Source organism: Pedobacter sp. N36a (genome assembly GCF_014472395.1).
GTDB lineage: Bacteria > Bacteroidota > Bacteroidia > Sphingobacteriales > Sphingobacteriaceae > Pedobacter.
Genome location: NZ_JACSZW010000003.1, coordinates 346,028 through 403,698, shown reverse-complemented (window position 1 = coordinate 403,698; position 57,671 = coordinate 346,028). Strand labels below are relative to the sequence as shown.

The following is a 57,671-nucleotide window of genomic DNA, read 5'->3' as shown; positions in this document are numbered from 1 at the left end:
TCCTAAGTATTTACCATCGCTATCTGGAGAAACCAGACTGTCAGCTGTTGCCGGTGCCCATCCCTGGTAAGCACCTGGGGCGTAGATCCATGAAAACGCAGAATAAGCCGTTGCTTTTAGCGTGATCACATTCGAATAAGTCACCGCATTTGGCGAAGGAGCAGATTTCAACCTCACTTCCAGCTCAGCTGGAGTTCCGGCTTTTTGATCTAAACTCAGCAAGATGGCATTGATGGCAGCCACAGTTGGCGAATAAGTCGTACCTGCTATTACCGTTTCTTTAGGATTGGCGAAGTTTCTGCCTTTCAGATCAATCTGAATGGTAGAAGTTACCGGAACAATAACACCTGTCACCACAGGAGCAGGAAAGGTAAAAGTTACTGCCGGACTCGTTGCCGTGGCTAAAGATAAATTAAGTGTAGTGCTGCTTGCCGTAAGCGTACCTGCCGGACTCACATTTGCCACCAGGTCTGTTCCATCCTTTTTGCAGGACCATAAACCTATGGCCACTAAAACAAAGGAAATATATTTTATAGTGTTTGATTTCATCTCAATTTCTGCTTAGGATTAATAACCTTTATTTTGAATCAGATTGGTATTGGCAATCAGGTCGGCCAGCGGCAATGGATAGATATTACGTGTGGCATCTACTCCTTTTCCTGATTTCACGCCACCTTTATAAGGCCATAAATAACCCGCTTCTGTAAACTTGTTATAGCGGACTAAATCTGTACGGCGGAAACCTTCCCAGTACAATTCTCTGCCACGCTCATCCAGGAAGAAATCAACACTAATTGCAGATACATTTCCTGAAGTATTGCCATAAGCACGCTGACGGAGATTATTCACATAGGTAATTGCTTGTCCGGTTGAACCGCCAGCACCACCACGGGCTACTGCTTCGCCATAGATCAGGTATTGTTCAGCCAGGCGGAATAATGCAAAATCCAATGAGCTGAATTTTCCTTCATTTGAAGGTGCCGGAACTCCTTTTGAATCCACATTTCTAAACTTGACCACCCTTAAACCATCCGTAAAAGTATTCACATCATCATTTTCCAGTTTCTGGCCAAAAAACATTGCTCTTTGATCAGTAGTACCAGAGTAGTCTGTAAATAATTTAGGGAGGTTAATCCGGCTGCGGTTACCGCCCCATCCACCAGTTGGCACACCAAACGAAGCAGGGTTCATGTCTCCGTTAATTGCTGCATTGATCAGGTAAGTTGTTCCACCATCATTCTGCGTATGCAATCCATCATAATTAATGGTCAGGATGTTCTCTTTACTAGTAGTTCTGTTGTCTGTTAAAAACAGATTTTTATAAATCGGTGATAAGCTATAACCACCATTGATCACTTTACTGGAATAAGTAATGGCATCAGTATATCTGGCTGTACCGGTATATACCTGAGCATTCAGGTATAACCTGGCTAATAACGACCAGTCTGCACCTTGATCTGCACGACCATATTCATTGGTCATTGGTGCAGCCAGGTCTCCTTCAATTGCTTTCAATTCTGACTCTACATATTTGAAAAGCTCTGCTCTTTGAATTTGTCTGGGAGGAATTTTTCCGATCAGGTCCTCTTCTGTGACAAAAGGAGGATTCGCGTAACCATCCATCAATACCCAATATTGGAAGGCACGAAGGAAGCGGGCTTCCGCACGGTAGCGCTGTACATTTGTTGCATCCTGACCAGTGATGTTACGGCTCGCCAACTTTTCTGGTGTACTTTCTCTCAGGAAGTCATTACAAACGGTAATCTGATAAATACTTCTGGAATATAAACCTCTGACAAATATATTCTCAGAAGTCCAGGTCATCTTATCCAAATCCGGAATACCGTCATCATTCCATCCGCAGATGGCTTCATCTGTTGGCAATTCCTGTGACATCCAGAACAACCTCAGGAAATCTGTAAATCCTGGATTTAATCCGCCGATGTCACTTTCTGCAGTCGCGCCGCTAGGATGGGTCAACGCATAACTGGCATACAATTTAGCCAGTTGACTTTTGTATCCAGCTGGGCTGGCATAAGCCTGATCCGCTACTAAATCATTAGTAGGTCGTAAGTTCAAGGCGTCCTTTTTACATGAGCTGATAAAGACCAGTAAAACGCTTGATATGGTGAATATTTTAAATAAATTTCTCATCCTGATAAAAATTAAAAGCCAACATTTAAGCCCAATGTGTAAGTTCTAGGTCTTGGATATAAGTTATAATCGATACCTGTAGTAATTTCTGGATCCAGTCCTTTGTATTTAGTCAGCACAAACACATTCTGCACATTTGCCGATATGCGAAGGGTAGTATTTCCATTTTTAGAGATTTTACCTGCATCAAATGCCAATCCCAAATTGTCCATTTTCAGGAAGGATGCATTTTTCATGTAGTAATCACTTAGGTATTCATTGTTGCTGAAATTGGTTTTATACACATCCACATTGGCATTGTTGATCAATCCACTTGGGCTTAGGATATTGCTCCTCACGCCGAAGTTAGAAGATACGTTATCATACACGTAGTTGCCGATATTGGCTCTCAATACCGTGCTCAACGTCCATTTTTTGTAGCTAAAAGCAGAGTTAAAGCCAAAAGTGAATTTTGGATCCGGAGAATGGTAGAAATATTTATCGTTTGCATCTACTACGCCATTGCCGTCAAGATCAGCATATACCCCTTCTAAAGGCATTCCATTTGCATCGTAAACCTGTTTTCTCACGAAGAAAGATCCAGGAGCCTGGCCAATTGCATTGTACTTGATATTGTTACCAGTACCTCCGGTGATACCACCTGCATCAATCTTGAAATTAGGGTCAGAATCAAAAGTAAGGTTGGTGACTTCTCTTTTGTTGTAGGCCATATTAACGCCGATATCCCAGCTGGTATGCTCCGTTTTAACTACTGCCACGTTGATGCTGGCTTCTAAACCACGAACCTCCATATTACCCACATTGGTCAGCAAACGGTTGTTGTAATTTGTTCCTGAAGGAATATCTACAGTTGATAAAAGGTCTTTTGTTTTTTTGTAATATACATCTACACTACCGTAAACTCTGTTTTTAAAGAATCCATAGTCTAATCCTGCATTGTAAGTGGTAGTTGTTTCCCATTTCAAATCAGGCTCATAAGCTGATGGTGTATAGTAATCATAAAGGGTATCACCAATCTGATATTGTCCCTGGTTGGTATTCTTGAAATACTTAGCCATGTAATTATAGTTACCGATACCGTCTTTATTTCCGGTCTGGCCATAACTTAATCTGAATTTCAAATCGGAGAATACCTTGCTGTCTTTCATGAAATCTTCACCAATGGTTCTCCAGGTAAAACCTACAGAAGGGAAATATCCCCATCGGTGATCTTCTCCAAATCTGGAAGAACCATCTGCACGCATGGTAGCAGAAAGCACGTAATTTTCATCATAAGTATAGATCAAGCGACCATAGTAAGAATTCAGTTTCTCTCTTTCTACATTAAATGGAAATGGCGGTATTTTAGTGATGGTAGTACCGTCTCCTTTATATTCATTATAACTGTGACTGGTACTCGAATTATCGTAATAACCTAAACCTGCAGTCGCTTCTATCCTGCTTTTAATACCAGTCAGGTCTTTGGCATAGTTCAGGTAAAATTCCGTTACTTTATTATTTTGCTCATCTAAAGAACTGCCCTGAAAACCTTGGGTAGAGGCATTCTGTGCTGCATACGCTGGTACAAAGATTCTACCGTATCCCTTAGAAAGGTCATAACCAAGGTTTAAATTGGCATGTAATTCTGGAAGGAAGTGGAAAGAATAATCGAACCTCGCATTACCGAAACTTCTTTCGGTCTTACCAACATTGTTGCGTAAGCGTGCTAAAGCAACCGGGTTACGAGGTGCATTTGGATTGGGCACACCGCCTTTGATCCATTCGAAATAATTGCCATACTGGTTATCTGCATTCACTGACTGCGTTGGATCAAACTGAATGGCTGCAGCTCTTGCGGCCTCATTGGCAAATCTAGCTTCTGTTAAAGATCCTTTTAAACTCAGGTCAATTTTCAGGTGATCTGTAAACAATCTTGGCGAAATGCTGAATGAACCGGTTGCACGTTCAAATTTATCCGTGATCAGCAAACCTTGTTTGTCCAGATAACCTGCAGAAACACGGTAAGGTACATTTTTGAAAATACCACCAATGCTTAAGTTATTGTCGGTAGAAAAGGCATTTTTATAGATTTCATCCTGCCAGTCCGTATTGGCATTTCCCAATAAAGCTTTGTAGGTATGTGTCGGATCATCATCATAACTCTTATTCCCAAACTGGTTGACATAAGCACGAATCTGATCTGCAGAAAGTACATCTACTTTTTTAGCCACCGTTTCATAAGAGTTATTGGTATTGAAATTAATCACGGGATCTACAGAGCTTCCTTTTTTAGTGGTAATTAAAATAACGCCATTAGAGGCTCTTGAACCATAGATCGCAGTTGCGTTCGCATCTTTCAGGATGGTAAAGGTCTCAATGTCGTTCGGGTTGATCAGCGAAAGCGGGCTTGGCGCATTGCTCAGGGTGTTACCGCTAAATGGCACCCCATCAATCACTACTAGTGGATCATTACTGGCATTCAGGGAAGCCCCGCCACGAATACGGATGGTACTTCCTCCTCCTGGTTGTCCACCATTGGAAACGACATTCACACCGGCTACTTTACCTTGAATCAATTGATCTGGTGAAGTAATGGCTCCTTTTTGGAAATCTTTAGCACTCACCGTAGCGATGGATCCTGTTAAATCTTTCTTTTGCTGAGTACCATAACCAATCACAACCACCTCGTTTAAGTTCTGGGCGTCAGGTTTAATGGATAAGTTTAAAACGGTATTACCAGAGATCGTTACTTCCTGCGTTAAAGAAGTATAACCGATATAGCTGGCAATTACGGTTGCTGCACCGTTTGGCAATCCGCTCAGGCGGTATTTTCCAGCGGCGTCGGTAGTGGTGCTCTTATTGATACTTTTGATCTGGATAGATGCACCGGGAAGTGGCAGTCCGGTCTCATCTAATACTGTTCCAGTTAGTGAACTGGTTTGCGCCTGAGCTGTCAATGTTGCAAGAACAATGAACAGCAATAAACAAGGCTTCAGCAGGTAAAATACTTTCATATTTATAGCTCGTTTTTAGTGTAAATATTTGGTTAGTGTACAGTGTGAGTTATGCTCTTGGTAAATAAGCAAAGCGTAGCTGAGAAATCAAAATATTATATGTTATTTTTTTTTAACACCATATTTTATATCTGAAAAATCAAAAAATGAGATTAAAAATTTGTTTTTGTGTTTTCAAAAATCTAGCAGCATTAAATATTAAACCTTAATATTCAGAGCGTTATAAACAAAAATCAAGTTTCAATGTGTAATTTTTACACTTAGTTGTTTTTGGCCTGTTTTTCGGGAACGATACCGGGAACGTTCCCGACGTTTTCCACAGCTTTAGGAAAACTTGTGGAAAGGAAGAGGCAGAATTCTGCGTAAAATCATAAAACCTGGAAAAGTTTTTGAAAAAAACACCTGTTTTGGGAGGATAAAAAAGGCTGGTTTTTAGCGTTAAAAAAGCTGGCTTTACCTGCTGCAAAAACACCATAAAAAAGCCCTGATTTTCTGCGTAAAAAAGGGCGTTTTTTTGATCAGGGTAATGAGGTACAGCAGTCGTTATCCAGAAGTATTGCTTAAAACTAATCCCGCTCCGTAGAACGTCTTTTGATCAGCTTAGAATTGAGTACCACCTTTTGATTTGGGTTTACCTCTATCGGATCTTCCAGCATCCTAAACAAAAGGTTCGCGGCTTCAATTCCTATTTTAGTAGCGGGTTGTGTAATCGTAGTTAAAGAAGGATTCAATAAAGGTGCGATCTCCAGACTAGAGAAACCAATCACCATCAATTCTTCAGGTATAGAGATTTTCAGGTCATAACAGGCGTAGTAAGTGGCAAAAGCCAGTCGTTCTACAGAAGTAAAGATCCCATCAGGTTTAACATCCAGCAGCAATCGCTTTAAAATCAGGGAGTTTTTCGCGTAACTATTGGTACAGTCAACTACCAGACGATCATCAAAAGGAATTTCATGTTTCGCCAGGGCATCAATATAACCCTGCATCCTAAACTTACCTATGGATAAATTTTTATTGATCACCAGATAGGCAATCTTTTTACAGCCTTGTTTGATGAGGTGTTCTGTGGCTGAAAAACTACTGTCGTAATCATTGGTAATTACCCTTGGTGTAATGATGTCCTCATAAACCCGGTCGAAAAACACCAAAGGCAGGCGCTCCTGACTCAATTCATTCAGGTACGTATGGTCATTTGCTTCGCCAGAAACCGACATGATGATCCCATCAGCTCTGCCATTGTGTAAATGTCGGATGAAGGAAACTTCTTTCTCATAATCATCATCGGTGGCATAGATTAAAATATGATACCCCCTCCCTCTCGCAATTTTTTCAATGCCATGAATGGCCTGGGAGAAAAAATTATTCGCCAGCTCCGGAACAATTACCGCAATCGTTTTACTTTTCTGTTCCCTCAGGTTACTTGCATAGTGATTCGGCTGATAGTTTAACTCCTTTGCCTTCGTCAGGATTTTCTCCTTCGTTTCCTTGCTGATGTCACTGTTGTCTCTGAAAGCCCTGGAAACCGTTGAAGTAGATAAATTCAGGGCTTTAGCTAATTGCTTGATATTGATGCGCTCCATCTATTGCCAAAAACAGTTGATATATAACCATTAATTTAGGGTAAATATAGATGAAAATCTAAACTGCTCGCAGTTTCGTAACTAAATAATAATATAGGAAATAAACATCCTGGTATTAATTGTGCTACATTAGCTAAAAATAGAGAGAGATTAAGCCATACATTAAGTACGGACAAAATAATTTATGGCGAGAAAAATAAAGTTTACAAACACCAATAAATCAACATTTTACACTACAGTACGAAAACGAGTTGATGCTTATTTTATAGCAAATAACACCACCAGTTATGCCAATCCGGCAATGTGGTTCAAAGTTTTTTTCTTTCTCAGCGGCTTAACGGGCATCTATCTGCTCTTGTTAATGGGTAATTTCAGCGCGCCTGTGATGTTACTACTGGCCATTATGCTGGGCGTATTTGGTGCCTTCGTTGGTTTTAACGTTTGCCATGATGCCATCCACAAAGCACTATCTCCTTACCCTGCAGTAAATAAAATTTTCAGCTTTATATTTAATTTGCTGGGTGCGAGTCCTTATGTCTGGAACATTACCCATAATATTGTGCACCATACCTATACGAATATTGCAGGTCATGATGAGGATATTGATGTGGCGCCAGGACTCATCCGCTTTTCCAACTCAGAAACGGTCAACAAGGTACAGCAATACCAGCATTTTTATGCATTTGCGCTATACAGCCTGGCCATGCTTTCCTGGGTATTCAGGAAAGATTACAAGAAATTCTTTCAGAAAAAAGTAGGCGAGCATGTATTGAGCCATCCTAAAATCGAATACTTCAACCTATTTTTTTATAAAGCCATTTATTACTTCCTGTTTATTGTACTGCCCTTATTGGTGATGAACATTACCTGGTGGCAATTTATCATTGGTTTTCTGGTGATGCAATTTGCACAGGGATTGGTATTAGGCCTGGTATTCCAGCTGGCACACGTGGTAGAGTCTACAGAATTTCCCATGCCTAATGAAGATGGTAACATTGAAGAGGCCTGGGCAGCACACCAATTGCAGACTACAGCCAACTTTGCCGTAAACAGTTCCCTGGCAGCTTTCTTATGCGGCGGTTTAAACAGACAGGTAGAACACCATTTATTTCCTAAAATCTGTCACATCCATTACCCTGCCATCAGCAAAATCGTAAAAGAAACCGCAGCAGAGTATGATTTGCCATATAATGAATGTATTACTTTCAGCGATGCTTTAAAATCTCATTACAAGATGCTAAAGAAACTGGGAAAAGAAACTTATCAGACAGACCGCTATGTGAATAGGGAAGTGATTCCTTTTCCTGCGCCAGTATTCCTGGCTTCGGAGCCTGTAGTGATTCGCCGCTAACCAATTTAATGGCACCTGCGCAGAACGCTGCAAACTAAGGTATCAGTAAGTTCGGATAATCAGAGATGATGCCATCTACCTTTAAATCTTTCAGCCTTTGAATATCTGCCGCCGAATTTACCGTCCATGGAATCACTTTAATCCCTTGATCATGGCATTTTTTAACCAATTCGGCATTTACCATTTGGTGTACCGGACTCAGGATAAAAGGAGAAAAGCCCAGATCAGCTATATTTTCTTCAAAGCTTTTTGTATTCGCAACCAGATAAGAAGTCCTGACTTCCGGATACTTTTTATTTAACACCTGTAATGTTCGCTTGTCAAAAGACTGGATCACCACAAATGGAGTAATTCCTTTCTGCTCTATCACGGCCATCAGCAGTTTTACAAAGGTTTCAGGGTCTGGATTCAATACCCCATCCCCTTCTGGCGCGCATTTAGTTTCTATATTATAGAACATCTGCTTTTTGCACTTATCTTTTAAGTACAGCTGTACGGAGTCTATCAATTCTTCCAGGCGGGGGATATATGTTTTGATTTTTTCCTGCTGAGGAAATGCAGGGTAATATTTTGAGCCCAGGTCAAAGCCTTTCAATTCCGCATAGGTCATTTGATACACCGGATATTTTTTAGCATCCTCTGGTAGCAGGTCTTTACCATTTGGATCCAGCATAAAAGCCGGACTTAAATAATCATCATGCGTCACCACTACTGCTCCATCTTTAGTGAGGTGTGTATCCATTTCCAAGGTGGTGATGCCCAAGTCTATTGCCTTTTTCATCGCAATAATGGTGTTTTCTGGCATCAATCCGCGGGCACCGCGATGGCCTTCCATACTAAAAGCAGGGAATTTTGCTGCTGAGCTTGCTTTCAGCTGTGCCATCAGCTTTAGCGGAGCCCATCCGATCATAGCGGCACATACCAATAAGGGAGTAATTTTCATGGTTTTCAATTTACGGTGATCAATATCGCTATGCTATGCAAGTTCATTTCCAGGATACCTCTCATTTCAAATATCTTCTTATTACTATTAACCAAATATTATGGATCTATTAACTTAAAACACTATAAATCCCATCAGAAAGTCTGGTTTAACGGTAAAAATAGAAGGCAATACCAGCACTGGACAACAAAATGAAAGCTCAAAACAGGACCAGCCAAAAACATAGCCGAATAATTTATTATTTCCTTTAATTTTGTTGCATCTTTAATTTCAATCCTCAAAATCCGTACAAAAAGGCCAAAAAATGATCAACATAGCAGAAAGACACCAATTCATTCTCCATAGGATTCAAGCAGAGGGATCTGTAGATGTTCAGATTTTATGTAAGGAGCTGGATGTTTCTTCTGTGACCATTCGTAAGGACCTGAAACTACTCGAAGACAAAAAGTTACTTTTCAGAACGCATGGTGGTGCCACCTTAAATAACCCTTACACGGTAGACCGTCCGGTAAATGAAAAAGAGCAGTTACAATCTGCTGAAAAACTAAGCATAGCCGCAGCGGCAGCAATATTGCTCAAAGACAATGACTCTATTATCATTGCTTCCGGCACTACCGTACTCGCATTGGCCAGAGCGATCAAACCTAAAGGCAATCTTACCGTGATCACTTCCGCATTAAATGTTGCTTTAGAGCTGATCCGTCACGACCATATCGACGTGATCCAATTGGGAGGACTTTTGAGAAAAAGCTCAGCCTCTGTGACCGGTCCATATTCAGACCATATCCTGAGCAACATCTTTTGCAGCAAACTATTTCTGGGTGTAGATGGGATTGATTTAGATTTCGGCCTGACTACGACCAATGCTTCGGAAGCGCAGCTGAACAAGCAGATGATTGATGCCTCGCAAAAAGTGATCGTGCTGGCTGATTCCACAAAATTCGGAAAAAGAGGATTCGGAAAAATCTGCGGCATAGAAGAAGTAGATCACATCATTACCGATAGCGGCATTTCCCCACAGATATTACAGCAATTAGAAAGTCTGGGCATCGAAGTGACCATCGTTTAATATAGCAGAAACTTCATCCCCTGTTAATATTACGATTGATATTTTTGAATTATATCATCTATAATATGAACAACTTTTTCAAAGTCTTTAGTCCTAAGGATAAAAAATTCCAGCCGCTGTTTGAACAATGCGGCGGGAACCTCGTCCGGCTGTCGGAAACCTTACTACTTACTTTCAGCACCACAGATCTGGAAGAACGCAAGGTACACCTCAAGGAAATTGAGCGCATGGAACATACCGGCGAACAGATCCGTACCAAAGTATTCCTGAGCCTCAGCAAAAGTATGATTACTCCCTTCAGCAGGGAAGACATTCATGCTTTGATCAGCTCTTTGTATGCCATTGCAGATTACATGCATACTGCAGCCATTAATGTAGACCTCTATCAGGTAACCGAACTCAATAAGCCGATGATCCGCATGGCGCAGCTGCTGATTGACATGTGCCGCGACCTGGAGATTGCCCTCAAAGAGCTCCGTACCTTCAAAAATACCGGACTGATCAGTGATGTTTGTCTGCGAATCTATAAAGGCGAAGGCCAGGCAGATGCCGTATGTAACCAAGCCATCGCTTTTTTATTCCAATCCGGCATCAGTCCAATCGAGCTGATTAAACAGAAAGAAATCCTGCAAATTCTAGAGATGGCAGCTGATAAATGTGATGATGTGGCTAATGTGCTGGAAAGCATCCTCGTAAAAAATTCTTAGGGTCCTATTGTAGTTTCCATAATTAATACTTTACTTTGTAACACAAAGTACTTTTATGGAAAAGCAAGAAATCTATTCTGAACTCCATTCTATCAGAAACCTGATGGAACGTTCTGCAAAATTCATCTCCCTAAGCGGATTGTCAGGAATTTTAGCTGGAGTTTATGCCTTGATTGGTGCAGGTATCTCCTATTCACTGGTGTACGGGCAAACCATGGACATGGATTACCGGAAGCATTTTGTGAATGAGCCCGACCTGTTATGGAATTTATTTTTTATTGCTGTGGCTGTATTGCTGCTTTCCATAGGTACCGGAATTTTCCTCACGCTGAGAAAAGCAGGGAAGCACCAGCAGAAAGTATGGAACCCCATCAGCAAAAAACTGCTGTTCAGTATGTTGGTCCCTTTACTTACCGGAGGTGCACTGATTTTAATCTTATTTTTTAGAGGATACTATGGCGTCATCGCCCCTACTTGTCTGATATTTTACGGTCTGGCGCTCGTTGCTGCCAGCAATTATACGTTCGAAGATGTAAAATGGCTTGGCTTATTGGAGCTGATTCTTGGTATATTTGCCGCTTTACTGCCTGGATATGGGCTGATCTTCTGGACCATTGGTTTCGGAGTACTCCATATCATATACGGTATGATCATGCATTTTAAATACGACAAGTGAAAAGCACACTAGCAAATTTTGATAAAGCCTTTGAAAACCGGGTTCGCCTGCAGATCATGAGCATTCTGGTAGCCAATGAAAATTACGACTTCAATTCCTTGAAAGAATTGCTGGAAGTAACCGATGGCAACCTGGCTTCCCATCTGAAAGCCCTCGAGAAAGAAGCGTATATCCATGTCTATAAATCCTTCTTGGGCAGAAAACCCAATACCAGTTATGCCGCTTCAGAAAAAGGAAGGATCGCCTTCCTGAAACACCTGCAATCCCTGGAAAATTTAATCAAACAACAGAAATCTTAATTTTTTTTACCCATCTACTTTGAAACACAAAGTACTTTTAAAAAACAAAAAATCATGGAAAACATTCAATTCCCTAAAGAAAAATCAACTTTCGCCCTCCTACAGGAATCAGTGGGTGCTAAACTCTTTTTAATCGCCGTATTGACGCTGCTGTTACTCATTCCTTCTTCCTGGCTGCAATACCTGATTCAGGAACGCCAGGGCAGACAAGACGAGGCCATCGAGGAAATCTCTGAGAAATGGTCGGGATCACAGCTGATCGAAAGCCCTATCCTGCAGCTTCCCTATAAAACATGGGTTAAAGCTTTAGATGTAAACGGGAAATCGATCATGAAAGAAAGTTTCAATACCATTTACCTGCTGCCTGAAAGCCTGGACATACAAAGTGACGTAAAACCTGAAATCCTACACCGGGGTATATTTGATGCCGTCGTGTACCATGCCAAGGTCCGACTAAATGGTAAATTCAGTGAACTGGAATTAAAGAAATCGGGGATCAACCCTGAGCTAATTTTATGGGATAAAGCGAAAATAGTAGCTGGAATCAGCGACTTTAAAGGTTTAAAAAGCAGCCCCCTTATTAAAGTATCAGGCCAGGCCTATACTGCAGAACCAGACTTTGCGCCAGAAAACCTATTGGTTAACAACCTGGGTGTACAAATCGACCTTTCGGCTACAAAACGTTCCGATATCCTGTTTAATTATGAACTAGACCTGCGGGGTAGTGAAGCATTGAATTTCCTTCACCTGGGTAAAAATAGCACCATCAAAGTAAATGGCGACTGGAACAATCCAAGTTTTACAGGCGCTTTTCTGCCAGAAAACAGAAACATCACAGAGAAACAGTTCAGCAGCACCTGGAAAATGTCGAATTTCAACAGGCCCTTCCCCCAGCAATGGCTTGGCGGACAAGCGGTGCTGACAGCACAAAACAAAATAAAAGCGACTTTTGGAGTTAAGTTTTTATTACCGGTAGATCAGTATCAGAAAACGATGCGCTCTGCAAAATATGCCATTTTGATCATCCTATTGAGTTTCATCTCCCTTTTCTTTATCGAATCACTCAATAAAGTGAAAGTAAACCTATTGCAATATGTATTAATCGGCGCCGCTATGATCATCTATTACACCCTGCTGCTGTCCTTCACGGAACAGGTTGGTTTTGGAGCCGCTTATTTCATCGCCTCCCTGGCCACCGTGATCCTGGTGAGTACATTTATCGGGGCCTTCCTCAGAAATAAAAAGGCAGCAACTATTTTTGCCATCATCCTCAGTATATTTTACGGTTTTATCTATGTGATTATCCAACTGCAGGATCTGGCACTACTTTTCGGTAGTATCGGCTTGTTCATTACTGTAGCTTGTCTGATGTATTTCTCAGTTAAGATCAACTGGACTAAAGCGGAAGAGCAGATTGCTCAACCTTAAAAAGGTATTTGTAGTCCTTTGTCGATGGATCTATTGCTGATATAAAATCAGCCTACCTATTTTTCAGATCAGCATTCTTTTGAAAGGAATGCTGATCTATTGGACTGACCAATCCATTCGATTAGATTACCACTTCCATTCACCGGCAATTTTCAAAGGCATTTCCAGATCATGGTCTTGAAGAAACTTTTTCAAGACCTCATCTGATTGTCTGCTCACGGGAATGTTTGGCGTATTGGCCAGGGCATAAGCCAGCATGGCACTAAATCTCACCGTATTTCTCAATTCCTGATCATCTACCAGGGAGAATACATCCCCATCAGAATGGTAAAAAGGGCCCGAATTATTCGGCAGTACTTCTCCAGCGCCCCCACCTGTTGGGATTCCTTCCAATAAGAAAGGCTGGTGATCACTGTGCAAGCCTGCACCTGCATAAAATATATTTTTAAACCCAGTATCCAGCTGATTGATGTCGCTGCCCCAGGCAGTAAACAAATCTTTCATTTCTTTTCTGCTGGTCGAAAATCCTTTAGGATTATTGGCCATATCATAGTTCAGCATGAACCTTACCTTATCCAGTGTATTTTGTTTTTGCTCCGCAGCAATGTAAGCTTTTGAACCTAACAAGCCTTGTTCTTCTCCCATGAACAACACAAATTCAAGTGTACGCGCCGTCTTTAAGTTTAATTTTTTGAGCGTTCGTGCCATATCAATGATGGCGAAAGAACCAATCCCATTGTCGATGGCTCCCGTTGCCAGATCCCAGCTGTCCAAATGACCACCCACAACAATCTTTTCGGCAGGCAATGTGCTCCCTTTTAATGTGGCAATGACATTCCTCGCTTTGATCAGACCAGAGAAGTTGTTCATATTTAAGCTGGCATATTGCTGCTTATTCTTTAAGGTTTCTTTTAAAGCCATCCCATCTTCCAAACCGATGCAAAGCGCAGGGATTGGAATCAGTTTTCCGGTAACCGAAGCCGTTCCAGTCAGCAATACCCCTCCTTTTACCCCATTAATCAGGATAATTCCTGTGGCGCCATGCTGAATGGCAATCGCTGCTTTTTCTGATCGGTGCAGGTAAGGTGTTTTTTCAGGAGAGCCCGGAAGTACACCCAGATAAACCAGGGCTATTTTACCTTTTACCTTCCCGCCGTCCTTGGTATAATCAGCCTCCAGGCCATTCCCCAAGTCGATCAGCTCCCCAAAAACACTGGCTTTTACCGGCGAATGTGCCAAAGTAACTGAGTTTACTTTTTTCAATTCCTTTTCCGAATCCCCGATTTTGGTCTCATTGCTGATCCTGCTCCAACTTTCCACTTCAAAAGGCTGGTATTTTACACCATAACCATAGGATTTCAGCAATTGATAGACATAAGCCTCTGCTTTTGCGCCATTTGCTGACCCGGTTAAGCGGTGACCAATATTTTCCGTAGCGTATTTCAGGTTATCATAAGCCTTGGAATTGGCTTGCACTTCCGTATTTATTTGCTGGAAAACAGGACCAAAATTATCCGGAACCCTCATTTGCGAAGATATTCCTGTGCTGACTGTTGCCTGTACAGGAGTTGGCGCGGTAGTTTGGGCCTCCGCAGTAACTGCAGCAGCACAAATCAATAGACTAAAAAAAGCTTTCATAAAGGGTAAATTTCAATGAAAATAAGAATTTTGGCCCTACAAGTTCTACCTATGGGTCATTTTATTTGCAACAAATTTATAGCAGGTTTATAGCAGGGGATTATTTCTTGCGTTCTGTAGTATAACGAACCAGCTGTTCCAGACCTGTTCTGGCATCACCAGGTTCGAAAGTGTAGAGAATATCGAACGCTTCCTGCTGGTATTGTACCATCTTTTCATGCGCATAGCGAACGCCTTCTTTGGCATTCACAAAATCGATGATCTGCTGGATCTTAGCGGGCTCATCCTGGTGATTTTTCACCAGATTGATCATTTTCTTTTTCTCTGCTTTATCAGAACGGTTGAGGGCATAGATCAAAGGTAAAGTCACCTTTTTCTCTTTAATATCAATGCCTAAAGGCTTTCCAACATCATCCGTACCAAAATCGAAAGTATCGTCTTTAATCTGGAAAGCGATACCGACCTTTTCGCCGAACAGCCTCATTTTTTCAATGGTTTCTTCATCGGCACCTGCAGAAGCAGCACCACAAGCGCAGCAGGAAGCAATTAGAGAAGCGGTTTTCTGACGGATCACATCGAAATATAATTCTTCGGAAATGTCCATCTTACGTACCTTTTCAATTTGCAGCAGCTCCCCTTCACTCATCTGCTTTACCGCTTCAGAAACGATTTGCAGCAAGCGGAATTCGCCGTTATTCACAGAAAGCAGCAATCCTTTGGCCAGTAAATAATCGCCTACCAATACGGCAATCTTATTTTTCCAAAGGGCATTGATGGAGAAAAAACCTCTACGCTCATAAGCATTGTCTACCACATCATCATGAACCAGTGTTGCAGTATGTAAAAGTTCCACTAAAGCGGCACCTCTATGTGTAGATTCAATGATTCCACCGCAAAGTTTTGCCGCAAAGAAGACGAACATCGGACGAATTTGTTTACCCTTTCTTTTAACAATATAATGGGTAATTCTATCCAGTAATGGTGCGTCACTGTGCATGGAGGCCTTGAACTTTTCTTCGAAGGCAGCGATGTCGGCGGCTATAGGTAGTTTTATCTGATTTATTCCCGGCATTCAGGTGAAAAAATATGTGTGCAAACATAAATTAAATATCTTTAAAAGCGTACTTTTAGTAAAAAGTTTAAAGTGAAAAATACATTCAAAGTACTTATCGCCGTTATTTTAGTCGCTCTCGTGGTATATTTTATGGGGCCAAGACCCGCACCGCCACAATACAGCGCTCAGCTTCCTGTTGTTCCTCAACTTCCAGAGCTTGAAAATTATGTGAAATCTATCGAGTCCAGGCACAAGATCAAGCCGGGTAATGAGGCGGAGATTGTATGGGCCGATTCTGCGAACAAACAGCAGTCGGAATATTCAGTGGTGTACTTGCATGGCTATACCGCCTCAAAGGAGGAGGGAAATCCTGTGCATACCCACCTGGCGAAAGAGATTCATGCCAATTTATACCTGGCCAGACTAGCGGATCACGGAATAGACACCGTTTCGGCCATGGAATATTATACGCCAGACCGGGCTTGGGAAAGCGCCAAACAAGCTTTAGAAATCGGCAGAAGATTAGGAAAGAAAGTGATTTTAATGGGCACTTCTACCGGCGGTACACTGGCTTTAAAACTGGCTGCTACTTATCCTAAAGAGGTATACAGCTTGATGCTCCTATCGCCAAACATAGAGATCAACGAGAAATTTGCCTTCTTACTCAACAATCCATGGGGATTGCAGATTGCGCGCCTGAATTTTGGCGGTAAAAAAGAAAGAGAAGTGGACGACAGCGATCCTAGGTATGCTAAATACTGGTACACTAAATACCGTTTGGAATCTGCGGTAGAGCTGCAGGAACTGGTAGAAACGACCATGAACAAGCAAACTTTTGAAAAAGTAACGCAGCCAACCCTGCTATTATATTATTACAAAAACGAGCAGGAACAAGATAAAACGGTTAAAGTATCTGCCGAATTGAAAATGTTTGATCAACTGGGAACCCCAGCTGCTATGAAAGTTAAAAAAGCAATTCCTAATGCCGGAGACCATGTTGTAGGTTCCTATATTACCTCTAAAGACATCCCATCTGTATTACAGGCAGTGGATGATTTCCTGAAGGATATCTTGAAGATTCCAGTAGCTGAAAAAGCTGCGGCACAACCTTAATGGTTTAATATTAAAGGCTGAATTAAAGCGCTGTATACCTTGCTGAGCAAGAAATACAGCGTTTTCTTATTTTACAGTATTGCCTTTTCCTCTGCCGCGATATGTGCAAAGATTTGTTCGGCATGGACCCTGCTATTTTCGATATACCATTTGTGGGTATCCATTCCTCCGCAGACTACACCCGCAAGGTATAGACCTGGCAGATTGCTTTCCATTGTTTCTTCATTATAGAATGGCTGCGTACCATACCCCATCTCCACACCCAGGTTTTTGAGCATGGCAAAATCAGGATGATAACCGGTCATCGCAATCACAAAGTCATTGTCGATGGTATGCTCCCCTTCCGGAGTTTTGATGGTTACTTTTCCATCTTCAATGCAGGTCACTTCCGAATGGTAATGGGCGGTGATTTCGCCTTCTTTGATCCTATTTTCTATATCCGGGCGCACCCAATATTTTACATAAGAACCGATCTCGCCGCTGCGAATCACCAAAGTTACTTTGGCACCTTTGCGGTAAGTCTCCAGTGCGGCATCAATGGCTGAATTATTGGCTCCGATCACCACTACATTTTGAAAAGCATACAAATGCGGATCTTTATAGTAATGGGTCACTTTTGGCAAAGATTCGCCGGGAATATTCATCATTAGTGGAATGTCATAGAATCCAGTAGCGATGATCACTTTTTTAGCTGTATAATTTTTTTTTGAAGTGCTGATCTGAAATACACCATTAGCCGCTTTCTGCACCTGTTCCACCTTTTCAAAAAGATGAATATTTAAAGAGAACTTTTCCTTGACTCTCCTATAATATTCTACGGCTTCATTGCGGTTGGGTTTAGGATGGATGCTCACAAAAGGAACATCCCCGATTTCCAGGCGCTGAGAAGTAGAAAAGAAAGTCATGAACACCGGATAATTGAACAGGCTATTCACCAATGCTCCTTTTTCTACGATGACATAGGTCAGTCCGGCTTTTTTAGCTTCAATCGCACAGGCCATACCAATCGGACCGGCACCAATAATCAGTACATCGTAATTGTTCATTTTATCCGTTTTAATGATGGATTAAGCGTTCATCTGTTTGGAAGGACAGGCAAAATCCGTACGTTTCAATCCTGTAGTTTTGATGGCAGCATACCCACCGGCAACATCAATCACATTTTCCAGCCCACGGGCTTTAAGAATAGATGCGGCTACCATAGAACGGTAACCACCGGCACAGTGGATGTAATAAGTTGCTTTAGGATCGATCTCATGCGTCCAGTCGTTGATGTAATCCAAAGGTCGCGTTAAAGTTTGCTCCAGGTGCTCTGCTTCATACTCTCCTGGTTTTCTTACATCCAGGGCATTCACATTTTCATTATTATTCAATACCGTTTCAAATTCCGCAGCAGAAATAGTAGTAATGGTCTCCAGGTCTTTTCCTGAGGCTGCCCACAGGCTGAGGCCATCCATTAAAAATCCAATGGTATTGTCGTAGCCAACTCTGGAAAGACGCATAATCGCTTCTTCTTCTTTTCCCGGTTCACACACCAATAGCAAAGGTTGCTTCAGATCGGTAATTAAAGCACCTACCCAAGGGGCAAACTGACCATTTAACCCGATGTTCACCGAAGAAGGAATAAAGCCCTTAGCGAAGATCTGAGGATCTCTGGTATCCAGAATCAGGGCAGCGGTACGGTTTGCCATCGTTTCAAATTCGTCTGGCGTTAAAGGTATCAATCCTTTCTCGCAAACTTCTTCAAAGCTTTCGTAACCATGTTTATTCATGGCGGCATTTTTAGCAAAATATTGAGGGGGAGGTAAAAGTCCTGCCGTAACCTCCTGTATAAATTGTTCTTTTGAACTTGCTTTTAAAGCGTAGTTGACCTCTTTCTGATGTCCTAAAGTATCGAAAGTTTCCTTGCTCATGTTTTTTCCGCAGGCAGAACCGGCACCATGTGCAGGATAAACCAATACATCATCGGGAAGGGTCAAAATTTTATCGTGCAGGGAATCGTATAGGGTGGCGGCCATATCTTCCATGGTCAGCTCCCCTTTCTGCGCCAAATCCGGACGGCCAACATCACCAATAAACAGGGTGTCACCAGAAAAAATGCAATGTGCTTTACCTTGTTCATCTGTCAACAGATAAGTGGTAGATTCCGGCGTGTGCCCCGGTGTATGCAGGGTAGTCATCGTGACTGCACCAATTTTAAATTGCTGCCCATCTTCTGCGATCAGTGATTTGAAAGTCGTTTGAGCGGTTGGGCCATACACAATTTCCGCACCGGATTTTTCTGCCAGGTCTACATGTCCCGACACAAAATCAGCATGAAAATGAGTTTCGAAAATATACTTAATCGTTGCATTATCTTTCTCCGCACGTTTAAGATAGGGATCTATCTCACGTAGGGGATCAATAATTGCCGCTTCACCATTACTTTCTATGTAATAGGCTGCCTCTGCTAAACAACCTGTATATATCTGTTCTATTTTCATTTCAATTTGCTATTGAACTGCAAAATTAAGGTTATAATTGATGTAGCACAAGATTTTGGTTTTTAATTACATTGGCAGGATAAGCATTTTAGTTCGTCAGCTCTCCGCGAAGAGATTGTTCCATTAGGGCAGCTACTTCTGCTGAAGTATAATCCTGTCCCATTAAGTACATCAATTTGGTAACGGTAGCTTCAAAAGTAGTGTCATAACCACAGATCACGCCCATCTGCTGCAGCTTTTTACTGGTTTCATATTTCCCCAATTCTACAGATCCCCTTTTGCACTGGGTAATGTCGATGATCAGCTTGCCACTATTGATCGCATCCTGCAGGCTGGAGATAAACCAGTCGGCAGTATTGGTATTGCCGGAACCAAAGGTTTCCAATACAATAGCATCCACCCCGGATTTGGTAATGGCATGCACTGCCTGAGGAGAAATTCCAGGATATAATTTCAATACGCCAATATTTGCATTGAACGTTGTATGTACTTTTAAAGGTTCAGTAGGCTGTTTGGCGATGTAATTCTTAAAGAAGGATAAATGTACCCCTGCTTCTGCCAGAATTGGATAATTTGGGGAGCGGAAGGCTTCAAACTTTTCTGAATTGTATTTGATGGAGCGGTTGCCGCGAAACAGCTGGTAGTCGAAATAAACACATACTTCCGGAACCATTGCCTTTCCTTGTTTTTTGGTGGCAGCAATTTCCAAAGCAGTAATCAGGTTTTCTTTCGCATCTGTTCTGATCTCCCCTATCGGCAGCTGAGAGCCGGTTAGGATGACTGGTTTTGATAAGTTTTCCAGCATAAAGCTCAATGCGGAAGCGGTGAAAGACATCGTATCGGAACCATGAAGAATGACAAAACCATCAAAATCCTCGTATTTATCCCTGATTAAAGTGGCGAGTTCTTCCCAAACCAAAGGACTCATATTAGAAGAATCCAGAATGGGGTCAAAAGAATGCACGGAAAGGTCGTAGTTTAACCTGGCCAGTTCCGGAACATTTTGTTGAATTTGCTCAAAGTTAAATGGGATGAGGACACCGGTTTTAGGATCGTTTACCATTCCTATGGTTCCGCCGGTGTAGATGATCAGTATTTTAGTCATTGGTTAGATGTTGAAGATCATTTTAGAATTGGCAGTGGTAACTGCAGCAATTTCTTCGATGTCGGTTTGGTATAGCTCTGCTAATTTCTCAGCAATGTGTATCAGGTAACTGCTTTCATTTGGTTTACCCCGGAAAGGAATAGGTGCCAGGTAAGGGGAATCGGTTTCTAAAACCAGGTTAGCCAATGGGATTTCCTTCAGCACCGTGTCAAGCCCAGAATTTCTATAGGTGACTACTCCACCGATACCCAGGTAAAAGCCAAGTTCGATGGCCTGTTTTGCCTGTGCCACATTTCCGGTAAAGCAATGTAAAATTCCTCTTAATTTGGCGTCTCTTTCTTTTTCCAGAACTTCAAAAATCTCATCGAAAGCTTCTCTGCAATGGATCACAATCGGCAGGTTCAGGTCTTTCGCCCATTTGATCTGCTCAGAGAAAGCGATCTTCTGAATGTCCAGTGTGGTCTTGTCCCAGTGCAGGTCAATTCCGATCTCACCAATGGCATAGATCTCTCTGCCTACGATACTTTCACAGATTTCATCCAGTACCAGCTCATAATCTTCTTTCACATCACAAGGATGTAAACCGGCCATGGCAAAGCAATGCTGTGGGTATTTTTCTACCATTGCATCAATTTTGGCAATAGAAGCAATATCAACATTGGGCAAAAACAGGCGTTCCACATGATTATCAAGACATCTTTGCATCAAGACATCTAATTTTTCAGGGTCTGTCTCGTAATATAGGTGGGTATGTGTATCCGTCAAAAGCATGGACAAAGTTAATAAAAAAAGCCCGTCCGCTATATGCGGACGGGCTTTTCTATTTTAATGCTTTTCAATTATTTTTTCTTTGCCGGAGCAGTTGGAGCAGCTGTTGCTGGAGTCAGCGTTGCAGCTGGAGCAGCTTTTGGCTTTTTAATGTCTGTTAATTCCACTTCAAATACTAGTGGAGCGAAAGGACTGATCCCACCTTGCTGCATTCCACCTTCGCCATAAGCTAAAGCTGAAGGAATGATCATGGTCATTTTACCACCTTTACCGATCAATTGTAAACCTTCATCAAATCCTGGAATTGCTCTGCCTAACGTGATCGCACGTGGACCATAAGTAGCCATTGGATTGTGTTTACCTGATTCTTTAGCGATTTTTTCATCACTGGTATCGAAGATATTATCTTTACCGTCAGATTTTTTAGTCGTTAATTTACCAGTATAGTTTACCATCATCGTATCACCTAAAACAGGCTTTTCGTTGTTACCTGGTTTGCTGATTACATATTGTAATCCTGAAGCCGTAGTGGTAGTTTTAAGGTTGTTATCAGCGATATATTTTTTGATTTTACCCGCTTCCGCAGCTTTCATTTTCTCAATGTTTGCTTTGTAGTCTTTCTCAAAAAACTCTCTTGCTTTTTTCTGGAAAGTTGAGTCAGCCTCATCTTTACCTTTTTGCAATACTTTTTCTACTTTAATCGTAAAGATCAGGTATTTGTCTTTTTGACCTGCTGGTTTTGGCTGACCAGAATATTTAGCTACTGTATCTAAGTCCAATTTGAAGGTTGCACTATCGCCTTCTCCAAACATGGTCAATACATCATTCATATCACCTGCATATACTTTTTTCTGTACAGGGAACACTTGTGGTGCTTCCATATCCCAGGTATTTACAGTTACAGAATCTTTTTCAGTTTTTTGAATAAAGTTCAATTTTACAATATCACCTTCTTTGATTTTATCTTTTCCACCATCTTTGTGAATGGTGTACATCAGGCCACCCGGACCTTTTTTGTATTGGTTACAAGCAGCTAATCCAAGTGTTGCTGCGAAAAGAATTACGATACCTTTCTTCATGTGGTTTATTAAGTTTTTGTTTTTTATTTAATTTTTTTTGTTCTGTACTGAAGGCGAGCCTTCTTTATTTTCACCTCAACAGGTTATAGCCTTTACTGTAATAATTGCGCTTTATAGTCTGCTAGTAACGCTTTAAAAGCCGTTACGGTATCTGCCAGATTTTGATCTGAATAACCACCTGCTGCGTTTCTATGTCCGCCACCATTAAAATATTTCTTACAAATTTCATTTGCAGGGAAATCTCCGGTGGAGCGCAAAGATAATTTAACTTTATCAGTTCTTTCAATAATAAATGCAGCTAATTTTATCCCGTTTACCGACAGTGCGTAGTTCACAATACCTTCTGTATCACCGGTCTGAATTTGGAAAGATTTCAACTCTTCTTTAGTCACGGTGATGATGGCAGTATGGAATTCAGGCAGGATTTCCAGTTTATTGCTCAGGCAATGACCCAGGAAACGCAGGCGGTTTTCCGTCGCATTGTCATATACCAATTGGTGGATTTTCCAATGTTCAGCCCCCAAATCAATCAGATCAGCCGCAATGCGGTATACCGTAGAATTTGCGGAAGGGAAACGGAAAGAGCCAGAATCGGTCATAATACCCGTATATAAGCAGGTTGCAATGTCTTTATTCATGAATTGACCGTCTTGCAGTTCATTCACAATAAAATCATAAACCAATTGTGCTGCTGCACAGGCATTGATACTCCAATGGCGATAATCATCAAAATCTTCCGGATCCAAATGGTGGTCGATCATCAATTTATAAGCATTGGAGGCCCTCACCAATTCTCCTAATTCATTGATCCTGCTCAGCGTGTTAAAGTCCAGGCAAAAGATCATTGCAGCTTCTGCCACTAATTGCGCAGATTTCTCCTGTTGTTCTGTGTAAATGATGACATCAGAATTGTTAGGAAGCCAATGTAAAAAGTAGGGGTAATCCGTAGGGGTAATCACGGTAACGTGATGTCCTTTCTGGATCAGATAAGCGTACAAGCCTAAAGATGAGCCCATCGCATCGCCATCAGGCTTATGGTGGGTCGTGATTACAATTTTTTGCGGCGTTGCCAGCAGTGATTTTAATTCAGGAACAGATAGCATAATTTTCACTGCAAAGCTAGTGATTAAATGATTAATTGGAGCCTATTATATTTGATGCTATAATATTAACAGTATAAAACGTAATTTTGCAAAAAAATTGAAATAAGATGAGTACAAACAGAACATTTACCATGATTAAGCCTGATGCTGTTGCAAACGGACATATCGGCGCAATCATTAACGACATTACTGCAGCAGGTTTCAAAATCGTTGCTTTAAAATATACTAAATTGACTGAAGAAACTGCTGGTCAGTTCTATGCAGTTCATGCTGAACGACCTTTCTACAAAGATTTAGTAGCTTTCATGTCTTCAGGACCTATCGTTGCTGCAATCTTAGAAAAAGACAATGCAGTAGAAGATTTCAGAAAATTAATCGGTGCTACGAACCCAGCTGATGCTGCTGAAGGCACTATCCGTGCAAAATATGCAAAATCTATTGATGCAAATGCGGTTCACGGTTCTGACTCAGATGAGAATGCACAAATCGAAGGAGATTTCTTCTTTACTGCTGCTGAGCGTTTCTAGTATTCCCCAAACGGAAAACAAAAAAATAAGCATCCTGAACAGGGTGCTTATTTTTTTTAAGCCCTGTTTTTTTCTGATTTCCTAATTTTAAAAAAACAGGGAAAGTAGTCGGGAAGTGTTCGGGAAGAGACCTGCCTTAGAATAGGGTTCGGAGGGGGTTCGGTTAGGGTTCGCGTAGGGTTGCCTTAGTCTCTGCTATCCAAACCCTAACCGAACCCCCTCCTACAGCTAAAGAATATCAGGTCACTTCCCGAGCACAATTATAGTTATTATACCACCCAAAGCGCTATCCTCTGGCCAGCATTCTACTACAATTACCGCCTGCCTGATCAAACTTTACAAAAAATTTCAGGATACTTTGTACCTTTCCCCTTCCAAATAAACCATTGGGTCTGTCCCGAACAGGCAAACCCTTTTATAAAAACAACAGCATTGATGAAAAAAATTTTGATTACCTTATTACTTCCATGCTGCAGTTTGGCGGCTATGGCGCAGACCAAAGGAACAAAGGCGAGTCCGGCAAAAAAAGCTGCGGCCACAAAAACAGTGGCTAAAGGCCCGGCAAAACCAGTTTTCAAGAACAACCTGGATTCGGCCAGTTATGCTTTAGGCGCGAATATGGCAGCCAGCATGAAGAAAGATGGGCTGACGACTTTAAACTACGATCTGATGATCAAAGGGATGAAGGATGCACTCGAAGGAAAAACATTACTAATTAGCAAAGAACAATCACAAACACCCATCAGCAACCTGTTTAACGGCCTGAGCAAAAAGAAATTCTTACCCATGATCAACGAAGGAAAAACATTTTTAGAAAACAACAAGAAACAACCAGGCGTAAAAGAAACCGCAAGTGGTTTACAGTACATCGTACTTCAGGAAGGTACAGGGGTTAAGCCGGTAGCTACGGATACGGTATTGGCACATTATAAAGGCACCTTATTGAATGGAAAACAATTCGACAGCTCTTACGATAGAAACGAGCCGATTTCTCTTCCATTAAACCGCGTGATCCAGGGATGGACAGAAGGCATCCAATTGATGTCTACAGGTTCAAAATACAGATTCTTCATCCCTTACAACCTTGCTTATGGCGAGCGTGGTGCAGGAGCCGACATCCCACCTTACAGCACTTTAATTTTCGAAGTAGAACTTTTGAAAGTAAACGGTAAATAAACCGCCAGAAAACCATTGGGAAATTTCTTTGTTATTAGGGGTAAAGAAAAACCTATGATCACAAAAAGATATTTCCCACTGGCACTTGTGGCTTTGCTTTCCAGTACGCTCATGAGCTGTGAACTGGTACAAGGCATTTTTAAAGCTGGCGTATGGACCGGCATTATCGTTGTTGTATTGGTATTGGCACTGCTGATCTGGCTCCTGAGCCGGATATTTGGCGGAGGCAAAGATTAATCCCTTATAAAAATACGATTTCTGTGATTACTTCAGAACCGGCACGTTCATTCAATTTTTCAATGATTCCGGTTCTGACCATCATCAGTTCATTCTTGATCACCGAAGACTCAATTCTTACAAAAAGTTTCTTTTGAAAAATGTAAATCTGCGTGGTGCGGTTGCCAATGGCTACACCCATCAATTCCGGCCATAAGGCGATAATGGTCGTTTCATCGAACTTCCCTTTCAGCTTGTATACCTTCAGCAATTTGCCGATGCCTTCTTTTAAGGTGATGTCATTAGGTTTACGCATTTTCTACTGCTCCGTTATTTACCTCGAACAAGGTGACTGCCACATCGATCGTTTGGAATACTGCCAGCACCCGTTCTTTACCGGTGTCTGTAATAAAAATCTGTCCGAAGTCATGGTGTGAGACCATTTCCATCAGCTTGTGCATCCTGCTATCGTCCAGTTTATCAAAAATATCATCCAGCAGCAACAGAGGCTTGAATCCCTTAAACCTCTGAAGATAAGCGTATTGAGCCAATTTCAAGGCAATTAAAAAAGATTTCTGCTGTCCCTGGGAACCAAATTTCTTTAAAGGCATCGCGGTAATCGTAAAGATCAGGTCGTCTTTGTGGATCCCGGTAGTGGTCCGTTCCAGGATTTTATCCTTCTCAATGGACTGCGTCAGGAGTTTTGAAAAAGGGCTTTCTTTCAGCTGGCTCAAATAAGTGAGGCTGACCTCCTCTTTATCATCCGTCAGATACTGATAATATTTATTAAATAAAGGAATAAAGTCGGTCATGAACTGCTCCCGCTTGGCAAAGATTTTATTACCGGATAAAACCAGCTGTTCATTATAAATCTCTAATAAGGTGGGATCGTAACTTCTGGTCAACGCAATCTGCTTCAACAGGGCATTGCGGTTCCCCATGTGCTTATTGTACAGGATCAGTTCATCCAGGTAATGTGCATCCGTTTGTGAAATCACATTGTCCATAAACCTTCTGCGCTCCTCAGAACCTTCCATAATAATGGTGGTATCATAAGGAGAGATCATCACCAATGGAAATAAACCGATGTGATTGGCCAGTTTATCGTATTCCTTTTTATTCCGCTTGAATTGTTTCTTTTGATTTCTTTTTACCCCACAGGTAATCTTCTCATTTTTTTGCTCGCGTTCAAAATCCCCCTGGATCAGAAAAAGATCTTCGGAAGTTTTAATCTGCTGACTGTCGATGGGATTGAAATATCCTTTACATAAACACAGGTAGTGAATGGCATCTAGTAAATTGGTTTTCCCTGCGCCATTATTCCCTACAAACGCATTTACAGTTTTGGAAAAACTTAGACTGGCGTCAGAATAATTTTTAAAGTTGAGGAGTGTAATGTTTTTTAACCACATAGTTGTATCGGGCAAAGTTACCGTTTAGCTTTGTCATATAGTAAAGCGACTGTATCATTTATTTTTCATAAGATGCAGTCCATTTTAGATTCGGACTCTAAACTGGGTTTTAGCCCCTATGCAGTAGATTATTAACCACCAGATAGTTCTGTTTAACCATTTAGGCAACAAAGTTTAACAAATCCTTCGAAAGGGGTTGATACTTTCCTATAAAAATGTATTTTTGCAATCCTTAATTTTTTTAAATAAAATGTCTACAACAGAAAAAGAAACGAGTCACCCAGTAAGAAAGGGTTCCTTTTTAGAAGAAAATTCAAAAAGCCTTTTGTTCATTGCAGGCGCTGTAGTGCTATTAATTGGGATCTACTTTTGGTATCAAAATGTATATCTAAAAGACAGAGCAGTAGAAGCATCGGCAAAAATGTATAAAGCAGAACAGTTTCTTGGAGTAGATTCCCTTGCCAATAAAGCAATCAATGGCGATGGTGGTTATCCAGGTTTAGAAAAAATTGCGGAAGAGTACGACAATACTAAATCGGCAAACTTAGCCAACCTTTATTTAGGTGGTATTTATTTGCGTAAAGGGGAGTACAAAAAAGCAACTGAAGCTTTGGGTAAATATGCGGAAACTGGAAGTCCGGTAGCAGATCCATTGGCGCTAGGTTTATTAGGTGATGCTTACAGCGAATTGAAAGACTTCAAACAAGCAGCTACTTATTACAAAAAAGCAGCAGATAAAGCGAGCAACAAATTCACTTCTCCAATGTTCCTTAAAAAACTAGGATTGGTGTATGAGCACCTGAAAGATTTCAAATCTGCAGAAGATGCTTACACGAAAATTAAAACTCAATATCCGGAAAGCCAGGAAGCAGCAATGATCGATGAATTCATCGCCCGCGCTGCTGTTCAGGCAAAGTAGGATGTTCATAAAATATTATGACAAAGGTTAGCCATTACGGCTAGCCTTTTTTTGTACCCTTTACTTATATTTGCAGTATGGCAACACAACTTAAAAACCTATCTGACTTTTCACACACGACTGTTCCTAATGGATCAGCGTATAAAATCGCGATTGCGGTGGCAGAGTGGAATGCAGAGATTACAGGCAGCCTGTATCATGGCGCTTTAAAAACCTTACTTGAGCACGGCGTTGCGGAAGAAAATATTCTTTCTATTGCAGTACCGGGTACTTTTGAGCTGACTTCAGCTGCTGACCTGCTATTAAAGAAACACCCGGACCTGAATGCGGTGATCTGCTTAGGTTGTGTGATTCAAGGCGAAACCAAACATTTTGACTTCATTTGTGATGCAGTGGCCAATGGAATCACTCAGGTGAGTGTAAAACATAGCAAGCCGGTAATTTTTGGCGTATTGACTACCAATGATTTACAGCAGGCAATTGATCGTGCTGGCGGTAAACATGGCAACAAAGGCGATGAGGCAGCGATTACTGCACTGAAAATGTCTGAACTGTCAGTTACTATCTAGCAAAGCTTTGTTTCTTCGTATTAAAATTGGTAATTTAGTACAAGAAATTTTTTAAATCATTTGAGAATGAAAAAATTAGTCATTTTATTGCTTTGCGTAGGCACTGCGGTTACGCTGCTGCAAGCCTGCTCGAATAAACTTTGTCCGGCTTACAGCTCTTATCCGCAGAAAAGAAGATAAGGACTAAAATATAATACCTATTAAAAAAAATTTTGATGCAGTGGAAACAGATAACTGATCTAGCACAGATCAGCGAGATAAAAAATAACGAGGGTTACAGTTTAATTTTCAAACACAGTACCCGTTGTTCGGTGAGCAGCATGGCAAAAAGACGCTTTGAACTGGACTGGGAAGCAATTCCTGAAGCTACCAATTTATATTTTCTTGATTTAGTAGCCTTCAGAGAGATTTCCGCAACTATTGCGGAAACCTTTCAGGTGCATCATGAATCTCCGCAGATCTTATTGATCAAAGACGGAGATTGTGTACTTGATGCCTCACACAGCGACATCTCCGCGGAGGAGGTTGCCGAAATGATTAATAATTAAAAGATACCCTTTGCTTGATATCAGGGTGTAAACTCATGGCTACCGGACAAGTATGTGCCGAACGCTCAATGATCGTTTTATCCTTATCAGAATAACCATTTGCAGGGAATTGGAAATTGACCAGAATTTCCGAAACCCTCCTTGGATTTTCGGCCATGATCTTCGTGACTTCTGCAGTGGCCCCATCAATGCTAAAACCATGTGATGCAGAAGCAATACCCACAATCGTCAGCATACAATTTCCCAATGAAGTAGCCAGCAAATCTGTCGGCGAAAACGCCTCCCCTTTCCCCTGGTTGTCTACCGGTGCATCCGTTATAATTTCATTCCCAGAACGTTCATGTACAGAAGTTGTCCTTAAACCTCCGTTATAAGTGATTTTTGAAGTTGCCATCGCTTTAGTATTTAGACCACAAGATTAACATATTTTTTTAAAACTGTCAGATTAGCGTTGTTAAACTGTCCATTTTTATAACTATTCAAACCTATTGCTTAACTTTGCCCTATGATTGAACTTCCGGTGGTTTCCGCAAACACAGTACAACGTAAACCTGATTGGCTTAGAGTTAAGCTTCCTGTTGGTAAAGAATATGCACAAGTGCGCAGTCTGGTAGACACGCACAAACTGCATACCATTTGCGAAAGCGGCAATTGTCCGAATATGGGCGAATGCTGGGGTGCAGGTACTGCAACTTTCATGATTCTTGGAAATATCTGTACGCGCTCCTGCTCTTTCTGTGCAGTAGCAACCGGCAGACCATTAGCCGTGGATATGGATGAGCCTAATCGAGTGGCCAACTCTGTGAAACTGATGAAGGTGAAACATTGTGTGATCACTTCTGTAGATAGAGATGACCTGAAAGATGGTGGTTCTATCATCTGGGCAGAAACTTTGCAAGCCATCAGAAGAGAAAGTCCGGAGACTACCCTAGAAACGCTAATCCCTGATTTCAGAGGGATCTGGGACAATTTATACCGCGTACTGGAAGAAAGACCAGAGGTCATGTCTCATAATATTGAAACGGTAAGACGTTTAACCAAACAAGTACGCATCCAGGCAAAATACGACAGAAGCTTAGCGTGTCTTAAACGCATTTCTGATTTCGGATTGAGAACTAAAACAGGTATTATGCTGGGTTTAGGAGAAACCGAGGAAGATGTTTTTGAAGCGATGGACGATTTAGTTGCCAATGGGGTGCATATTTTGACTTTAGGTCAGTATTTACAGCCTACCCGCAACCACCATCCGGTGCTGGACTGGATTCATCCAGATCAGTTTGCTAAATATAAAGAAGTAGGTATGGCCAAAGGATTCAAATATGTAGAAAGCGGACCCTTAGTACGTTCTTCTTATCATGCTGAAAAACACCTATTTGATCTAAAACTGTTATAAATCAAACAAATTTTAACTTTTTCTTGTTAAGGTTTATTGTATTACTGTATATTAGTAGACCTTGACAACGACAAAGAAAATATCCCTATCTGAAGATCAGCTCGTTCTGGCCCTAAAAGCCCAGGATACTAATGCTATGAAGGCATTGTATGATATGTATTCTTCTTCTTTATTTGGTGTCATCTCTAGAATTGTCTCCCATACTGAGGTAGCGGAAGATATTCTACAAGAAACTTTCTTAAAAATCTGGAATTCTGCAGGTCATTATGATGCTACAAAAGGGCGTCTATTTACTTGGATGATGAACATTGCCCGGAATTTAGCGATCGATAAGCTCCGTTCAAAAGATTTTAAGAACGCTAATAAAAACCAAGACATCGAAAATAACGTAGATTTCATTGACTCGCAGAAAGATACAACTTTCAACGCGGATGTGATTGGTTTAAAAGACATGGTAACCGCACTTAAGCCGGAATTCAACAATGTGCTGAATATGGTTTATTTTAAAGGGTATACTCACGTCGAAGCGGCAGAGGAATTAGATTTGCCATTAGGTACGGTTAAAACCCGTATACGAATGGCTATTATGGAATTAAGAAAGCATTTTAATTAAGGTGGAAGAGGGACAAGCATATATCGAATCAGGCATACTAGAACTTTATGTTCTCGGCGAGCTCAGCACGCAGGAACAATATGAAGTCGAAGCAATGGCAGCAAAATATCCGGAAGTAAAAGCCGAAATTACTGCGATTGAGCTTGCCATGGAAAAATATGCGATGCACAATGCCATTGAGCCTTCGCCAGAATTGGAAAGCATCATCTTTGGAAAAATTGCTGCTGTGGAGCCAAAGCCTTCTACAACCACTATACCTTTACATCCAGGGGGGTATGAATCAAAAATAAGAACTTTACGAATTGCATTGGCCGCTTGTGCAGCCTTGCTATTGGTGGCCGGCATTGCCCTGTATTCTGCACATACGGAATTAGGGACAGCCAAAAATCAGATTATTGCCTTAAATCAGGAGAAACAGCGATTTGCCACTACGGTAAATTACATGACGGAAACCAATAAAGAACTACAGACTATCGCAGATATGCCGGCAGATCCGGATTGGAAAACGGTACGTCTGGCAGGGACTAAAATGGATCCTCAAGCGAAAATGACAGTTTATTGGCATACTTCTGGCCGCCATGTTATGCTGGACAATTCTAAAATGAGCCTTCCTAAAAATGATGAGGCGCATCAATATCAACTTTGGGCACTGGTAAAAGGAAAACCGGTAGACCTGGGTGTATTTGATGTCAAAGCAGACAGCAGTCACATTCTTTTGAAAATGAAAGAAATTGCAGGTGCAGATGCCTTTGCCGTCACTTTAGAAAAAAGAGGTGGTTCCCCTGGCCCGACTATGGATCAGATGATTGCCATGGGCGGCGTTTAAAAATTAGCTAAACCTTTTACAGTAATTGGAATCTGCAGGGCAACTTGTGAGGCAGTTACATTGAAATGTGTCCTGCTCAGCTCATCACCGGATTTACCATGAAAATAGCAAGCCAGTAATGCCGCAGCTTTAGCGCTATATCCCTGGGCCAGATAAGCACTAAGCATACCTGTTAACACATCTCCCATTCCACCCTGTGCCATCGCCGGATTTCCCGTTTGATTGATAGACACATCGCCATCATGATCGATAATGAAAGTATATTGATTTTTGAGGACGATCACTATTCCTCTTTTTTTAGCTTCTTTTCTGGCAGTTTGTAAGCGCTCCCACCAATTTTCATGGATACCGAAAAGCTGATCGAACTCTTTTACATGCGGACTAAGGATCGCATCTTTTGGAAGCTGATGGAATAAATCCGGATGTGCTTTTAAAATCGCTAGCGCATCCGCATCTATCACTACCGCCTGTTTCAAGGCAAAAATAGCAGCCATAATTTTTTGGCTGTCTGCCATTCGGCCGATACCTGGACCAATGCCAATCGCATCATAAGTATTTAAAGTTCTAGCTCTTAGTAGTTCAGCACGCTCCAGGTACATTGCCTCCGGCAAAATGCTATTCAGCGCTGTTAAACCCTGCTCTGGAATAGAAAGACTCACCAAACCAGCGCCTGCATACAAACAGCCCTTGGCGCAGAGAATTGCCGCACCCATCGTCTTTTGTGCACCTGCAATCAGTAAAGCATGGCCGTAACTGCCTTTATGAGAAAAAGGCATCCTGGTTTTCAGCATGCCTTTTATATCGGCTGCTTCCACCAATTTATAGGGAGAAGCCGCCAATTCTGTACTTTGTTTCGTTAATCCAGGATCTACTGCCTGTTTTTTACTCGATGGATCTGTATCGGGCAAATAGGCGTTCAGAAAAACTGACATATTATTTTTTTATAAACCCATTTCTTTCTTCAAAAATTTACCGGTTAAACTAATCGGGTTTTGTACTAATCCTTCAGGAGTTCCTTCAAAAATGATCCTGCCACCGCCGGCACCACCTTCTTCTCCTAAATCGATCACCCAATCCGCTACTTTTACGACATCCAGGTTGTGCTCAATCACCAGCACAGTATTTCCTTTTTCTACCAATTCATTCAGCACACCAAGGAGTACATTAATGTCCTCAAAATGTAAGCCAGTAGTAGGTTCATCCAGAATATAAAATGTTTTTCCGGTATCTTTTTTAGAGAGTTCGGTCGCTAATTTCACGCGCTGTGCCTCTCCACCGGATAGCGTGGTAGAAGACTGACCTAAAGTGATATATCCTAAACCTACGTCTTTAAGTGTTTTGATTTTACGGTAAATCACGGGCATGTTCTCGAAGAAATCACAAGCATCTTCAATGCTCATATCAAGTACATCGCTGATGGATTTACCACGGTAACGTACTTCCAGGGTTTCCCTGTTGTATCGTCTTCCGCCGCATTCTTCACAAGGCACCTGAACATCCGGAAGGAAGTTCATCTCGATGACTTTCATTCCTCCCCCCTGACAAGTTTCACACCTTCCTCCTTTTACATTGAAAGAGAACCGTCCTGGTTTATAACCCCTGATTTTCGCTTCCGGTAATTGTACAAACAGGTTCCTGATGTCAGAAAACACGCCGGTATAGGTAGAAGGGTTAGATCTTGGCGTACGCCCGATTGGTGCCTGATCGATTTCAATTACTTTATCAATTTCCTTAATGCCATTGATCTTCTCATATGGAAGGGGATGTTTCTTTGCCCTGAAAAAGTGATGGTTTAAAATCGGGTATAATGTTTCTGTGATCAGACTGGATTTTCCGCTTCCGGATACCCCGGTCACCGCAATGAATTTACCCAGTGGGAAATCTACCGAAACGTCTTTTAAATTATGTCCACTTGCTTTGATGATGGACAGTTTATGACCCGTTCCTTTTCTACGTTTTTTAGGAATTTCGATTCCTTTTTTACCGTTTAAATAGGCTGCAGTCAGGGTATCTGATTTTAAAATCTCTGCCGGAGTACCCTGTGCAACAATTTGTCCACCGCGTACACCTGCAGCTGGTCCCACATCAATCACATGGTCTGCTTCCAGGATCATGTCCTTATCGTGTTCTACTACCAATACGGTATTGCCAAGATCCCTCAGATTTTTTAAAGCGCCGATTAAGCGCTCATTGTCGCGCTGGTGCAAACCGATACTCGGCTCATCCAGAATGTACATGACATTCATCAGCTGAGAGCCGATTTGTGTGGCCAAGCGGATCCTTTGCGCCTCTCCACCAGATAAAGTACGTGCGGTACGATCCAGAGAAAGGTAATTTAAACCTACATCCGTCAGGAAGCCAAGTCGGGTTCTGATTTCTTTAAGAATTTCTTTGGCAATGGTATTCTGACGTTCCGACAAACGGCTTTCCAGGTCTACATACCAGGTTTTTAAGCTGTTGATGTCCATTTCCGCCAGTTCAAAGATGTTCTTGCCGTCAATTTTAAAATGTAAGCTTTCTTTCTTCAACCTTGCACCATTACAAACGGGGCAGGTTTTCAGCTTGCGGAAAGTCTCCATATCGTCGATTGCTCCTTCTCCCTTTTTCTCCTGCTGCTCTTCCAGCAATTTGATGATTCCATCAAAAGTGATCTGGTAGTTTTGAACATTCCATTTATTATATTCTACAGCCACACTCAACAACTCATGAGAACCATTCAGGATGATTCCGATCTGTTCTTCAGTTAGTTTTTCTAATGGTGTAGATAAAGAGAAGTTATATTTTTTAGCTAACGCTTTCAATACCTGGAACACCCAGATGTCGCGATACTCGCCTAATGGCGCTAAGCCCCCATTCATGATGCTCAATTTAGGATTCGGCATCACCGATTCCTTGTCGATCACGAATATATAGCCTAAGCCGTCGCAGCTTTCGCAGGCTCCATAAGGAGAGTTAAAAGAAAAGCTGTTAGGTTGTGGTTCATCATAAGAGATTCCGGTAGTTGGGCACATCAGGAATCGGCTAAAATGGGATACATTATTGTCTTTATCGCTGATTTTAATGATGCCTTTTCCCATCTTCATCGCCGACTGAAGCGAATCCTGCAAGCGTTTCTGATCTTCTTTATCGATGATCAGTCGGTCTATCACCACCTCAATGTCGTGGATTTTATAACGATCCACCTGCATTTTAGGACTCATGTCCTGGATTTCTCCATCAATGCGCACTTTAATATAGCCTTGTTTGCGGATTTGCTCGAATAACTCCCGGTAGTGTCCTTTACGTCCTTTTACTACGGGCGCCAAAATGTTGACCGGCATGCCTTCAAATTTCTTGTAGATATTGCTCAGGATCTGATCCTCGCTCATGCGCTCCATTTTCTCTCCGGTATTGTAAGAGAAGGCATCCGCAGTACGCGCATACAGTAAACGCATGAAATCATAGATTTCTGTGATTGTACCAACAGTAGATCTTGGATTTTTGCTGGTTGTTTTTTGCTCAATGGCAATTACCGGACTCAATCCTGATACTTTATCCACGTCAGGACGCTCCATTCCACCCATAAACTGGCGGGAATAGGCACTGAAAGTTTCCATATACCTACGCTGTCCCTCCGCATAAATGGTATCAAATGCCAAAGAGGATTTTCCGCTTCCACTTAATCCGGTAATGACTACCAGCTTGTTTCGGGGAAAAGAGATGTCTATATTTTTAAGGTTATGTACCCTGGCACCATATACTTCTACATCCTTTTGCTCGCCCAGGTCAACGGTATTTTTGCTCATATTTTTATTAAAACAATACTGATATCTATATATTTAAGACAACAAATTTTCAGCCACAAAAATGCTAAAAATTTTATCAAAAGAAAAGTTTACAGCGTTATGGCTGATCATTTTTACCAAACTAATGTGGTACCGTTTTCAGTGGGGTGACCGGTACAAACCAGTACTCTTCCCGCTTCAATTTCGTTGTCCATTAAAACTTCATTGTAATCCATTCTTACCTTTCCTTTGGTACAATTGGCAGTACAAGTACTGCAAATACCGGCATGGCAGCTATATGGCAGATGAATGCCCTGTGCTAAAGCTGCATCTAAAATGCTTTGGTGATAAGGCACACTGATTTCCTTGATTTCTCCTTTGAAATGGAGGATCACAGAATAGGTATTCGTGTCTTTAACGACTTTTTCTGTCGTATCATCTTCATCGGCCTCATCTTCAGGCAGGACAAACGTTTCTTTTTTGAGCTGTGATTGATGGAAACCCAGGTTCAATAGGGTAATTCTGCAGACATCCATGTAATCTACGGGTCCGCAGGTATACAGCAGGGTATCGTCTTTTTCAAATTCCAGATTTTCCGCGACGATCCGTTCAATCAGCTGTCCGTTTAAGCGGGCCATCATCAGATTTTTAGCCGTGCTGAACAGGTAAATGATTTTTAAACGGTCTGGATATTTTGCCTGCCATTCGTTGAGTTCTTCGTAGAACAGGCTCCCTTCCGCAGATTTGTTGCTATAGGCTAAAATGACTTTGGTATGTTTTTCAACGGTCAATGCCGTCTTCAATATCGAGAATAAAGGCGTGATGCCTACCCCTGCAGCGAATAAAAACACCGTTCTTTTGGCATCTTCCTGCGGAATATAGCTGAATTGTCCGTTTGGTTCCAATGCAGTGAGCACCTCAGCAACAGCGGTATGGTGGTGCAGCAGCCTGGAAATTTCTCCATTTTCTACTCTTTTAATCGCAATTGCTAAAGGTTCATCAAGAACTGGGGAACTGCAAAGGGAATAAGATCTCCTCAATTCTTTTCCATTCCGCTCAAATACAAGCGTTAAGAATTGTCCGGCCAGATAAACAGGTTTCACTGCTGCTATTGGCTCAAAACTGATGAGGAGAGTTTCGCCAGGTGTATAGGTCATCCCGGTAATGCGCAGTTTTAACAGTTTCATAGGCGAGTAAAATAGTGATTTTCCGAGAAAACAAAAAGCCGGAATAAATTCCGGCTCCCCCCTTTGTCAATTTTTTTTATTACTCTGCCCGCTCTGCTTTATCCGCTTCGTTGGCAGCCTTCTCCGCATGGTACGCTAAAAACGCTCTTGACGCTTTATAACCATACTGATTCGGAAATTCCATGATTTGTTTCATGGAAATCAATTTGTAAACGTAACTAGCGGTTTCGCTATTCAGTTTCATCTTGAAATAGTTGTCTTGTTTTTGCCTGTTGATCTGTTTCCGCATGTGGTTATCTCCCACATTATAGGCGGCCGCAACGAGTGCCCAGTTGTCAAATATTCCGTAGAGTTCTTTGATGTATTTGGCGGCGGCGATCGTAGACTTTCGTAAGTTATTACGTTCGTCAACTTTCGAATTTACTTTCAAACCATAGCTGCGTGCAGTAGCTGGCATAAACTGCCAGAATCCTGCTGCTCCTTTCGGAGAAACGCCCGACTTTAATCCTGATTCCACTAAAGGCATATACTTAAAGTCTTCAGGAATGCCGTAGGCGGCAAGTATAGGTTCTATTACAGGAAACCATTCTGCTGCCTTATTGTGCAAACGATTGGTTTGTAGATGACTGTAACTAAATTTAGCAAGGGCCTTTTCCATTTTCCGCTCCACAATCGCATCCCCTAATGGTAGTCCTTCCTCTGCAAATTTTAGATCAGCCATTGTTTGAGCTGGCTCCTCGATCTCTGATACTAATGTATCCGTATTTTTTGTTGTTTTTTCTTCTTTTAAAAGACTTTCTGCTGCTTGGGGCATGTTGTAAGCAAACACTTTTGCGATTACCAGTAATGTCATGATTACCGTTAATGTTATTATGTGTTTCTTTATCATTTTCCTCCTTTTTTTGGTTAACAATTTTAAAACGTTTGCAAAGATAACGTATATTATCTTAACTATCAACCTTTTACGAAAACTGCTTCCAAAATCAACGTTTAAACACCCATAGACCACGATTTTTTACAACTCTTACATCTTCGCAAAATAGTAGCAATAAATTGCTCGATTTTTACTAAATTTGCACCCGCATAAATTATGCGGAATAATAGCGTATCATGATGAAAGACAACAACAGGAACAGTCGGGATGACAAGTCCAAATCGGGCAACAGAAGTTCAACAGGCCAAAATCGTAGCGGAGGAGACTCTTCTTACAGAGATAAAAGCAAGTTTGACGACAAAGAAGGGAAAGATAAAAAATTTGGTGGCCCGAGAGATTTTAACCCAAGAGAAGGTGGATCAAGAGACTTCAAACCTCGTGAAGGCGGATCAAGGGATTACAAACCACGTGAAGGCGGTTCAAGAGATTTCAAACCACGTGAAGGCGGTTCAAGAGATTTCAAACCACGTGAAGGCGGTTCAAGAGATTTCAAACCACGTGAAGGCGGTTCAAGAGATTTCAAACCACGCGAAGGCGGTTCAAGAGATTTCAAACCACGTGAAGGCGGTTCAAGAGATTTCAAACCACGCGAAGGCGGTTCAAGAGATTTCAAACCACGCGAAGGCGGTTCAAGAGATTTCAAACCACGTGAAGGCGGTTCAAGAGATTTCAAACCACGTGAAGGTGGTTCAAGAGATTTCAAACCACGTGAAGGTGGTTCAAGAGATTTTAAACCACGTGAAGGCGGTTCAAGAGATTTCAAACCACGTGAAGGCAGTTCAAGACCTCATAGTGCAGGTAGCTCTAGAGACGTACCTCCTTCTGACAAAACACGTAGTTATATAAAGAAAGATCATTTCGGAAAAGGGGATCAACCTTTCAGGAAATTTGATGATAATAAAGGCGGCGCTTCAAGAAGTACTGACAGCAGACCTTTTAGAAAAAGAGAAGATGAAGGCGGTTCAAGAGATTTCAAACCTCGTGATGCACGTCCTGACCGCGAAGAAGGTAGCCATACCACAATGCGCAGCAGAAAAGCACCTTTCGTTAAAGATGATGGCTTAATTCGTTTAAACCGTTACATCGCCAATTCAGGAATTTGTTCCCGTCGTAAAGCGGATGAGCTGATTGCTGCCGGTGTAGTATCTGTAAATGGGGAAGCAATTTCAGAGCTTGGGCATAAAATCGACCCTGCGAAAGATGAAATCCGTTATAATGGTGAATTGTTGAAACGCGAAAAGAAAATTTACGTGTTGTTAAACAAGCCTAAAGATTACATTACTACTACTGATGATCCTCAGGAACGTCGTACGGTAATGCAATTGGTAGAGAAAGCAAGCAGAGAACGTATTTATCCGGTCGGAAGATTAGACCGTAACACTACAGGTTTATTATTGATGACCAATGATGGCGATCTGGCTGATAAACTATCTCACCCAAGAAATGGCATCACTAAAATCTATCATGTAGAACTAAGTAAGACTTTAAGTCAAGGTGATTTCAACAAAATCCAGTTCGGTTTAGAATTGGAAGATGGCTTGATCAAACCTGATAACATTTCTTATGTAGCTGGTGGTAGTAAAAAAGAGATTGGTATTCAGATCCACAGTGGTAAAAATAGAATCGTAAGAAGAATATTTGAACACTTGGGTTATGATGTCGTGAAGCTTGACCGTGTAGTTTACGGTAACCTGACTAAAAAAGACCTTCCTCGTGGAAGATGGAGATATTTAGAAGAGCATGAATTGATTCAGATCAAACATCTGATCAAGTAATTCTTATAAAAAGATCCAATAAAATACCATTAGCCTGTTCTTTACTCATGTAAGGAACAGGCTTTTGTTTTTTTAAGATTATTTTAAATAAATTAGCCCTCATGAAGAAACTCTTATTTTTCCCGGTTATTATGCTGGCACTACAAAGCTGCGCGCAGAAGAAAGATTATAATTTAATTGTAGGTACGTATACGAATACAGGAAAAAGTGAGGGGATTTATGTGTACAACTTCGACACCAATACCGCTGCTGTTAAAGCAAAAAGCGTCATCAAAAACGTAGAGAACCCAAGTTTCCTGGCTTTAGGTGACGGCAATAAAGCGATTTATGCGGTCAATGAGACTTCAGAAACCAGCGCAGTGAGTGCCTTCGGCTTTGATGCCGCTTCCGGCAAGCTGACTTTCTTGAATAAGCAAGCGACCAATGGTGCAGATCCTTGCTTTGTGATCGCGGATAAAAAGAATGTGATCACCGCAAATTATTCAGGCGGAAGTATCTCTGTATTTGGGATTGAAAAAGATGGTTCTTTATCTGGTATCAAGCAATTGGTAAAACATAGTGGTAAAAGTGTAGATAAAGCCCGTCAGGGAAGTTCCCATGTACACATGGCACAGTTTACGCCAGATCATAAATATGTTGTCGTAGACGATTTAGGTACGGACAAGGTTTATTTATACGCTTACCATCCTGATGGCGGCAATAAAGTATTAACGGCTAAAGACAGCATCGCCATCACTCCTGGAGCTGGCCCAAGACACCTTGTTTTCAGTAAAGACAGTAAATATGCTTACCTAATTCATGAAATTGATGGAGGGATCACCGTATTCAGTTATAGCGATGGCAGCCTGACCGAAATTCAGGAAACTAAAATTACGGAAGATGGTTTCACAGGAGAAAATGGTGCAGCAGATATTCACTTATCTCCAGATGGCAAGTTTTTATACGCCAGCAACAGAGGTTCAGAAAATAAGATTACCATTTTTGCCATTGAAAAAGGCGGGTTATTGAGTGTTAGAGGACATGTCTCTACTTTAGGAAAAGGTCCGAGGAATTTTGCGATTGATCCAACAGGAAAGTATTTACTGGTTGCACACCAGTATACGAATGATGTGGTGATTTTTGAACGTAACCTGGAAACAGGCGCGTTGACCGATACCGGAAAAAGAATTTCCGTAGGTGCACCAGTTTGCTTGGTATTTGCTCCTGTAAAATAATGAACCTGAAGTAAAACGGATCAAAAGAACGGCCTTTGGATGATCCAAAGGCCGTTCTTTTGATCATGAAATAGGCTACTCCGCGAACGATATGCTGCTAAATAGGTTAAGACCTAAATCGCTCATTCCTGAGAACCCTACAGATGAAGCATCAAACTGTGTTTACTTAGTTGCTGCTTTCAAAACCACCTTTACAGGGTTATTGGTTTTTGCTTCTTCAATGATCTGCGTGTAATAGTCTACATATATTGGCAGGATTTTCTTCAGGTCAAAGTCTTGTGCTCTGATAAAAGCATTCTCTTTAAACTGCTGTAATACCTCATCATTTTCCAGAATCTGGATTCCTTTGGCAGCCATATCATTTACATCGCCTACATTGCTCATAAAACCGCAGAAGCCATCCACATTTAATTCTGGCAATCCACCAGCGTTAGAAGTAATCGCAGGCACTTTACAAGCCATTGCTTCTAAGGCAGCCAACCCAAAGCTTTCAGATTCTGAAGGCATCAGGAATAAATCGGATACGGAAAGAATCTCTTCTATCGCATCTTGTTTCCCTAAAAAGCGAACATGTTCGCAAATGCCCAGTTCTCTACACAATTGCTCACAATAAACACGCTCAGGGCCATCTCCTACCATCAGCAATTTAGAGGGGATTGTTTTCTGAATCTTTTCAAATGTCAGAATCACATCCTGGGTCCGTTTCACTTTTCTAAAGTTGGACGTATGGATTAAGATGCGCTCATTATTAGGTGCGATTGCTTTTTTAAAGTGATCTTTTGGCTTTAAGCTAAAGCGGTTGAAATCGATAAAGTTGGGAATCACTTTGATCTCATTGGTGATCTCAAAATGAGCCTCTGTATCTTCTTTCAGATTTTGAGATACGGTAGTTACGCCATCTGATTTATTAATGGAAAAGGTAACGACAGGTTTATAGGTAGGATCTTTCCCTACCAGGGTGATGTCTGTTCCGTGCAAAGTGGTCACAAAAGGAATATTAATTCCATAAGTTTCCAGGATTTGCTTGGCCATAAATGCAGCTGAGGCATGTGGAATGGCATAATGAACGTGGAGGATATCCAGCTGCTCAAAACGAACCACATCTACGAGTTTACTCGCCAGGGCAGATTCATAAGGTGCGTAGTCAAATAAAGGATAATCCCTTACAGATACTTCATGATAGAATAAGTTGGCAGAGAAAAAGTCCAGGCGTGCAGGCTGACTATAAGTAATAAAATGTACCTGATGTCCTTCATCAGCGAGCGCTTTACCTAATTCAGTAGCGACTACACCACTACCTCCAAAAGTTGGGTAACAAACAATACCTATTTTCATTCTAGCGAATTTGTTTTTTGTGATATTCTTATCTCAAATACACGAGTCAGGCTGTGGGATATTACTCTAACACAAACGCTTACATACCGTGCTGTAAAGACAACACCAATCCAGAAAAACGGTTTGATTTCTTTTGTTTTTACAGATGCAAAGAACAATACTTAAACTGAGCTTTGTGTTAAACAAATGCAATTATTTAAGATTTCATCTGGTCTTTTATGACCAAATACATCTCGTTGGGGCGTTGGGTGCCGATGAAATATTCAAAACCATCGTGATCAGTGAGCACAACAGCATCTTTTCCAGAGGAATAGAAGCGTACACTTCCTTTACGGTGCAGGTTATAAACAGGATTGTTGAACAGGTAATTACTATACGTATCTTTTCTGACACTTTTAATTGTATGGAGGTCAATCTCTACTTTTCTGGCCGACCATAACCCGTCGATCAGGATTTTCTTATCTTCTATGATCGTTTTATATTGAATCATGAACATCAAAATAATGGAAACCCCAATAATCCCGAAACCGACTACCAAAAATAGGTCCTGGGTATTGTCGCGGTCACGTTCGTAAACATAAGCCGCAAAACAAAATGCAGCCATGACCAAACGAATACAGATTCGGATATAATCGCGGCCTATATATTGTTTCTCCAAAAAAGCGTATCGGTTCCCCATCTATATAATTTTCAATAAAGTTACTTGTTTTTTCCTTTGCATAGTAAAGCAACCGGGTTAAGATTGTTTAGAATTTGTAATATATGGCGCTGAGAGGGTCAAAATAGTAATATTTTTTGTCGCAGGACTCAGCCTATACCGGTTGTCCTGACGCATTCCTGCTACCCAAATCACCTCTCCATTTCCATTCAGCAAAATTGGTACCGCATCTTTTCTGGTGACTGGAACTTTTTCATCTATAAAAAAGTCACTGAGCTTTTTATAATGTTTCATTCCGAAAGGTTTGAATTTATCGCCAGGCTGTCTGTTTCTGACAATCAAGGGATAGATCAATTGATCGGTATCGAGATAGGCTTTACAGGGATCTTTTTCGATCTGGTAATTTTTATCAAATTCTGCTTTGCTCAGTCGAACACTGCTGAAAGTCCCATTTGGCGTTTCTAATTGATCTGCTGTTGGATGCCAGCGCAAATGCTGTGGGTTTTCTGCTGGTTTTAGAAGGCTGATGATCAGTTCTTCTCTATTTAAAGTGAGCTGGTGACTGCTGCTGAAAAAAGAAAGCCCACTTTGTTTGTCCAAGGCCTGAATCAGATCGGCAATCACTGCCTCAGAAAAATGGTACGGTTTCAAAAGCTCAAACATCAGCAGTTTTTGTGGATTGAGGCTTTTTACTTTTTCAATAGAAAGGTAAATCCCATCTTGTTCGGTTCTAAACATCGTATTGCGCAATTCTGCGATCACTTGTTGTAAAACCTGTTCCGTATCGGCAAAACGCTGAATATTGTGCTGGAAAGTAAGTTCTAAACTTCCGTTGATTTCTTTTAGCTGAGGAATGACCTTTAGACGAATTTTATTCCTCGCATAATTGGCACTCAGGTTGGAACTGTCCTCTACGTAATCAATGTTTTCAGAATTAATCAAGTCATTGATGGCCGTACGTGTTAAAAACAGCATCGGCCTGATCAGTTTTCCTCTTTTCGGCAGGATGCCATGTAATCCGGCAATACCTGTACCACGGGTTAGATTTAACAGCACCGTTTCTATGGCGTCATCCTGGTGCTGTGCCAGGGCGATATGCTGATAACCTTCGTTGCTGCTCAATTCCTCAAACCATTGGTAACGCAGGTCTCTGGCCGCCATCTGAATGGAAATCTTGTGCGCATTGGCATATTCCTTTGTTTGAAAATGCTTTACATATACAGGAACAGCTAAGGTTGTCGCCAGCATTTTTACAAAATGTTCGTCACGAACAGATTCTTCGCCTCTTAAGTTAAAGTTACAGTGTGCGATTCCAAAATTATATCCTGCCAGTTTAAAAAGATGGGCCATTAAAACGGAATCCCTTCCTCCGCTCACTGCCAGTAAAATCTGGTCATCGCTAGAGAAAAGGGCATTTTGCTCGATATATGCCTTAAATTTATGAAGAGGTAACATCTTTCAAAAATAGCATTTACTAATGGATTTTAATTTTATCGGTATAGCAATATTTGTATTTTATACGTTTAGGGGGTAGCTATAATTTAGATAATCCCTGCTGCGATTTTCAGATCCCTTTAAGAAACAAAAAAATAGCGCAATTGAACTCAATTTATTCTGGTGAAAATGGTAAGCAAAAAACTAACTTTGTAACGTGCAGAAACTATATATTTTTTTCATTTTATTTCTTCTATCGTTTTCTCTACTTGCTCAGCAGAAGACCAAAATCAATCTGATAAAGTCCGACCGAGGCCGGGTAGAAAAGAATATCAATACCACATTCCTGAAAAATCCGGTATTTCAGCAAGACAATGCCACATTGGCCTGCGATAGTGCCCTATTTTATGAATCGAAAAATATGTTTGATGCCTTTGGTAATGTACACATCAATCAGGCAGATACGATCAATATTTATTCGGATCGTTTAACCTATGATGGAAATACTAAAAATGCACATTTAACCAGTAATGTGAAAATGATCGACAAAGAGTCGATTCTCACCACGAACATCCTGGATTATAACCTGGGCAGTAAAGTCGGCACTTATGTAACTGGGGGAAAGATTGTCAATAAAGACGTAACACTGACCAGCAAAAACGGCTATTATTTTTCCAATAGCCGTGATGCTTACTTCCGCTATAATGTGGTGGTGGTTACCCCGGAAACTACGATTAAGTCGGATACGCTAAGGTATAACACCCTTACCAACTGGACTTATTTCTATGGTCCAACAAATATTATGGGTAAAGACGACAACCTTTACACAGAAAACGGAGCCTACAATACGAAAACTCAATATGCATATTTCGGCAAGAAAAACTTGTATACCACTGGCTCGAAATCGCTAAAAGGAGACAGTTTATATTATGATGGCATTGCCGGATATGGGAAGGCAGTCCGCAATATTGTGTTTAGAGATACAGTAGATAAAACCGTGATGTATGGACAATTGGGCTATTATTACAAAATTGATCAGCGTACTGTTGTGACGAAAAATCCATATGTAGGTCTGGGAACTTCCGATTCTATTCAGGTGGCTAAGAAGCTGGTCCCAGATACTTTATGGATGGGCGCGGATACCCTGGAAACACAAATGGTACTTCTTAAAAGTTTAAAATTGATCTCCTCTCCAGTGCTGAAGAAAGACAATGAGATGGGAGAAGCAGAGGAAGCTCCAGAAGAGAAAATTGGGGCAAAAAAGCAGGCTGTGGTTGCGGGGACCGATAAAAGAAAAGATAAGAAAAATGACAAACAACCAGTTGCAGCCATCCCTGTAGGTGCTGCGGATTCCAGCAAAACAAAGCTCCCCGGTACAGCTGATGCGCGCGCTAAAGGAAATCTTCCCTTAAAAAATGATTCAATTCCACTGAAAAACGATGCGGATCATTTGAAAAAGGATTCGATTAACTTGAAAAGCAATCCAATTCCTATAAAAAAGAAGGAAGTCCCCTTGAATAAAAAAGGGGCAAAAAAGATAGTTTCAGACAGCACCATCCTGGTGGTATTAAAGGCAGCGGAAGTGATCCAGCCGGAATTGGTTAAGGACTCCTCAAAATCAGCGCTGGAAAAGGGCAGTCCGGATCCATTGAAAAAGACAGGGGCTGATGCGAAAAAAGCAGGCGCAGTAACCAAAGCAATTGCAGGAGCAAAAATACCTGCAGGTAATAAGGCTGTTGCGGGAGCTAAAGCAGTAATTGGGAATAAAGACACACTGAACAAAACAGTGGCAGGAGCTAAAAATGGGTCTGTAAAAGCAGCGAATGCGGCAATGGCCAAAGATTCTATTCCTTTTAACCCTGCAGACACCATAAAGACAAGGATCATCAAGGCTTATCACAATGTGAGGGTCTATAAGTCAAATATGCAGGCCAGAGCAGACTCGTTATTCTACACCAGTTCTGATTCTACACTTCGCTGGTATGGCAAACCTGTATTGTGGTCGGAAGGCTCTCAGCAAACTGGAGATACCATTTACTTGAAACTAAAAGATAAACAACTGAATACTTCACAGGTACTCAGCAACGCCTTTATGGTAAATGTAAATTTAGATTCTGCCAGGTTCAACCAGATTAAAGGGAAACTGATCACCGGATTTTTCCTGAATGGCAAGCTGAACAGGATGTTTGTTGATGGAAACGCGGAAAGTATCTATTTCAACAGAGAAAAAGATAGTATTTATACCGAAATGAACCAGACGGTCAGCAGCCGCATCAAGATCATTTTCAAGGAAAAAGAGATCAGTGAGATCATCACCATTAAGGACACAGAAGGTGTAAGAACTCCAATTAAGGAACTCAAAGCAGATGTTTTCTTAACGGGATTTACCTGGAAACCGGAACTACGCCCCTTGTCAAAGAAAGAGGTGATCAATGGAAAGCCGAAACCGAAACCGGGGGGAAAGAAACCAGCTGGTCCTAAAGGGCCTAAGCCACCGGCTGAAAAGAAAGGTGGTAAGGAAGCTACTGTCGCCCCTACTGATGGGAAGCCAATTTCTGAAAAAGAGCTCCTCCAAGGAAAGTCATTGCCGAAAAGCATCAATGGTATTCCGGTTCCTTCAACTGACGCAATTAAAGTAGGTTCCTCTAAAACAGATTCTCTAAAAAAAGAAGCGATCAAGGCCATCCCATTAAAGCTGGATAGCACACAAATAGATAGTCTTAAAAAAGTAATTGAAAAAAAAGCGGCTCCAATTAAAGCCGCTATTCTTAACCCGACAGCAAAGCCGGTTACTGCTCCTTCAAAAAAGCAATAAGCTTACGCATGGCAATGGCACGGTGTGAGATTTCATTTTTCTGCTCCATGCTCATTTGAGCAAAACTGAGGTCATAACCCTCTGGGACAAAAATCGGATCGTATCCGAAACCTTGCGTACCCATTGGTTTCTCAGCGATATGGCCGTTAATAATGCCTTCAAAAAGATAATTCTGCTGATTTTTGAAAAGGGAAACTACCGTTTTGAAACGGGCTTTCCTATTGCGCTGCCCTTCCATCTTTTGAAGAACCAGATTTAAATTTGCAGCGTCATCCTTAACTCCGGAATACCTGGCAGAATAGATTCCTGGTTCCTGGTTTAAAGCGGCTATTTCCAGACCGCTATCATCTGCAAAGCAATCCAAATGATAATTTTCCAATACATACTGGCTTTTTAAGGTCGCGTTCTCTGCAAATGTGCTGCCTGTTTCCGGAATGTCTACATGACATCCGATATCCGACAGGTTCAATACTTTATATTGGCCGCGCAATAAATTGCCGACCTCTTCTGTTTTATGTTTGTTATTTGTGGCAAATACCAGTTCAGTGATCATAATCTTAATTGTTTAAGGCTTCCCCATAATGTTTTCTTTCCGTTTGGATCCTGCTCAAGCTTCCTCAATTCTCCTGAGAAAATTACGCGAACATCCCCCTCCATCACGATCTTATTTTCCGGATGGGAAGGCAGCTTTAAATCTCCCGCTGAAACACCAAAAGCAAATACTAAAACACTGGAAAAATGCTGTTGCAAGTCTGCAAAACTAGTTTTCGGGTATTTCGCATAATTTAACAAGGCAAAATCACTGGCCGTCAGATTGATCGATTTTACGATTTTACGCAGCAGCTCTCTTCCTGCCTCATCACTCACCTCGTGATCCGCATCATTTACTAAAATGAGGATCTTCTTCTTATTCTGCCCCAGGAACTTGAAAGATAAGGCTGCTGGCCTTTCAATAGCAGGAAAATGAGGAATCGTTATCGGGATGGTAACCGAAGGGATTACAGGGGCCGTAACTGGAGCAACCGTAGCTGCAGCAGTTCTAGGAACCGCTGATTCTGGGTTTTCTGAATCTGCTGCCACAACAGGTGCTGCAGTGATCACCTCGCTAACTTTCTGTAGATCAGACTTCAGTACTTCTTCAGTTGAAAACCCTTCCTCCCCCTTAATCAAATAAATATCATCTGTAAAAAATAAACGTAAAGCGTCTCCGTTAGTTGTTAGTTCGCTACCCATTAATGCTGATTTTGTTGGAAATCTTTTTTCTGTTAAAATTAGTTAAATATCTTATTATAGTGCCTTTATTTATTACTTTTATGCCTTAAAATATATATAGCATATATCTTTCGTGAGAAAAACTTGTTGCATTATCTTCTTCAGTATGACCTTTGCCGGCGCATTTGCACAAAATGTAGCCAGTATCAATGGGAAACCTGTGAGCAGTAAAGAATTTATGTGGGTTTATAAGAAAAACCACCCTGGGACTTCAAATATTGGATTTAAAGAACTGGAAGATTATTTAAACCTCTACCTGGATTTCAAACTTAAAGTACTCGATGCTAAAGAAATGGGATTTGACAGGGACACGGCCTATCTTTCAGAAATTAAAGACTATGAAACCGCCCTGCGTGCTCAAAAAACGGTGACCCTTCCAAAGGAAACCTACTCGATGATCATCAATGAGTACAAGAATGCGGTACTCATGTTTAATGTATCGGAGATAAAAGTTTGGGATAAAGCACAAAATGACACCTATCAGCTTCGCAACTTTTACGAAAGAAATCAATCACGGTATGGTGGTGGGTCTTTTGAAGAACAAAAAGGAGTGGTAATCGCTGATTATCAAAGAGCACTGGAAAAAGATTGGGTGACACAGTTGAGGGATCGTTATCCGGTAAAAGTAAATGAGTCGGAATTGAAAAAACTTTCGAAATTATAAGCACAGTGCCCCAAGAATATTAATGTTAAATTTGCAAAAGAATATAATTGAACGTACATAGAATGAAGAAATTTTTAGTGATTGCAAGCGGTTTAATCTGTTTGTTTTTAAACACACAGGCGCAAAAGAAAAATATTGATAAAGTTGTTGCTGTATTAGGGAATAATATCATTTTATTATCTGATTTGAACCAACAATATGCGCAATACCTGAATTCTGGAAACCCACCTGATGAAAAGGTAAAGTGTTATATCCTTCAGCAGATGCTTGCTCAAAAATTACTGAAGCAACAAGCGGAAATCGATTCAATAACCGTAGATGAGAACCAGGTAGACAATGAAGTGGAGAAAAGGATGCGTATGCAAATTCAACGCGCCGGTGGTGAAGAACGCTTAGAGCAATTCTTAAATCGTTCCATATTGCAATACAAAGATGAAATCAGACCGGATATCAAAGAGCAGTTAATTTCTGACAATATGCAGCAGCACATCACAAAAGATGTGAGCATCACTCCTCTTGAGGTTAAAAAATACTTTGATTCTTACAAAAAAGACAGCTTACCTGATATTCCTACAGAATTTGAGGTTGGAGAGATCGTGCTTCACCCAAAACTAACGAAAGCAGAGAAGCAAAAATTCTATGATAAAATCGATGCGTTAAGGTTAAGGGTTAAAAGTGGTGAAGACTTTGCCTTCCTTGCAAAATCATATTCTGAAGATCCAGGATCGGCACCTGATGGTGGTGATTTAGGCTTCTTTGACCGTACAAAAATGGTAAAAGAATTTACCGCATGGGCCTTCAAATTGAAAGCCGGTGAAGTTTCTCCAGTTTTTGAAACGGAACATGGTTTCCATATTTTACAAGTTATTGAGCGTCGAGGAGAGCAGGTTCAGGCCCGTCACATTTTGATTCGTCCGCAAACAACGCCAGCCAGTTTAGAACGTGTAAAACTGCAGGCAGACAGTATTTATAGCAACATCGTCAATAAAAAAATCACTTTCTCTACCGCTGCTTCTTTGTATTCAGACAATAAAGAATCACAGTACAATGGTGGAATGATGCTTTATGCGGATAATGTAACCGCAAGAACGACTTTTATTCCTGCTGATAAACTGGATCCTAAAGTATTCTTAGTGGTAGATACGATGACAGTAGGCGATCTCTCTAAACCAGTGCTATTCACGGGTCAGGATGGTAAAGAAGGTTACAAATTATTGTATCTGAAATCTAAAATTCCACCACACAAAGGAAACCTGGAACAAGATTATTCGAAGTTCAAAGAGAGAGCACAGCAGGCTAAAATTGACCGTACGCTAAGTGAGTGGTTTGAGAAAAGAAGAGAAAATACTTACATCAGAATTAATCCTGATTATGACCAGTGTGATGAGTTAAAAATCTGGGCTCAAACTTCTAAAAAATAAATCTATGCCGTTTGAAAATGAGATTAAAGCAGTAGACGCCTTACATCAGGTATACAAAGACATTAAGGCCGAAATTGGCAAAGTGGTTATTGGGCAGGATGAAGTGGTGAAATCGGTTTTAATCGCTATTTTCAGCAATGGACATTGTCTGTTGGTTGGTGTTCCCGGTCTGGCTAAAACCCTGCTGGTTCAAACCGTATCGAATGTGCTGGATCTTAATTTCAATAGGATCCAGTTCACTCCAGACTTAATGCCCAGCGACATTATTGGCGCTGAAATTCTTGGTGAAGACCGTAACTTTAAATTCATTCCCGGACCGATATTTTCAAATATCATTCTTGCAGATGAGATCAATAGAACGCCGCCGAAAACACAGGCCGCTCTATTAGAAGCCATGCAGGAAAAAGCAGTTACTGCAGCCGGACAAAGACATAGCTTACCGAATCCTTTCTTCGTATTGGCCACACAAAATCCAATTGAACAGGAAGGTACCTATCCACTTCCCGAAGCACAGTTGGATCGCTTTATGTTCCATGTGCATTTAGGTTATCCTACTTTTGAAGAAGAATTGACGATCGTAAAAAACACGACGAGCAATCAGGATGTTCAGCTGAAAAAGATCATCAGTGCCCAGCAGATTCAATATTTCCAAAAATTGGTTAGAAATATCCCTATCGCAGATAATGTGGTAGAATATGCTGTTAAACTGGCTAGTAAAACGCGTCCGCATACTGCACACGCTACTGAAGAGGTAAATAAATACATCAGCTGGGGCGCAGGTCCGAGAGCCTCTCAGTTTCTTGTATTTGGCGCTAAATGTCATGCGGCAATTTCTGGTAAGTATTCACCGGATATTGAGGATGTGCAAGCCGTGGCAGAAGCCATATTGAGGCATCGGATTGTCCGGAATTACCGTGCGGAAGCAGAAGGTCTTTCTATGGAGCAGATCATTAAAAACTTATTTTAAAGCTAAGCTCGCTAATTAATTTTACAGCCATCAGCTATATAAAAAGAAGGCCCTTGAAAAATTTTTCAAGGGCCTTCTTTTTATAGACTAATTTTGATCTAATCTTCTTTCAGCATTTCTGGTTTAAAGAGGTTTGGATAATCCGTTACCAGGCCGTCTACTCCCAGACCAATCAGGTACTTCATCTCTTTAGTGGAATTGATGGTCCAAGGAATAATTTTAATCCCAGCCTCATGGCAGCGATCCACTAAGCTCTTCCCCACCAATACTGAATATGGACTATAAACTGTGGGTTTAAATCCCAATTCTTCTATGTTGTTCTCAAAGTTTTCTTTTTCATCGATCAGCAATCCAGTCTTGATCTTAGGGTAATGCTCATGAAGATATTGAAGCGTACGTATATCAAATGATTGAATGGTCACTCTTTTCTCCAGTTTCTTTCTCTTCAGGATTTCCATAATCAGGTCTATAAACTCCGAAGGTTCCGGTTGAAACTCTCCGTCTCCTTTAGGGATCAGTTTTGTTTCAATACTGTAGTTCGGCTTAGCAAGCTTGTTCAATTTCACATAAGACTCTACCGAATCTATTGTTTCTTCCAGCAATGGTTTATAGGCTTTGAATTTCTGCTGACCAGGATAACGGTTGTGAATTTTACTCCCTACATCGAACTTTTTCACCTCCTCATAATTCATTTTGTAGATGTTGTATTTCTTTTGATCTTTTAAGCTAATGCCTTTCCCATCTGGCTTCAAACTGATTTCTGCATTAAAATAAGGCTCCTGAGAAAGCACCACCTGTTTATCTTTTGAAATCACCGCATTCATCACCAGCGTATTTACGCCGAGATCTAAGGCTTTAATCATTCCAGGGATGGTATTTTCAGGCATAATACCGCGAGCGCCTCTCTGGCCCTGTAAATCGAATTTCTGAGCCTGACTTTGACCGGCAATCAACATTGCCGCAAGGATTAGTATATTTTTCTTCATTAAATGTATTTATTCATTAATTATGGTTACTCTTCATCCATAACGTAGATAAAGTATGATCCTTATCTGGAGGAGTTAGAAAACAATATCGCGCTAAAAATAAAAGATTAAAAATCCAGTCATAAAAAAAGGGTTTTTAAACCAACCGTTAAAAACCCCTTTTCTATTATATTTTCATTTGATTAACGTTCAGCTGGTGTGAAAACCTGCATGATCAAATTCCAGTTGTGGTCAGCCTGACGCTCATAGATAAACACGTAATTGAAGCTTTCTCTTAAATCTGCTTTATAATCAATGGTGGCAATACCATAAGTATAAGCAAGGTCACCTCCTAAAGCTTTATCTGCTTTAGTCGTTTTAAGCGTCATGTTTTTCACCATACCATTGTAGAAAGCCATAGCTTTATCTTTTCCAACGATCGGCTCATATCCAGGGAATAATACTCTGGCATCAGGATTTAAGAACCCTGCAAATGCAGCTACACCATAAGACTTCAAAGTCGTATTCAACGTTTTCTCTGTCGTCACGATAATATCTGTTCCCGCAGCTCTTTGTTTATCGGTTGCAAACTTAGGTTTATAGTATTCTTTAGGCTCGATATAAGAAGTTTCCAACTTATTCAAGGGCTTGTTGTGCGTAGTACCTAGATCCAATGCCAATTCCCATTTACCATCTTTTGCTTTCCATACTGTCAGATACTGACCGTACGTTTTTTCTGCTCCATCGATCGTATAAGGGCCAGTGCTGAAACCCCAGTCGCCGCTCTTAGCTACCCTTGCATAAGTTGGCGCCCAGCTCACATTCTTGCTGTCTTCCTGTGTGGCGTAAAAAGTTTTCGCATTCACCGGATTCGGTCTGAATACCAGTGCATCATTTGCGGAGAAACTCAGGTAAGCACTTTTAGCGCCATGTTTTGCCAGGCTTTCTGCAAATTCTTTCTCTGCTTTAACAAGAGATTTAGTGGTTCCATCCGACTTCTGTGCATATGCAGCTACAGTCATCGAAAGGGCTACTACGGTATAAAGGAATTTATTGATCATGATTTGAATAGTTAGAATAATATTTTTGTTTGGTACGAATATAATTGTTCTGATATTTTTGATTTGCTAAATTAATTAACAATTCAACATCCTTAGGCTTTATTCCAGGTTGTTCCTTCTTTACTGTCTTTCAACTGGATACCCATACTTTGCAGGCCTAATCTGATTTTATCAGAAGTTGCATAGTCTTTGTTCTCTTTTGCCGTCTGACGTAAATCGATCACCATATCTAACACTGAATTTAATGCGATATTGGAAGTTTCCTCGTCTTTTAGTCCGAAAATATCATAAACAAAATCCTGCATCAACTGCTTTAACTTGTCCAGTTCTGCTGCAGAGATCTTTCCTTTTCCATCATACACTGTATTGATGATTCTGCTGGCTTCGAAGAGTTCTGCAATCACCACCGGGCTATTGAAATCATCATTCATTGCTTTTACACAATTGTCAATGATCGGATCAATTTCGAAATCGCTGCTTTCAGCGGGTGTCAATTTATCGAGTAAGCTTAACGCATTCATCAACCTTTTAAAGCCTTTTTCGGAAGCATCTAAAGCTTCATTTGAGAAGTCAAGCGTACTGCGGTAATGTGCCTGTAACATGAAAAATTTAACAGTCATCGGGCTGAATCCTTTTTCCAGTAAAGCATGGTCTCCGCTAAACAATTGCTCTGGTAAAAATCCGTTACCTGCGCTTTTCGACATCCTGGTTCCATTTACCGTCAGCATATTGGTATGCATCCAGTATTTTGCTGGTTGTTTATGACTGCAGGCTTCAGACTGTGCAATTTCATTGGTATGGTGCGTTGCTGCAAGGTCCATTCCACCGCCATGAATATCGAATTCTGCACCAAGATATTTGGCACTCATTGCAGAACATTCAATATGCCATCCTGGAAAACCTTCTCCCCATGGGGAAGCCCAGCGCATTAATGTTTCCGGCTTTGCCTTAATCCAAAGCGCAAAATCTAATCTGCCGCGTTTCTCATTCTGCCCTCCCAGTTCTCTGGTATTGGCCAGCATGTCTTCCAGATTTCTATTGGTAAGAATGGTATAGTTATAAGTTTCACTGTATTTTTCTACATCAAAATAGATGGTTCCATTGGATTCATATGCATAACCATTGTTCATGATCTCTTTGATCATTTCGATCTGCTCGATAATGTGTCCGGTAGCGGTAGGCTCGATACTTGGCGGCAAGGTATTGAACATTCTCAATACATCATGGAAGCCCAAAGTATATTTCTGTACAATTTCCATTGGCTCTAATTGCTCGAGTTTCGCTCTTTTCGCAAATTTATCATCACCTTCATCCCGATCGCCTTCCAAATGGCCGGCATCGGTAATGTTGCGTACATAGCGTACTTTATAGCCACTGTATTTCAAATATCTGAAGATCAAATCAAAAGAGATGAACGTACGACAATTGCCCAGGTGAACATCACTGTAAACAGTAGGTCCGCACACATACATACCTACATGAGGTGCGTTTAGCGGTTCAAAAAGTTCTTTTTTACGCGTTAGGGTATTGTAGAGCTGTAAGCCTGTATTCATCTTGCAAAGGTAAAAATTTTAGGGTGTTAATATCAAATCACTGCGAACAGGAAAATGGTCTGACAATTTAGCGGGAATCACGAGATGATTCAACACTTTAATGTCTTTTGTAGTGGCAATATAATCAATTTGGAAGTTAGGAAACTTACCATTATAGGTTCTTCCCAAGCCGGTACCTTCTTGCTGAAAAGTATTGTGTAAAGATTTTGTCAACTGCGTAACGGCATAAGAAGCTGGGGTATCATTAAAATCACCAGCGATCAGGAAAGACGTCGGGCAGGTGGACATGTGGGCCTTCATGATATCTACCTGCTCACTTCTCTTTAGAAAAGCATTCCTAAGTAATACCAGGATCCTTTTGGAAGGTTTAATTTCCGCATTCATCTTTTTCGCCACCTTATCAATATAGCTGTAATCCTGCTTATCAAATGAGATAGATTGTAAATGAATGTTGTACACCCTTAGTTTCTTTTGATTCACTTCTATGTCTATGAAAATACTGGCATTGCCGCCGAAATTGGGTCCGAAAGCGATCGTTCCGGTATCCTTGATCGGGTAACGGGAAAAGATGGCCAGTCCTGTTGCCTCGTAATCATTCTTACTGGAAGGCACGAAAAAAAAGTGTTTGGTTTTTAGTATTCTTTTGAGACTGTCAGTAATGTCAAAGGATCCCTTTTTACGGGTAAAATATTCTTGAAAACAAATGACATCGGGGTTTTCTTTTTCGATCAGCTCCAGCATCTGCTGTTTTACAGATTCTACATTCTCCAGTCCATAGGGCTTAAAACTATGCACATTATAGGTCATCATCCTTAAAGAACTAGGGTTGTATTTTGGTCCTTTACCATCCTCGCCAAAAATGCCTATGGTGGCGGTTAAAGCTTGCCACCCTATCAGGATCAGGGCCACTGTACCTGCTGCAAATGCCCAGCGCCTGCGAAGGACCCACCAGATCACCATAAAAATATTCAGAAAGAGAATAAAAGGATAGGCAAGGCCGAAAAAAGCAATCAATTGATACTTCCTCGGATCAAATCTCCCGGCAAGAAAGCCCAGTAGGAGTGCCAGCGCTAATGTAAGTGCCAGTACACGAGCCAGTTTATCAAAAAATGTGGGTTTCGATCTCTTCATTAATGTTTGCTCGCCTTAAACAGGGTTTCCTTTTCGTCTTTACTTAATTTATCATATCCTGATTTAGAGATCTTATCTAAAATAGCATCTATTTCATGTTGATTTACGGAACTTGCAGTTGATTTTGGGGCAGATTTTGGAGGTTCATTTCTCACCACTCTCAGCTTAGGTTTTCTTTTAAAAAGCTGACTCCAATCTCTTCCTTTGTGCAGCACCTTAATGTAGGCAAAGCCAAACAAGGCACCTCCGATATGGGTAAAACTGCCTCCAGCATTTGCTGAAGCCAAACCAATTAGTTCCATTGCAATATAGGCCATGGCCAGATATTTCAATTTCACATCGCCCAGCAATAACATTCTGATGCTATAGTCAGGCACCAATGTTGCCGTAGCCACAATCACGGCCATTACTGCCGCAGATGAACCAATTACTGTTGCTTCCGCCACTGATCCGGCAAAAACAGGAAAAACGTTATAGGCCAGTGTATACATTGCTGCACCTGCAATCCCTCCACCGAGGTAGACAAAATGAAACTGCCTTGGTTTTAAGAAATCCAGAAAGATTTTACCCATCCAGTATAACCAGAGCATATTGAACAGCAGGTGTAAAAAGCCATCATGAAAAAACTGATAGGTAATCACTGTATAAAAGCGAAATGGCAGCTTTGCAATCGAAGCTGGATAGCCCATATATTCCCTGATAAAGGCAGGGAAATTAACAGTGCCTATGCCAGATAAAAAGAAAGGAATACCCAGAAATGCCACCACCAAAAAGAGCAGCACATTGATGCCAATATAAAAGTAGACAGGGTTTCCGGATTGGAATACCCTATATTTTAGATCGTCAATAAAAGACTTATTCATAGTATTTATAAAATCTATTGTTATCCTTGTCTTTCCACAATTTAACCAGTATAAAGCCTAATAATGCACCACCTAAGTGTGCATAATGTGCAATAGAGTCGCCGGGAACACGTGCTACTCCTAAAGATAATTCCATTAAAATATAAACAGGAATAATATATTTTGCTTTTACCGGGATCGGGATGAACATGATGTACATTTCCGTATTCGGATATAACATTCCAAAAGCCACTAATAATCCAAAAATAGCACCTGAAGCACCCACCATTGGGAAACCATAAATTCCGATCAAGGTATCTCTGGCTTCTGCGGAAATACCGGGAACACCAACCTGCGCCATTCCTCTGGTTAAATCTACCATTACCGGATTATGCAGGATAGATCCTGTAATTTGATAGACTTCATAGGCCTGCACGCCCATTTGAAGGGCTACCGCCCCCAATCCGGTGATCAGGTAAAAGTTTATAAAGCGTTTCGCTCCCCACCTGCTTTCAATGACGCCGCCGAACATAAACAGGGCGAACATATTGAAGAAGATGTGCATAAGGTCACCATGCATAAACATGTAGGAGATCGGCTGCCAGATTCTAAAAAACTGCGAGTCGAAGTAAAAAGCGCCCAACAAATAATCCAGGTCGACTCCTGCATTTTTCATCACGTACTTTGCAGCAAAAAACAGCGCATTAATAATGAGCAGGTTTTTGACTACTGGTGGGATATGGATATTATTCATCGTTGCTATTTATCAAATTTTTTATCGAGTTCAGTCAGCCCGATAGTTTGAATTACCGGCTTTCCACTAATACTAAAGTTAGGTGTTTGACAGGCAAAAAGCTGTTCAATCAATGTATTCATTTCTTGCTGTCCTAAAACTGCCCCGCTTTTGATGGCGCTGTTTCTTGCCATACTTCTGGCC

At 41.2% G+C, this 57,671-nt stretch carries 54 protein-coding genes (2 of these 54 running past the window's edge); 22 read left to right on the top strand and 32 right to left on the bottom strand.

Annotation, left to right across the window (positions count from 1 at the left end):
* The 4 genes from H9X96_RS08165 to H9X96_RS08150 form a co-directional block, all read right to left on the bottom strand.
* A protein-coding gene (locus H9X96_RS08165; RefSeq protein ID WP_187665822.1) for a SusE domain-containing protein crosses the window boundary here: on the bottom strand, window positions 1-549 show its 5' portion. 465 nt of this gene lie to the left of the window's left edge; the window shows 549 of its 1,014 coding nt (coding positions 1-549); its start codon is at window positions 547-549; its stop codon lies off the left edge, out of view.
* Window positions 550-567: 18 nt separating this feature from the next.
* Window positions 568-2,154, bottom strand: coding sequence for a RagB/SusD family nutrient uptake outer membrane protein (locus H9X96_RS08160; RefSeq protein WP_187665821.1), 1,587 nt, complete (start codon window positions 2,152-2,154; stop codon window positions 568-570).
* Between the two features lie 11 nt (window positions 2,155-2,165).
* The gene (locus tag H9X96_RS08155; RefSeq protein ID WP_187665820.1) at window positions 2,166-5,147 is read right to left on the bottom strand and encodes a SusC/RagA family TonB-linked outer membrane protein; all 2,982 of its coding nucleotides are present in this window, start codon (window positions 5,145-5,147) and stop codon (window positions 2,166-2,168) included.
* A 566-nt stretch (window positions 5,148-5,713) separates the two neighbouring features.
* The gene (locus H9X96_RS08150; RefSeq protein ID WP_187665819.1) at window positions 5,714-6,727 is read right to left on the bottom strand and encodes a LacI family DNA-binding transcriptional regulator; all 1,014 of its coding nucleotides are present in this window, start codon (window positions 6,725-6,727) and stop codon (window positions 5,714-5,716) included.
* A gap of 184 nt (window positions 6,728-6,911) precedes the next feature.
* Here H9X96_RS08150 and H9X96_RS08145 point away from each other — a divergent pair, with 184 nt between their 5' ends.
* On the top strand, window positions 6,912-8,078 hold the full coding sequence (locus H9X96_RS08145) for an acyl-CoA desaturase (RefSeq protein WP_187665818.1): 1,167 nt from the start codon (window positions 6,912-6,914) through the stop codon (window positions 8,076-8,078).
* A gap of 34 nt (window positions 8,079-8,112) precedes the next feature.
* Here H9X96_RS08145 and H9X96_RS08140 read toward each other — a convergent pair whose 3' ends face one another.
* Entirely contained in the window at window positions 8,113-9,021 is a 909-nt protein-coding gene (locus H9X96_RS08140) for a glycerophosphodiester phosphodiesterase (RefSeq protein ID WP_255431049.1), read from the bottom strand.
* 304 nt (window positions 9,022-9,325) lie between these two features.
* On the opposite strand from H9X96_RS08140, the gene H9X96_RS08135 reads away from it, so the two are divergent.
* The 5 genes from H9X96_RS08135 (at window position 9,326) to creD (ending at window position 13,200) form a co-directional block, all read left to right on the top strand.
* Window positions 9,326-10,090 (top strand): DeoR/GlpR family DNA-binding transcription regulator, encoded by a 765-nt coding sequence (locus H9X96_RS08135; protein ID WP_187665817.1) that lies wholly within the window; start codon window positions 9,326-9,328, stop codon window positions 10,088-10,090.
* Between the two features lie 65 nt (window positions 10,091-10,155).
* Window positions 10,156-10,797, top strand: coding sequence for a DUF47 domain-containing protein (locus H9X96_RS08130; RefSeq protein ID WP_187665816.1), 642 nt, complete (start codon window positions 10,156-10,158; stop codon window positions 10,795-10,797).
* 55 nt (window positions 10,798-10,852) lie between these two features.
* Window positions 10,853-11,473, top strand: coding sequence for a hypothetical protein (locus H9X96_RS08125; RefSeq protein WP_187665815.1), 621 nt, complete (start codon window positions 10,853-10,855; stop codon window positions 11,471-11,473).
* Complete coding sequence (locus H9X96_RS08120; RefSeq protein ID WP_187665814.1) at window positions 11,470-11,772, top strand: transcriptional regulator; 303 nt, start codon at window positions 11,470-11,472, stop codon at window positions 11,770-11,772. The genes H9X96_RS08125 and H9X96_RS08120 overlap by 4 nt, the downstream gene beginning before the upstream one ends.
* A gap of 54 nt (window positions 11,773-11,826) precedes the next feature.
* A complete protein-coding gene (gene creD / locus H9X96_RS08115) occupies window positions 11,827-13,200 on the top strand; it encodes a cell envelope integrity protein CreD (RefSeq protein ID WP_187665813.1) in 1,374 nt (457 codons plus the stop codon).
* A 126-nt stretch (window positions 13,201-13,326) separates the two neighbouring features.
* On the opposite strand, the gene H9X96_RS08110 is transcribed toward creD, so the two are convergent.
* Together H9X96_RS08110 and H9X96_RS08105 are read right to left on the bottom strand one after the other, a co-directional pair.
* Window positions 13,327-14,838, bottom strand: a complete 1,512-nt coding sequence (locus tag H9X96_RS08110) for a M28 family peptidase (RefSeq protein ID WP_255431048.1) — start codon at window positions 14,836-14,838, stop codon at window positions 13,327-13,329.
* A 100-nt stretch (window positions 14,839-14,938) separates the two neighbouring features.
* A complete protein-coding gene (locus H9X96_RS08105; RefSeq protein ID WP_187665812.1) occupies window positions 14,939-15,910 on the bottom strand; it encodes a polyprenyl synthetase family protein in 972 nt (323 codons plus the stop codon).
* Between the two features lie 72 nt (window positions 15,911-15,982).
* On the opposite strand from H9X96_RS08105, the gene H9X96_RS08100 reads away from it, so the two are divergent.
* Window positions 15,983-17,005 (top strand): alpha/beta fold hydrolase, encoded by a 1,023-nt coding sequence (locus H9X96_RS08100; RefSeq protein ID WP_187665811.1) that lies wholly within the window; start codon window positions 15,983-15,985, stop codon window positions 17,003-17,005.
* 71 nt (window positions 17,006-17,076) lie between these two features.
* Here the strand turns inward: H9X96_RS08100 and H9X96_RS08095 are convergent, their stop codons facing one another.
* From H9X96_RS08095 to H9X96_RS08070, 6 genes are all read right to left on the bottom strand, one after another.
* The gene (locus H9X96_RS08095; protein ID WP_187665810.1) at window positions 17,077-18,051 is read right to left on the bottom strand and encodes a YpdA family putative bacillithiol disulfide reductase; all 975 of its coding nucleotides are present in this window, start codon (window positions 18,049-18,051) and stop codon (window positions 17,077-17,079) included.
* A gap of 21 nt (window positions 18,052-18,072) precedes the next feature.
* Complete coding sequence (locus H9X96_RS08090) at window positions 18,073-19,488, bottom strand: rhodanese-like domain-containing protein (RefSeq protein WP_187665809.1); 1,416 nt, start codon at window positions 19,486-19,488, stop codon at window positions 18,073-18,075.
* 88 nt (window positions 19,489-19,576) lie between these two features.
* Window positions 19,577-20,593, bottom strand: a complete 1,017-nt coding sequence (locus H9X96_RS08085) for an asparaginase (RefSeq protein WP_187665808.1) — start codon at window positions 20,591-20,593, stop codon at window positions 19,577-19,579.
* Window positions 20,594-20,596: 3 nt separating this feature from the next.
* Entirely contained in the window at window positions 20,597-21,364 is a 768-nt protein-coding gene (locus H9X96_RS08080) for a TatD family hydrolase (protein WP_187665807.1), read from the bottom strand.
* 68 nt (window positions 21,365-21,432) lie between these two features.
* The gene (locus H9X96_RS08075) at window positions 21,433-22,440 is read right to left on the bottom strand and encodes an FKBP-type peptidyl-prolyl cis-trans isomerase (protein ID WP_187665806.1); all 1,008 of its coding nucleotides are present in this window, start codon (window positions 22,438-22,440) and stop codon (window positions 21,433-21,435) included.
* 92 nt (window positions 22,441-22,532) lie between these two features.
* On the bottom strand, window positions 22,533-23,543 hold the full coding sequence (locus H9X96_RS08070; protein ID WP_187665937.1) for a bifunctional oligoribonuclease/PAP phosphatase NrnA: 1,011 nt from the start codon (window positions 23,541-23,543) through the stop codon (window positions 22,533-22,535).
* 107 nt (window positions 23,544-23,650) lie between these two features.
* Here H9X96_RS08070 and H9X96_RS08065 point away from each other — a divergent pair, with 107 nt between their 5' ends.
* The 3 genes from H9X96_RS08065 to H9X96_RS08055 all read left to right on the top strand — a co-directional run bounded on the left by H9X96_RS08065 (window position 23,651) and on the right by H9X96_RS08055 (window position 25,483).
* Window positions 23,651-24,070 (top strand): nucleoside-diphosphate kinase, encoded by a 420-nt coding sequence (locus tag H9X96_RS08065; protein WP_187665805.1) that lies wholly within the window; start codon window positions 23,651-23,653, stop codon window positions 24,068-24,070.
* A 435-nt stretch (window positions 24,071-24,505) separates the two neighbouring features.
* Entirely contained in the window at window positions 24,506-25,246 is a 741-nt protein-coding gene (locus H9X96_RS08060; RefSeq protein WP_187665804.1) for an FKBP-type peptidyl-prolyl cis-trans isomerase, read from the top strand.
* A gap of 54 nt (window positions 25,247-25,300) precedes the next feature.
* Entirely contained in the window at window positions 25,301-25,483 is a 183-nt protein-coding gene (locus H9X96_RS08055) for a hypothetical protein (protein WP_187665803.1), read from the top strand.
* A 4-nt stretch (window positions 25,484-25,487) separates the two neighbouring features.
* Here H9X96_RS08055 and H9X96_RS08050 read toward each other — a convergent pair whose 3' ends face one another.
* Both H9X96_RS08050 and H9X96_RS08045 read right to left on the bottom strand, forming a co-directional pair.
* A complete protein-coding gene (locus H9X96_RS08050; RefSeq protein WP_187665802.1) occupies window positions 25,488-25,778 on the bottom strand; it encodes a DUF721 domain-containing protein in 291 nt (96 codons plus the stop codon).
* Complete coding sequence (locus H9X96_RS08045; protein WP_187665936.1) at window positions 25,771-26,874, bottom strand: DNA replication/repair protein RecF; 1,104 nt, start codon at window positions 26,872-26,874, stop codon at window positions 25,771-25,773. The genes H9X96_RS08050 and H9X96_RS08045 overlap by 8 nt, the downstream gene beginning before the upstream one ends.
* Before the next feature lie 250 nt (window positions 26,875-27,124).
* On the opposite strand from H9X96_RS08045, the gene H9X96_RS08040 reads away from it, so the two are divergent.
* The 3 genes from H9X96_RS08040 (at window position 27,125) to ytxJ (ending at window position 28,910) form a co-directional block, all read left to right on the top strand.
* A complete protein-coding gene (locus H9X96_RS08040) occupies window positions 27,125-27,793 on the top strand; it encodes a tetratricopeptide repeat protein (protein ID WP_187665801.1) in 669 nt (222 codons plus the stop codon).
* 77 nt (window positions 27,794-27,870) lie between these two features.
* On the top strand, window positions 27,871-28,362 hold the full coding sequence (gene ribH / locus H9X96_RS08035) for a 6,7-dimethyl-8-ribityllumazine synthase (RefSeq protein WP_187665800.1): 492 nt from the start codon (window positions 27,871-27,873) through the stop codon (window positions 28,360-28,362).
* A 215-nt stretch (window positions 28,363-28,577) separates the two neighbouring features.
* Window positions 28,578-28,910 carry a bacillithiol system redox-active protein YtxJ gene (gene ytxJ, locus H9X96_RS08030; RefSeq protein WP_187665799.1) on the top strand — a complete coding sequence of 111 codons (333 nt, stop codon included), beginning with the start codon at window positions 28,578-28,580 and terminating at the stop codon, window positions 28,908-28,910.
* Here ytxJ and H9X96_RS08025 read toward each other — a convergent pair.
* Entirely contained in the window at window positions 28,900-29,304 is a 405-nt protein-coding gene (locus H9X96_RS08025; RefSeq protein WP_187665798.1) for an OsmC family protein, read from the bottom strand. The genes ytxJ and H9X96_RS08025 overlap by 11 nt on opposite strands.
* Before the next feature lie 111 nt (window positions 29,305-29,415).
* Here H9X96_RS08025 and lipA point away from each other — a divergent pair, with 111 nt between their 5' ends.
* The 3 genes from lipA to H9X96_RS08010 all read left to right on the top strand — a co-directional run bounded on the left by lipA (window position 29,416) and on the right by H9X96_RS08010 (window position 31,742).
* The gene (lipA, locus tag H9X96_RS08020) at window positions 29,416-30,303 is read left to right on the top strand and encodes a lipoyl synthase (RefSeq protein ID WP_187665797.1); all 888 of its coding nucleotides are present in this window, start codon (window positions 29,416-29,418) and stop codon (window positions 30,301-30,303) included.
* A gap of 61 nt (window positions 30,304-30,364) precedes the next feature.
* Window positions 30,365-30,916, top strand: a complete 552-nt coding sequence (locus tag H9X96_RS08015; protein WP_187665796.1) for an RNA polymerase sigma factor — start codon at window positions 30,365-30,367, stop codon at window positions 30,914-30,916.
* Window position 30,917: 1 nt separating this feature from the next.
* Window positions 30,918-31,742, top strand: a complete 825-nt coding sequence (locus H9X96_RS08010; RefSeq protein ID WP_187665795.1) for an anti-sigma factor domain-containing protein — start codon at window positions 30,918-30,920, stop codon at window positions 31,740-31,742.
* Here H9X96_RS08010 and H9X96_RS08005 read toward each other — a convergent pair.
* From H9X96_RS08005 to H9X96_RS07990, 4 genes are all read right to left on the bottom strand, one after another.
* Complete coding sequence (locus H9X96_RS08005) at window positions 31,739-32,674, bottom strand: NAD(P)H-hydrate dehydratase (protein WP_187665794.1); 936 nt, start codon at window positions 32,672-32,674, stop codon at window positions 31,739-31,741. The genes H9X96_RS08010 and H9X96_RS08005 overlap by 4 nt on opposite strands.
* Window positions 32,675-32,683: 9 nt before the next feature.
* On the bottom strand, window positions 32,684-35,527 hold the full coding sequence (gene uvrA / locus H9X96_RS08000) for an excinuclease ABC subunit UvrA (RefSeq protein ID WP_187665793.1): 2,844 nt from the start codon (window positions 35,525-35,527) through the stop codon (window positions 32,684-32,686).
* Between the two features lie 113 nt (window positions 35,528-35,640).
* Window positions 35,641-36,693, bottom strand: coding sequence for a ferredoxin--NADP reductase (locus H9X96_RS07995; protein ID WP_187665792.1), 1,053 nt, complete (start codon window positions 36,691-36,693; stop codon window positions 35,641-35,643).
* Window positions 36,694-36,772: 79 nt separating this feature from the next.
* Entirely contained in the window at window positions 36,773-37,546 is a 774-nt protein-coding gene (locus H9X96_RS07990) for a lytic transglycosylase domain-containing protein (protein WP_255431046.1), read from the bottom strand.
* A 257-nt stretch (window positions 37,547-37,803) separates the two neighbouring features.
* On the opposite strand from H9X96_RS07990, the gene H9X96_RS07985 reads away from it, so the two are divergent.
* Both H9X96_RS07985 and H9X96_RS07980 read left to right on the top strand, forming a co-directional pair.
* Window positions 37,804-39,402: a pseudouridine synthase gene (locus tag H9X96_RS07985; RefSeq protein WP_187665790.1), complete on the top strand. Its 1,599-nt coding sequence runs from the start codon at window positions 37,804-37,806 to the stop codon at window positions 39,400-39,402.
* A 101-nt stretch (window positions 39,403-39,503) separates the two neighbouring features.
* Complete coding sequence (locus H9X96_RS07980; protein WP_187665789.1) at window positions 39,504-40,616, top strand: lactonase family protein; 1,113 nt, start codon at window positions 39,504-39,506, stop codon at window positions 40,614-40,616.
* 162 nt (window positions 40,617-40,778) lie between these two features.
* On the opposite strand, the gene bshA is transcribed toward H9X96_RS07980, so the two are convergent.
* The 3 genes from bshA to tilS form a co-directional block, all read right to left on the bottom strand.
* Complete coding sequence (gene bshA / locus H9X96_RS07975; RefSeq protein WP_187665788.1) at window positions 40,779-41,951, bottom strand: N-acetyl-alpha-D-glucosaminyl L-malate synthase BshA; 1,173 nt, start codon at window positions 41,949-41,951, stop codon at window positions 40,779-40,781.
* 196 nt (window positions 41,952-42,147) lie between these two features.
* Window positions 42,148-42,630 (bottom strand): hypothetical protein, encoded by a 483-nt coding sequence (locus tag H9X96_RS07970; protein ID WP_187665787.1) that lies wholly within the window; start codon window positions 42,628-42,630, stop codon window positions 42,148-42,150.
* Between the two features lie 57 nt (window positions 42,631-42,687).
* A complete protein-coding gene (gene tilS / locus H9X96_RS07965) occupies window positions 42,688-44,064 on the bottom strand; it encodes a tRNA lysidine(34) synthetase TilS (RefSeq protein WP_187665786.1) in 1,377 nt (458 codons plus the stop codon).
* A gap of 196 nt (window positions 44,065-44,260) precedes the next feature.
* Between tilS and H9X96_RS07960 the strand changes: the two genes are divergently transcribed.
* Complete coding sequence (locus H9X96_RS07960; RefSeq protein ID WP_370576723.1) at window positions 44,261-46,858, top strand: OstA-like protein; 2,598 nt, start codon at window positions 44,261-44,263, stop codon at window positions 46,856-46,858.
* Here the strand turns inward: H9X96_RS07960 and rdgB are convergent.
* A complete protein-coding gene (rdgB, locus tag H9X96_RS07955) occupies window positions 46,833-47,408 on the bottom strand; it encodes an RdgB/HAM1 family non-canonical purine NTP pyrophosphatase (protein ID WP_187665934.1) in 576 nt (191 codons plus the stop codon). The genes H9X96_RS07960 and rdgB overlap by 26 nt on opposite strands.
* Window positions 47,408-48,091 (bottom strand): hypothetical protein, encoded by a 684-nt coding sequence (locus tag H9X96_RS07950; RefSeq protein WP_187665785.1) that lies wholly within the window; start codon window positions 48,089-48,091, stop codon window positions 47,408-47,410. The genes rdgB and H9X96_RS07950 overlap by 1 nt, the downstream gene beginning before the upstream one ends.
* A 145-nt stretch (window positions 48,092-48,236) precedes the next feature.
* Here H9X96_RS07950 and H9X96_RS07945 point away from each other — a divergent pair, with 145 nt between their 5' ends.
* From H9X96_RS07945 to H9X96_RS07935, 3 genes are all read left to right on the top strand, one after another.
* A complete protein-coding gene (locus H9X96_RS07945; RefSeq protein ID WP_187665784.1) occupies window positions 48,237-48,794 on the top strand; it encodes a hypothetical protein in 558 nt (185 codons plus the stop codon).
* A gap of 62 nt (window positions 48,795-48,856) precedes the next feature.
* Complete coding sequence (locus H9X96_RS07940; protein WP_187665783.1) at window positions 48,857-50,215, top strand: peptidylprolyl isomerase; 1,359 nt, start codon at window positions 48,857-48,859, stop codon at window positions 50,213-50,215.
* A gap of 4 nt (window positions 50,216-50,219) precedes the next feature.
* Window positions 50,220-51,182, top strand: coding sequence for a MoxR family ATPase (locus H9X96_RS07935; RefSeq protein WP_187665782.1), 963 nt, complete (start codon window positions 50,220-50,222; stop codon window positions 51,180-51,182).
* Between the two features lie 98 nt (window positions 51,183-51,280).
* Here H9X96_RS07935 and H9X96_RS07930 read toward each other — a convergent pair whose 3' ends face one another.
* The 7 genes from H9X96_RS07930 to mutL all read right to left on the bottom strand — a co-directional run.
* Window positions 51,281-52,168, bottom strand: a complete 888-nt coding sequence (locus H9X96_RS07930; protein ID WP_187665781.1) for a glycerophosphodiester phosphodiesterase family protein — start codon at window positions 52,166-52,168, stop codon at window positions 51,281-51,283.
* 182 nt (window positions 52,169-52,350) lie between these two features.
* The gene (locus H9X96_RS07925; RefSeq protein WP_187665780.1) at window positions 52,351-53,208 is read right to left on the bottom strand and encodes a nuclear transport factor 2 family protein; all 858 of its coding nucleotides are present in this window, start codon (window positions 53,206-53,208) and stop codon (window positions 52,351-52,353) included.
* A gap of 92 nt (window positions 53,209-53,300) precedes the next feature.
* Window positions 53,301-54,761: a cysteine--tRNA ligase gene (gene cysS, locus H9X96_RS07920; protein WP_187665779.1), complete on the bottom strand. Its 1,461-nt coding sequence runs from the start codon at window positions 54,759-54,761 to the stop codon at window positions 53,301-53,303.
* Between the two features lie 18 nt (window positions 54,762-54,779).
* Window positions 54,780-55,892 (bottom strand): endonuclease/exonuclease/phosphatase family protein, encoded by a 1,113-nt coding sequence (locus H9X96_RS07915; protein WP_187665778.1) that lies wholly within the window; start codon window positions 55,890-55,892, stop codon window positions 54,780-54,782.
* Window positions 55,892-56,755, bottom strand: coding sequence for a rhomboid family intramembrane serine protease (locus tag H9X96_RS07910; protein ID WP_187665777.1), 864 nt, complete (start codon window positions 56,753-56,755; stop codon window positions 55,892-55,894). The genes H9X96_RS07915 and H9X96_RS07910 overlap by 1 nt, the downstream gene beginning before the upstream one ends.
* Entirely contained in the window at window positions 56,748-57,488 is a 741-nt protein-coding gene (locus H9X96_RS07905; RefSeq protein ID WP_187665776.1) for a rhomboid family intramembrane serine protease, read from the bottom strand. Before H9X96_RS07905 ends, H9X96_RS07910 begins: the two co-directional genes overlap by 8 nt.
* A 5-nt stretch (window positions 57,489-57,493) precedes the next feature.
* On the bottom strand, window positions 57,494-57,671 hold the end of the coding sequence (gene mutL / locus H9X96_RS07900) for a DNA mismatch repair endonuclease MutL (protein ID WP_187665775.1). 1,724 nt of this gene lie beyond the right edge of the window; 178 of the gene's 1,902 nt are visible here — the last part of the coding sequence; its start codon lies off the right edge, out of view — the gene reads right to left on this strand; its stop codon occupies window positions 57,494-57,496.

What these genes read in the sequence shown, in the direction of transcription:
- H9X96_RS08150 (WP_187665819.1), bottom strand. Translation starts at nt 6,727, where the DNA reads ATGGAGCGCATCAATATCAAGCAATTAGCTAAAGCCCTGAATTTATCT.
- H9X96_RS08085 (WP_187665808.1), bottom strand. Translation starts at nt 20,593, where the DNA reads ATGACTAAAATACTGATCATCTACACCGGCGGAACCATAGGAATGGTA.
- bshA (WP_187665788.1), bottom strand. Translation starts at nt 41,951, where the DNA reads ATGAAAATAGGTATTGTTTGTTACCCAACTTTTGGAGGTAGTGGTGTA.
- H9X96_RS08005 (WP_187665794.1), bottom strand. Translation starts at nt 32,674, where the DNA reads ATGTCAGTTTTTCTGAACGCCTATTTGCCCGATACAGATCCATCGAGT.
- H9X96_RS07930 (WP_187665781.1), bottom strand. Translation starts at nt 52,168, where the DNA reads ATGAAGAAAAATATACTAATCCTTGCGGCAATGTTGATTGCCGGTCAA.
- H9X96_RS07915 (WP_187665778.1), bottom strand. Translation starts at nt 55,892, where the DNA reads ATGAAGAGATCGAAACCCACATTTTTTGATAAACTGGCTCGTGTACTG.
- H9X96_RS08065 (WP_187665805.1), top strand. Translation starts at nt 23,651, where the DNA reads ATGAGTACAAACAGAACATTTACCATGATTAAGCCTGATGCTGTTGCA.
- H9X96_RS08160 (WP_187665821.1), bottom strand. Translation starts at nt 2,154, where the DNA reads ATGAGAAATTTATTTAAAATATTCACCATATCAAGCGTTTTACTGGTC.
- H9X96_RS08105 (WP_187665812.1), bottom strand. Translation starts at nt 15,910, where the DNA reads ATGCCGGGAATAAATCAGATAAAACTACCTATAGCCGCCGACATCGCT.
- H9X96_RS07925 (WP_187665780.1), bottom strand. Translation starts at nt 53,208, where the DNA reads ATGATCAATAAATTCCTTTATACCGTAGTAGCCCTTTCGATGACTGTA.
- cysS (WP_187665779.1), bottom strand. Translation starts at nt 54,761, where the DNA reads ATGAATACAGGCTTACAGCTCTACAATACCCTAACGCGTAAAAAAGAA.
- H9X96_RS08090 (WP_187665809.1), bottom strand. Translation starts at nt 19,488, where the DNA reads ATGAAAATAGAACAGATATATACAGGTTGTTTAGCAGAGGCAGCCTAT.
- H9X96_RS07905 (WP_187665776.1), bottom strand. Translation starts at nt 57,488, where the DNA reads ATGAATAATATCCATATCCCACCAGTAGTCAAAAACCTGCTCATTATT.
- H9X96_RS07980 (WP_187665789.1), top strand. Translation starts at nt 39,504, where the DNA reads ATGAAGAAACTCTTATTTTTCCCGGTTATTATGCTGGCACTACAAAGC.
- H9X96_RS08110 (WP_255431048.1), bottom strand. Translation starts at nt 14,838, where the DNA reads ATGAAAGCTTTTTTTAGTCTATTGATTTGTGCTGCTGCAGTTACTGCG.
- H9X96_RS07995 (WP_187665792.1), bottom strand. Translation starts at nt 36,693, where the DNA reads ATGAAACTGTTAAAACTGCGCATTACCGGGATGACCTATACACCTGGC.
- H9X96_RS07970 (WP_187665787.1), bottom strand. Translation starts at nt 42,630, where the DNA reads ATGGGGAACCGATACGCTTTTTTGGAGAAACAATATATAGGCCGCGAT.
- H9X96_RS08075 (WP_187665806.1), bottom strand. Translation starts at nt 22,440, where the DNA reads ATGAAGAAAGGTATCGTAATTCTTTTCGCAGCAACACTTGGATTAGCT.
- lipA (WP_187665797.1), top strand. Translation starts at nt 29,416, where the DNA reads ATGATTGAACTTCCGGTGGTTTCCGCAAACACAGTACAACGTAAACCT.
- H9X96_RS07910 (WP_187665777.1), bottom strand. Translation starts at nt 56,755, where the DNA reads ATGAATAAGTCTTTTATTGACGATCTAAAATATAGGGTATTCCAATCC.
- H9X96_RS08145 (WP_187665818.1), top strand. Translation starts at nt 6,912, where the DNA reads ATGGCGAGAAAAATAAAGTTTACAAACACCAATAAATCAACATTTTAC.
- H9X96_RS08070 (WP_187665937.1), bottom strand. Translation starts at nt 23,543, where the DNA reads ATGCTATCTGTTCCTGAATTAAAATCACTGCTGGCAACGCCGCAAAAA.
- H9X96_RS07940 (WP_187665783.1), top strand. Translation starts at nt 48,857, where the DNA reads ATGAAGAAATTTTTAGTGATTGCAAGCGGTTTAATCTGTTTGTTTTTA.
- H9X96_RS07935 (WP_187665782.1), top strand. Translation starts at nt 50,220, where the DNA reads ATGCCGTTTGAAAATGAGATTAAAGCAGTAGACGCCTTACATCAGGTA.
- uvrA (WP_187665793.1), bottom strand. Translation starts at nt 35,527, where the DNA reads ATGAGCAAAAATACCGTTGACCTGGGCGAGCAAAAGGATGTAGAAGTA.
- H9X96_RS08045 (WP_187665936.1), bottom strand. Translation starts at nt 26,874, where the DNA reads ATGTGGTTAAAAAACATTACACTCCTCAACTTTAAAAATTATTCTGAC.
- H9X96_RS07985 (WP_187665790.1), top strand. Translation starts at nt 37,804, where the DNA reads ATGATGAAAGACAACAACAGGAACAGTCGGGATGACAAGTCCAAATCG.
- H9X96_RS08155 (WP_187665820.1), bottom strand. Translation starts at nt 5,147, where the DNA reads ATGAAAGTATTTTACCTGCTGAAGCCTTGTTTATTGCTGTTCATTGTT.
- H9X96_RS08055 (WP_187665803.1), top strand. Translation starts at nt 25,301, where the DNA reads ATGATCACAAAAAGATATTTCCCACTGGCACTTGTGGCTTTGCTTTCC.
- H9X96_RS08060 (WP_187665804.1), top strand. Translation starts at nt 24,506, where the DNA reads ATGAAAAAAATTTTGATTACCTTATTACTTCCATGCTGCAGTTTGGCG.
- H9X96_RS08050 (WP_187665802.1), bottom strand. Translation starts at nt 25,778, where the DNA reads ATGCGTAAACCTAATGACATCACCTTAAAAGAAGGCATCGGCAAATTG.
- H9X96_RS07990 (WP_255431046.1), bottom strand. Translation starts at nt 37,546, where the DNA reads ATGACATTACTGGTAATCGCAAAAGTGTTTGCTTACAACATGCCCCAA.
- H9X96_RS08095 (WP_187665810.1), bottom strand. Translation starts at nt 18,051, where the DNA reads ATGAACAATTACGATGTACTGATTATTGGTGCCGGTCCGATTGGTATG.
- H9X96_RS08135 (WP_187665817.1), top strand. Translation starts at nt 9,326, where the DNA reads ATGATCAACATAGCAGAAAGACACCAATTCATTCTCCATAGGATTCAA.
- H9X96_RS07950 (WP_187665785.1), bottom strand. Translation starts at nt 48,091, where the DNA reads ATGGGTAGCGAACTAACAACTAACGGAGACGCTTTACGTTTATTTTTT.
- ytxJ (WP_187665799.1), top strand. Translation starts at nt 28,578, where the DNA reads ATGCAGTGGAAACAGATAACTGATCTAGCACAGATCAGCGAGATAAAA.
- H9X96_RS08080 (WP_187665807.1), bottom strand. Translation starts at nt 21,364, where the DNA reads ATGCTTTTGACGGATACACATACCCACCTATATTACGAGACAGACCCT.
- tilS (WP_187665786.1), bottom strand. Translation starts at nt 44,064, where the DNA reads ATGTTACCTCTTCATAAATTTAAGGCATATATCGAGCAAAATGCCCTT.
- ribH (WP_187665800.1), top strand. Translation starts at nt 27,871, where the DNA reads ATGGCAACACAACTTAAAAACCTATCTGACTTTTCACACACGACTGTT.
- creD (WP_187665813.1), top strand. Translation starts at nt 11,827, where the DNA reads ATGGAAAACATTCAATTCCCTAAAGAAAAATCAACTTTCGCCCTCCTA.
- H9X96_RS08040 (WP_187665801.1), top strand. Translation starts at nt 27,125, where the DNA reads ATGTCTACAACAGAAAAAGAAACGAGTCACCCAGTAAGAAAGGGTTCC.
- H9X96_RS08125 (WP_187665815.1), top strand. Translation starts at nt 10,853, where the DNA reads ATGGAAAAGCAAGAAATCTATTCTGAACTCCATTCTATCAGAAACCTG.
- H9X96_RS07945 (WP_187665784.1), top strand. Translation starts at nt 48,237, where the DNA reads ATGACCTTTGCCGGCGCATTTGCACAAAATGTAGCCAGTATCAATGGG.
- H9X96_RS08130 (WP_187665816.1), top strand. Translation starts at nt 10,156, where the DNA reads ATGAACAACTTTTTCAAAGTCTTTAGTCCTAAGGATAAAAAATTCCAG.
- H9X96_RS08140 (WP_255431049.1), bottom strand. Translation starts at nt 9,021, where the DNA reads ATGAAAATTACTCCCTTATTGGTATGTGCCGCTATGATCGGATGGGCT.
- H9X96_RS08025 (WP_187665798.1), bottom strand. Translation starts at nt 29,304, where the DNA reads ATGGCAACTTCAAAAATCACTTATAACGGAGGTTTAAGGACAACTTCT.